The sequence below is a fragment of the Cetobacterium sp. genome, assembly GCF_977044495.1.
The window spans coordinates 1-40,465 of record NZ_CDRRQU010000021.1; the positions used below are offsets into that span (position 1 = coordinate 1).

At 31.8% G+C, this 40,465-nt stretch carries 44 protein-coding genes, 1 tRNA gene and 1 other RNA gene; 30 read left to right on the forward strand and 16 right to left on the reverse strand.

Translation table 11 applies throughout. The features are described 5' to 3' along the window. Window positions 1–29: 29 nt before the first annotated feature. The 18 genes from ACWI69_RS06615 (at window position 30) to ACWI69_RS06700 (ending at window position 13,185) form a co-directional block, all read left to right on the forward strand. Window positions 30–105, forward strand: a tRNA-Asn gene (locus ACWI69_RS06615). A 153-nt stretch (window positions 106–258) separates the two neighbouring features. Beyond that, on the forward strand, window positions 259–609 hold the full coding sequence (gene rplS, locus ACWI69_RS06620) for a 50S ribosomal protein L19 (RefSeq protein WP_448821049.1): 351 nt from the start codon (window positions 259–261) through the stop codon (window positions 607–609). An 89-nt stretch (window positions 610–698) separates the two neighbouring features. Beyond that, window positions 699–1,625, forward strand: a complete 927-nt coding sequence (gene lepB, locus ACWI69_RS06625) for a signal peptidase I (RefSeq protein ID WP_448821050.1) — start codon at window positions 699–701, stop codon at window positions 1,623–1,625. Between the two features lie 3 nt (window positions 1,626–1,628). Then, complete coding sequence (locus ACWI69_RS06630; protein ID WP_448821051.1) at window positions 1,629–2,054, forward strand: GNAT family N-acetyltransferase; 426 nt, start codon at window positions 1,629–1,631, stop codon at window positions 2,052–2,054. A 25-nt stretch (window positions 2,055–2,079) separates the two neighbouring features. Continuing rightward, entirely contained in the window at window positions 2,080–3,513 is a 1,434-nt protein-coding gene (gene purB, locus ACWI69_RS06635) for an adenylosuccinate lyase (protein WP_448821052.1), read from the forward strand. 1 nt (window position 3,514) lies between these two features. Beyond that, complete coding sequence (locus tag ACWI69_RS06640) at window positions 3,515–4,030, forward strand: Gx transporter family protein (protein WP_448821053.1); 516 nt, start codon at window positions 3,515–3,517, stop codon at window positions 4,028–4,030. Beyond that, window positions 4,027–5,385, forward strand: a complete 1,359-nt coding sequence (glmM, locus tag ACWI69_RS06645; RefSeq protein ID WP_448821054.1) for a phosphoglucosamine mutase — start codon at window positions 4,027–4,029, stop codon at window positions 5,383–5,385. The genes ACWI69_RS06640 and glmM overlap by 4 nt, the downstream gene beginning before the upstream one ends. Window positions 5,386–5,394: 9 nt before the next feature. Further along, window positions 5,395–6,105: a class I SAM-dependent DNA methyltransferase gene (locus ACWI69_RS06650; protein WP_448821055.1), complete on the forward strand. Its 711-nt coding sequence runs from the start codon at window positions 5,395–5,397 to the stop codon at window positions 6,103–6,105. A gap of 50 nt (window positions 6,106–6,155) precedes the next feature. Then, complete coding sequence (locus ACWI69_RS06655) at window positions 6,156–6,341, forward strand: AtpZ/AtpI family protein (protein WP_448821089.1); 186 nt, start codon at window positions 6,156–6,158, stop codon at window positions 6,339–6,341. A 13-nt stretch (window positions 6,342–6,354) separates the two neighbouring features. Beyond that, window positions 6,355–6,729 (forward strand): ATPase, encoded by a 375-nt coding sequence (locus tag ACWI69_RS06660; protein WP_448821056.1) that lies wholly within the window; start codon window positions 6,355–6,357, stop codon window positions 6,727–6,729. A gap of 23 nt (window positions 6,730–6,752) precedes the next feature. Continuing rightward, window positions 6,753–7,565 (forward strand): F0F1 ATP synthase subunit A, encoded by an 813-nt coding sequence (gene atpB, locus ACWI69_RS06665; RefSeq protein ID WP_448821057.1) that lies wholly within the window; start codon window positions 6,753–6,755, stop codon window positions 7,563–7,565. A 45-nt stretch (window positions 7,566–7,610) separates the two neighbouring features. Further along, window positions 7,611–7,880, forward strand: a complete 270-nt coding sequence (atpE, locus tag ACWI69_RS06670) for an ATP synthase F0 subunit C (RefSeq protein WP_185874994.1) — start codon at window positions 7,611–7,613, stop codon at window positions 7,878–7,880. Window positions 7,881–7,925: 45 nt separating this feature from the next. Then, window positions 7,926–8,432, forward strand: a complete 507-nt coding sequence (atpF, locus tag ACWI69_RS06675) for a F0F1 ATP synthase subunit B (RefSeq protein WP_448821058.1) — start codon at window positions 7,926–7,928, stop codon at window positions 8,430–8,432. After that, window positions 8,429–8,950 (forward strand): ATP synthase F1 subunit delta, encoded by a 522-nt coding sequence (gene atpH, locus ACWI69_RS06680; protein ID WP_448821059.1) that lies wholly within the window; start codon window positions 8,429–8,431, stop codon window positions 8,948–8,950. The genes atpF and atpH overlap by 4 nt, the downstream gene beginning before the upstream one ends. Before the next feature lie 33 nt (window positions 8,951–8,983). Further along, window positions 8,984–10,486 carry a F0F1 ATP synthase subunit alpha gene (gene atpA, locus ACWI69_RS06685; protein WP_448821060.1) on the forward strand — a complete coding sequence of 501 codons (1,503 nt, stop codon included), beginning with the start codon at window positions 8,984–8,986 and terminating at the stop codon, window positions 10,484–10,486. 14 nt (window positions 10,487–10,500) lie between these two features. Then, window positions 10,501–11,352 carry an ATP synthase F1 subunit gamma gene (atpG, locus tag ACWI69_RS06690; RefSeq protein ID WP_448821061.1) on the forward strand — a complete coding sequence of 284 codons (852 nt, stop codon included), beginning with the start codon at window positions 10,501–10,503 and terminating at the stop codon, window positions 11,350–11,352. Between the two features lie 19 nt (window positions 11,353–11,371). Beyond that, window positions 11,372–12,775, forward strand: coding sequence for a F0F1 ATP synthase subunit beta (gene atpD / locus ACWI69_RS06695; protein ID WP_448821062.1), 1,404 nt, complete (start codon window positions 11,372–11,374; stop codon window positions 12,773–12,775). Between the two features lie 2 nt (window positions 12,776–12,777). Next, a complete protein-coding gene (locus ACWI69_RS06700; RefSeq protein ID WP_448821063.1) occupies window positions 12,778–13,185 on the forward strand; it encodes a F0F1 ATP synthase subunit epsilon in 408 nt (135 codons plus the stop codon). Window positions 13,186–13,211: 26 nt separating this feature from the next. On the opposite strand, the gene ACWI69_RS06705 is transcribed toward ACWI69_RS06700, so the two are convergent. The 5 genes from ACWI69_RS06705 to ACWI69_RS06725 are packed head-to-tail and all read right to left on the reverse strand — an operon-like array spanning window position 13,212 to window position 19,852. After that, the gene (locus ACWI69_RS06705; protein ID WP_448821064.1) at window positions 13,212–14,597 is read right to left on the reverse strand and encodes a HAMP domain-containing sensor histidine kinase; all 1,386 of its coding nucleotides are present in this window, start codon (window positions 14,595–14,597) and stop codon (window positions 13,212–13,214) included. Beyond that, on the reverse strand, window positions 14,542–15,198 hold the full coding sequence (locus ACWI69_RS06710) for a response regulator transcription factor (protein ID WP_448821065.1): 657 nt from the start codon (window positions 15,196–15,198) through the stop codon (window positions 14,542–14,544). Before ACWI69_RS06710 ends, ACWI69_RS06705 begins: the two co-directional genes overlap by 56 nt. A gap of 11 nt (window positions 15,199–15,209) precedes the next feature. Further along, window positions 15,210–16,529: a ribosome biogenesis GTPase Der gene (der, locus tag ACWI69_RS06715; protein ID WP_448821066.1), complete on the reverse strand. Its 1,320-nt coding sequence runs from the start codon at window positions 16,527–16,529 to the stop codon at window positions 15,210–15,212. A 2-nt stretch (window positions 16,530–16,531) separates the two neighbouring features. Continuing rightward, window positions 16,532–18,238 carry a YgiQ family radical SAM protein gene (locus tag ACWI69_RS06720; RefSeq protein WP_448821067.1) on the reverse strand — a complete coding sequence of 569 codons (1,707 nt, stop codon included), beginning with the start codon at window positions 18,236–18,238 and terminating at the stop codon, window positions 16,532–16,534. 6 nt (window positions 18,239–18,244) lie between these two features. Beyond that, on the reverse strand, window positions 18,245–19,852 hold the full coding sequence (locus ACWI69_RS06725) for a putative manganese-dependent inorganic diphosphatase (protein ID WP_448821068.1): 1,608 nt from the start codon (window positions 19,850–19,852) through the stop codon (window positions 18,245–18,247). A gap of 194 nt (window positions 19,853–20,046) precedes the next feature. Here ACWI69_RS06725 and ACWI69_RS06730 point away from each other — a divergent pair, with 194 nt between their 5' ends. From ACWI69_RS06730 to ACWI69_RS06760, 7 genes are all read left to right on the forward strand, one after another. Beyond that, complete coding sequence (locus ACWI69_RS06730; protein WP_448821069.1) at window positions 20,047–20,805, forward strand: TatD family hydrolase; 759 nt, start codon at window positions 20,047–20,049, stop codon at window positions 20,803–20,805. Window positions 20,806–20,814: 9 nt separating this feature from the next. After that, the gene (gene acpS, locus ACWI69_RS06735) at window positions 20,815–21,183 is read left to right on the forward strand and encodes a holo-ACP synthase (RefSeq protein WP_448821090.1); all 369 of its coding nucleotides are present in this window, start codon (window positions 20,815–20,817) and stop codon (window positions 21,181–21,183) included. 2 nt (window positions 21,184–21,185) lie between these two features. Continuing rightward, the gene (locus ACWI69_RS06740; protein ID WP_448821070.1) at window positions 21,186–21,605 is read left to right on the forward strand and encodes an NAD(P)H-dependent oxidoreductase subunit E; all 420 of its coding nucleotides are present in this window, start codon (window positions 21,186–21,188) and stop codon (window positions 21,603–21,605) included. Window positions 21,606–21,624: 19 nt separating this feature from the next. Next, a protein-coding gene (gene prfB / locus ACWI69_RS06745; RefSeq protein ID WP_448821071.1) for a peptide chain release factor 2 occupies window positions 21,625–22,729 on the forward strand; the annotation gives its coding sequence in 2 pieces (ribosomal slippage) (window positions 21,625–21,696 and window positions 21,698–22,729; 1,104 coding nt in all). 73 nt (window positions 22,730–22,802) lie between these two features. Beyond that, the gene (gene gltX, locus ACWI69_RS06750; RefSeq protein ID WP_448821072.1) at window positions 22,803–24,311 is read left to right on the forward strand and encodes a glutamate--tRNA ligase; all 1,509 of its coding nucleotides are present in this window, start codon (window positions 22,803–22,805) and stop codon (window positions 24,309–24,311) included. A gap of 113 nt (window positions 24,312–24,424) precedes the next feature. Beyond that, window positions 24,425–25,333 carry a hypothetical protein gene (locus tag ACWI69_RS06755; protein WP_448821073.1) on the forward strand — a complete coding sequence of 303 codons (909 nt, stop codon included), beginning with the start codon at window positions 24,425–24,427 and terminating at the stop codon, window positions 25,331–25,333. Window positions 25,334–25,343: 10 nt separating this feature from the next. Next, window positions 25,344–25,805 carry a DUF2147 domain-containing protein gene (locus ACWI69_RS06760; RefSeq protein WP_448821074.1) on the forward strand — a complete coding sequence of 154 codons (462 nt, stop codon included), beginning with the start codon at window positions 25,344–25,346 and terminating at the stop codon, window positions 25,803–25,805. Window positions 25,806–25,874: 69 nt separating this feature from the next. Here ACWI69_RS06760 and ACWI69_RS06765 read toward each other — a convergent pair whose 3' ends face one another. Genes ACWI69_RS06765 through ACWI69_RS06780 form a run of 4 tightly spaced genes read right to left on the reverse strand, consistent with a single transcriptional unit; the run spans window position 25,875 to window position 29,416 of the window. After that, window positions 25,875–26,642 carry a TSUP family transporter gene (locus ACWI69_RS06765; protein WP_448821075.1) on the reverse strand — a complete coding sequence of 256 codons (768 nt, stop codon included), beginning with the start codon at window positions 26,640–26,642 and terminating at the stop codon, window positions 25,875–25,877. Window positions 26,643–26,669: 27 nt separating this feature from the next. Beyond that, window positions 26,670–27,206 carry a chromate transporter gene (locus ACWI69_RS06770; RefSeq protein ID WP_448821076.1) on the reverse strand — a complete coding sequence of 179 codons (537 nt, stop codon included), beginning with the start codon at window positions 27,204–27,206 and terminating at the stop codon, window positions 26,670–26,672. Next, on the reverse strand, window positions 27,203–27,733 hold the full coding sequence (locus tag ACWI69_RS06775; protein WP_448821077.1) for a chromate transporter: 531 nt from the start codon (window positions 27,731–27,733) through the stop codon (window positions 27,203–27,205). The genes ACWI69_RS06770 and ACWI69_RS06775 overlap by 4 nt, the downstream gene beginning before the upstream one ends. 60 nt (window positions 27,734–27,793) lie before the next feature. Next, entirely contained in the window at window positions 27,794–29,416 is a 1,623-nt protein-coding gene (locus ACWI69_RS06780) for an ABC-F family ATP-binding cassette domain-containing protein (RefSeq protein WP_448821078.1), read from the reverse strand. 166 nt (window positions 29,417–29,582) lie between these two features. Between ACWI69_RS06780 and ACWI69_RS06785 the strand changes: the two genes are divergently transcribed. The 3 genes from ACWI69_RS06785 to efp are packed head-to-tail and all read left to right on the forward strand — an operon-like array spanning window position 29,583 to window position 32,277. Then, window positions 29,583–30,539, forward strand: a complete 957-nt coding sequence (locus ACWI69_RS06785) for an NADH:flavin oxidoreductase (RefSeq protein ID WP_448821079.1) — start codon at window positions 29,583–29,585, stop codon at window positions 30,537–30,539. Next, window positions 30,539–31,702, forward strand: coding sequence for an elongation factor P maturation arginine rhamnosyltransferase EarP (gene earP / locus ACWI69_RS06790; protein ID WP_448821080.1), 1,164 nt, complete (start codon window positions 30,539–30,541; stop codon window positions 31,700–31,702). Before ACWI69_RS06785 ends, earP begins: the two co-directional genes overlap by 1 nt. An 11-nt stretch (window positions 31,703–31,713) precedes the next feature. Then, entirely contained in the window at window positions 31,714–32,277 is a 564-nt protein-coding gene (efp, locus tag ACWI69_RS06795) for an elongation factor P (protein WP_448821081.1), read from the forward strand. An 80-nt stretch (window positions 32,278–32,357) separates the two neighbouring features. Here efp and ffs read toward each other — a convergent pair. From ffs to ACWI69_RS06810, 3 genes are all read right to left on the reverse strand, one after another. Continuing rightward, window positions 32,358–32,457, reverse strand: an RNA gene (gene ffs / locus ACWI69_RS06800) — signal recognition particle sRNA small type. 113 nt (window positions 32,458–32,570) lie between these two features. Continuing rightward, complete coding sequence (fabG, locus tag ACWI69_RS06805) at window positions 32,571–33,296, reverse strand: 3-oxoacyl-[acyl-carrier-protein] reductase (RefSeq protein ID WP_448821082.1); 726 nt, start codon at window positions 33,294–33,296, stop codon at window positions 32,571–32,573. A gap of 78 nt (window positions 33,297–33,374) precedes the next feature. Beyond that, window positions 33,375–34,964 (reverse strand): chloride channel protein, encoded by a 1,590-nt coding sequence (locus ACWI69_RS06810; protein WP_448821083.1) that lies wholly within the window; start codon window positions 34,962–34,964, stop codon window positions 33,375–33,377. A 158-nt stretch (window positions 34,965–35,122) separates the two neighbouring features. On the opposite strand from ACWI69_RS06810, the gene dapF reads away from it, so the two are divergent. After that, window positions 35,123–35,959: a diaminopimelate epimerase gene (gene dapF, locus ACWI69_RS06815; protein ID WP_448821084.1), complete on the forward strand. Its 837-nt coding sequence runs from the start codon at window positions 35,123–35,125 to the stop codon at window positions 35,957–35,959. Beyond that, window positions 35,950–37,260 carry a hemolysin family protein gene (locus ACWI69_RS06820; RefSeq protein ID WP_448821085.1) on the forward strand — a complete coding sequence of 437 codons (1,311 nt, stop codon included), beginning with the start codon at window positions 35,950–35,952 and terminating at the stop codon, window positions 37,258–37,260. The genes dapF and ACWI69_RS06820 overlap by 10 nt, the downstream gene beginning before the upstream one ends. A 29-nt stretch (window positions 37,261–37,289) precedes the next feature. Here the strand turns inward: ACWI69_RS06820 and ACWI69_RS06825 are convergent, their stop codons facing one another. The 4 genes from ACWI69_RS06825 to ACWI69_RS06840 form a co-directional block, all read right to left on the reverse strand. Beyond that, a complete protein-coding gene (locus ACWI69_RS06825; protein WP_448821086.1) occupies window positions 37,290–38,465 on the reverse strand; it encodes an NAD(P)-dependent malic enzyme in 1,176 nt (391 codons plus the stop codon). A 24-nt stretch (window positions 38,466–38,489) separates the two neighbouring features. Then, window positions 38,490–39,032 (reverse strand): Fe-S-containing hydro-lyase, encoded by a 543-nt coding sequence (locus tag ACWI69_RS06830; protein ID WP_448821087.1) that lies wholly within the window; start codon window positions 39,030–39,032, stop codon window positions 38,490–38,492. After that, the gene (locus ACWI69_RS06835; RefSeq protein ID WP_448821088.1) at window positions 39,029–39,871 is read right to left on the reverse strand and encodes a fumarate hydratase; all 843 of its coding nucleotides are present in this window, start codon (window positions 39,869–39,871) and stop codon (window positions 39,029–39,031) included. The genes ACWI69_RS06830 and ACWI69_RS06835 overlap by 4 nt, the downstream gene beginning before the upstream one ends. A 93-nt stretch (window positions 39,872–39,964) precedes the next feature. Then, complete coding sequence (locus ACWI69_RS06840; protein WP_448821091.1) at window positions 39,965–40,462, reverse strand: PTS sugar transporter subunit IIA; 498 nt, start codon at window positions 40,460–40,462, stop codon at window positions 39,965–39,967. Window positions 40,463–40,465 lie beyond the last annotated feature (3 nt).

Sequence of the window (40,465 nt, forward strand, 5' to 3'; positions counted from 1 at the left end):
GATAGGAAGTTGCCAATCTTAAAAAATGTGCTTCTTTAGCTCAGTTGGTAGAGCGCACGACTGTTAATCGTGTTGTCGCTGGTTCGAGCCCAGCAAGAAGCGCCATTTTTTTATTTTTTGTAAAAAAGATAAAAAAATTAACTTTAAATTCTAATCTTCTAAATTGACAAAGTTAATATTTTATGATACACTTATATAGTTATTAAAACGAATATTCCGCTTTAATGGAATATTAAATGAATATTCAGGGAGGCTAAAATGAAAGAAAAATTAATTCAATTAGTAGAGCAAAATTACTTAAGAAACGATATTCCAGAATTCAAAGCTGGAGATACTATCGGAGTTTACTACAAAGTTGTAGAGGGTAACAAAGAAAGAATACAGTTATTCGAGGGTGTAGTAATTAGAGTAAATGGTGGAGGAATTGCAAAAACTTTCACAGTTAGAAAAGTAACTGGAGGAGTTGGAGTGGAGAGAATAATTCCTGTAAACTCACCTATGATTGATAAGATTGAAGTTTTAAAGATTGGAAAAGTAAGAAGATCAAAACTTTACTACTTAAGAGAACTTTCTGGAAAGAAAGCAAGAATCAAAGAGATCAGAAAGTAAGATTTCTAAGGCTAAGGAAGAACAATTCCTTAGCTTTTTTCTTTTTTTTGTGTTAAAATATAAACAAACTGACTAAAGGAGTGGATTTTATGAACAGAGAAAATATAATTTTGAATACGATATTTTATGTAATTTTAACAGCATTTTTTATATATATATTTATAAAAGAAAAAAAAATTGTTGCTAAAATAGATAAAAAAAGAACTATATTTGAAAACTATCTTGTTAATAAGTTTAATTTAAGTGGAAAAAAATCTGAAAAAGTTTTGAGAAAAACTATTAAATTAGTTGAAAGTTTGGGAAGTGCTTTAATTTTAGTTTTAATTATTCAAAAATTTTATATAGGAAACTTTTTAGTTCCAACAGGATCAATGATACCAACAATAGTACCTAAAGATAGACTTTTTGGAAATATGGTCATATATAATTTTAAAGCTCCAAAGAGAGAGGATATAATTGTTTTTAAAGAACCTATTGAAGATAAAGTTCTATATACAAAAAGGTTGATGGGATTGCCGGGAGAAAAAGTTCAGATAAAATATGATAGATTATTCATAGATGGGAAAAAAGTATCCGATAGAGAATATACTCCATTGGGGGAGTTAAGTTATAACGAGTGGATAGTTCCTAAAAAAGGGGATACGATAACAATTGTACCGGGACAAAATTATAATGTTGCATTCGAAAAAGAAAATATCGATATAGCAAAAGTTCAAACACTTTTGAAGGAGAATGGAGCATACGTATCTCAATTATTACCAGATGTAAAATTTTTAGTGAATGGAGTTCCAACAGGTATGATACTTGATTTTATACATGATCAAGAAATTTTAAATAAGTTATTGCAAGGGGAGACAGTAACAAGAACTTTAGATGAAGATTATTATCTTGCTTTAGGAGACAATACAAATGGTAGTTATGATTCGAGAATGTGGGGATTTGTAAAAGATAGCAGAATTAAAGGAAAAGCTCTTGTGAGATTTTGGCCATTAAATAGAATAGGATTGCTAAAGTAGAATATGATTATTGTACTAGATAAAGATGACAAAGAAAAGTTAAGAACAATTAGTTTTTTAGAAAAAGATATATTTGCAGAGAGTTACTATCCATTTGAAAGTTTGAAGGAGATGGCAGCGAATACCGAGTACAAAATTTTAATTTTTGATGAAGATGTGAAAGGATACTTAATTTTACATGATTCATATGATGTTTATGAGATAATGAAGATAGCTGTAAGGAAAGAGTTTAGGAATAAAAAAATAGCTGAAAAATTAATAAATTTTTATTTAAATAATTATAAACAAAATTTATTTTTAGAAGTTAGAGAGAGTAATAATGTAGCAATATCTTTCTATAGGAAAATAGGATTTATAGGTGTAGGAAAGAGAAAAAACTACTATTCTAATGGAGAAACTGCAATTTTAATGTCGTTAGAAAGAAATTAATATATATTTAGGAGGAAAACTTATAATGAACAAAGAAATCTATTCGAATCCTTTAGCAGAAAGATATAGCTCAAAGGAGATGCTAGAAATATTTTCACCAAAATTCAAATTTTCGACTTGGAGAAAGTTGTGGTATACCTTAGCTGAAACTGAAAAGGAGCTTGGGCTTGCTATTACAGATGAGCAATTGGCAGAGATGAAAGCTAATATAAATAATATTGATTATGAACTGGCTGATGAAATGGAAAAGAAGTTTAGACATGATGTAATGGCTCATGTACATACGTTTGGGACAATAGCTCCAAAGGCTATGCCGATAATTCACTTAGGAGCAACGAGTGCTTATGTTGGAGATAATACAGATTTGATTCAGATAAAAGAAGGTTTAAATATTTTAAAAAAGAAACTAATTAATGTAATGGATAGCCTTGCAAAGTTTTCTAATGAATATAAAGATTTACCAACACTAGGATTTACACATTTTCAAGCTGCACAGCTAACAACGGTTGGTAAGAGAGCTACACTTTGGTTGCAAAGTTTGATTTTAGATTTGGAGGAGTTGGAGTTTAGACAAGATACTTTAAGGTTTAGAGGAGTAAAAGGGACTACTGGAACACAAGCATCTTTTCAAGAATTATTTAATGGTGACTATAAGAAGGTAAAAGAGTTGGATGAAAAAGTTGCAGAAAAGATGGGATTTAACAAAAGATTTTTGGTGACAGGACAGACGTATGATAGAAAAATTGACTCTGAAATATCTAATTTACTAAGTAATATAGCCCAATCGGCACATAAATTTACAAATGATTTGAGGCTGTTACAGCATTTGAAAGAGATAGAGGAGCCATTTGAAAAGAATCAAATAGGTTCGTCAGCAATGGCATATAAAAGAAATCCAATGAGAAGTGAAAGAATATCATCTTTGGCAAAGTTTGTTATAGCTTTACAACAAAGTACAGCTATGACTGCGTCGACTCAGTGGTTTGAGAGAACACTTGATGATTCAGCAAATAAAAGGTTAGCACTACCTCAAGCTTTTTTAGCAGTGGATGCAATATTGATTATTTGGAAAAATATATTGGAAGGATTAGTAGTTTATCCTAAAATGATAGAAAAACATATAATGGCGGAACTTCCATTTATGGCAACAGAGTACATAATAATGGAAGGTGTAAAAAAAGGTGGAGATAGACAAGAACTTCACGAATTAATAAGAGTTCATTCAATGGAAGCAGGGAAGCAGGTTAAAGTTGAAGGATTAGAAAATGATTTGATTGAAAGAATTATCAATGATGTATCTTTTGATATAGATAGAGAAAAATTGATGGAAATTTTAGATCCTAAGAACTTTATAGGGTTTGCTCCGGCACAGGTTGTAGATTTCTTGGAATCAGAAGTGTATCCTATTCTTGAAAAAAATAAAGAATTACTAGGTATGAACACTGATTTAAAGGTGTAGTATGACAGATAAAAGAAGGAGATATTTAACAGGACTTGTGTTATTAGCTCTATATTTATCACTGATAGAAACACTTATTCCAAAACCGTTTCCTTGGATAAAGTTAGGATTGGCAAATATTGCAACAATAGTAGCTTTAGAAAAATTTGATGAAAAAATGGCAATAGAAATTTTATTGCTTAGGGTTTTCATTCAAGGAATGATGTTGGGGACATTATTTTCACCAAGCTTTATAATAAGTTTGATTTCAGGAGGGGCTAGTACCCTCTTGACCATTTTATTGTTTAGACATAGAGAGAATCTATCGCTGATAGCTATTTGTATAGCAGGTGCTTTTGCCCATAATTTAACACAACTTATAGTCGTTTATTTTTTACTTTTTAGAAACATTAGCATCATGAGTAAGTCAATTTTTATATTTATTTGGGGATTTTTATTTATGGGGTGTATTTCTGGACTGATAACAGGGTATATATGTGAAAAACTACAACTTAGAAGGGAGAGAAAATTACAATGAGAAAATATTTTGGAACAGATGGAATAAGGGGAGAAGCCAACAAGGAATTAACCGTAGAATTAGCATTAAAATTGGGTTATGCATTAGGTTATACATTAAAAAAGCAGTATCCAGATAAAAAAAGAATTAGAGTAATAATGGGGTCTGATACAAGAAGATCGGGATATATGTTGAGATCAGCATTAACAGCAGGTTTGAATTCAATGGGAATAAATATAGACTTTGTTGGAGTTATCCCAACTCCAGGAGTGGCGTATTTAACAGAGAAGAGTACAGCAAAAGCTGGAATAATGATATCAGCTTCTCACAATCCGGCAAAAGATAATGGAATAAAAATCTTTTGGGAAGATGGATATAAATTACCAGATGAAGTGGAGTTAGAAATAGAAGAGTTAATGGATAATGTGGAGGAGATTACAAAAAATCCTATTGCAGGAGATGAAGTTGGAAGATTTACTTATGCAGAGGATGAGTATTATTTATATAGAGATCATGTAATTTCAACAGTGAATGGTGATTTTTCAGGGATGAAGATTATTTTAGATGCAGCTAATGGTTCAGCTTATAGAGTGGCAAAAGAAGTATTTTTAGCTCTAGGTGCAGAGATAGTTGTAATAAATGATGCCCCAAATGGTAAGAATATAAATGTAAAGTGTGGATCAACACACCCGGAGATATTGTCTAAAGTTGTTATGGGATATGAAGCGGATTTAGGTTTAGCCTTTGATGGAGATGCGGATAGATTAATTGCTGTGGATAAACACGGAAATATAGTTGATGGAGATAAAATTATTGCGGTGCTAGCTTTAGGAATGAAAAATAAAGGAAAGCTAAAAAATAATGAAGTTGTAACAACTGTAATGAGTAATATGGGATTTGAAAGTTATTTATCAGATAAAGGTATCAAATTGATTAGAGCTAATGTTGGAGATAGATATGTTCTTGAAAAAATGAAAGAGCTAGGTGTAAATATTGGTGGAGAGCAATCTGGGCATATAATACTTTCAGATTTTGGAACTACAGGAGATGGGGTGTTGACATCTGTTAAATTGGTGGAAGCAATAAGAGACTCAGGAAAAGCTTTAGATGAACTAGTCAAAGAGATTGTAGATTGGCCTCAACTTCTAATAAATGTGAAAGTGGATAACAGCAAGAAAAATCTTTGGAACAAAAATGAAGCGATAGTTAAGTTTATAGAGGAAAAAGAGTTAGAGATGGCAGGATTGGGAAGAGTATTAGTAAGAACATCTGGAACGGAGCCAATAGTGAGAGTAATGGTTGAAGGTAAAGAGAGTGCAGTAGTTGATAGAGTAGCTAAAAAGATTGCTGGAGTTGTTGAAAAAGAGTTGATCTAGGAGAGGAAAATGTATTATAAGAATTTTTCGAAAGTTTATGATAAGTTTATGAAGCATTGTGATTACAATGAATGGAGTGACTTAATAAAAAGTAAAATAAAAGAATCGGGAGTTGAGGGTAAAAAATTACTTGATTTAGGGTGTGGAACTGGAGAAACTCTACTTAGATTAAAAGATGATTTTGATTGTTCTGGACTAGATTTGTCTGCAGATATGTTGACAATAGCCAATAAAAAATTAAAAAATAAAAACGTAAAATTATATTTAGGTGATATGAGAGAGTTTAATACAGGTGAAACATATGATATAATACTGTCACTTTTCGATACAGTGAATCATTTAACTTCACTAAAAGACTTAGATGAGTTAATGAAGTCAATTTATGATAATCTAAATCCTGGTGGTGTTTATATTTTTGATGTTATAAATCGAGAATTTATGGATAAGATGTTTCCAGGTGGACTATATTATGATGATAGAAAAGATATGACTATTATTTGGGAACATTTTAGAGAGAAAGAATTAGATATTATTGAAGCAGTCTATTTTATTAAAAATAGAGCAGGACATTATGAGAAATTGAAAGAACTATACGAGAAGAGAATATTTGAAGAGTTCGAAATTAGAAAAATTATTGAAAAAAATAATTTAAACTTGTTAAGTATTGGTAAAAATGATAGAATAGCGGGGGAAAGATTTTTTTACATGGTAAAAAAATGAGTTTATATCTTAAGGAAGTGAAAATTAAGATGTTTTTTAATAAAGATTTTATGCATTATTTTTCACTGCTAGGGTTCTTAGGATTTGTAATAGTCGGAAATATAGGGGCTTTTATTTTCATTTACAAATTGATAGAAAAATATTTTTTAAAAAGCACACCATTATTTATTTGTTTCGTTATAATCGGTGTATTTAGTGCATTTTATAACGCTTATAAACTAATAATGAAAAAATAAGGTTGAGTGATATATGGATGAGTTAAAAAAAATAATAAAACGTGGAATTATAACTGCTTTTGTAATTTTAGTATATGGAATATTATCAAGAAATAAATATGTCTATATTGGTATGTTTTCAGGAGCGATTTTATCAGTAGTTGGCTTTTATATGATATGTCTTGATGCAAAAGCAAGTTTAGCTTCGAACTCTCCATTTAAAGTTGGAGTAATAGGATATTTGAAAAGATATTTTTTATACGGGATATTCCTAGCACTGGCTACAAAATTTTATGGTTTTCCAATGTTGGTTAGTGGAGTTATAGGATTATTGAATATTAAAATCAATATTTTGGCTATAACTTTATTTAACAATATAAAAAAGTTTAAATCTAAGTATTTAAAATAAACTATTGAAAGGAGGCGAAACTTATGAGAATAGGACCAATAGAGTTTATTACCCCCCCATTGGTAGAAGGGCCTGCAATAATGTTTTATGTACCACTACCGCATTTCTTACACCAGATTCCGTTTTCTATGGAGTACGCTGATGGGAAATTCGGATTGCCAGTTACAATTACTGTAATTAGTACGTGGTTTGTAATATTAGTGTTGACACTTTTATTTAAAATGGGAACAAAAAAATTAGAGATGATTCCGGGAAGAGCACAAGTTGCAGCTGAATCAGTTTATGAGTTTTTACATGGGATTATTCATCAAATGTTGGGAGGATGGACAACAAAGTATTTTTCATATCTAGCGACACTGTTTTTATTTATACTAGGATGTAACTTACTGATGTTTGCACCAATTCCTTGGGGAAGTTTTGAAGATGGAATGTTTGTTATAGGACCCGCATTTAGAGCACCAACAGCTGATCTTAATACGACAGTTGGACTGGCTATGTTAACTACATTTACATTTTTAGGAACTAGCATAAAATTAAATGGTATACTAGGATATTTTAAAGGATTATTAGAACCTATGCCATTTATGCTACCTATCAATATAGTAGGAGAACTAGCAAAACCAACAAATATTTCTATACGTTTGTTTGGAAATATGTTTGCAGGAATGGTAATAATGGGACTTATTTACAAGGCAGCACCAATGGTTATTCCAGCACCATTACATCTTTATTTTGATATATTTAGTGGAGTAGTACAAAGTTTTGTATTTTTAATGCTAAGTATGGTATATATTCAGGGTTCATTAGGGGATGCAGAATGTCCCAATGATAAATAAAAACTAGCAAGATTAAATTTTAAAATAACTAGGAGGTAAATAATTATGGATTTAATGTTAGCAAAAACTATAGTATTAGCAGCATCAGCAATAGGAGCAGGATGTGGAATGATCGCAGGTATAGGACCAGGAGTTGGACAAGGATATGCAGCTGGTAAGGCAGTTGAAGCAGTAGCTAGACAACCAGAGGCTAAGGGAGATATTATTTCTACAATGGTACTTGGACAAGCGGTATCAGAGTCAACAGGTATCTATTCATTAGTAATTGCATTAATCTTACTATATGCTAACCCATTTGTAGGAATGTTAGGATAATTTCTTTAAAATACATCAAATACTTTTAGGAAGGAGGTAGAAGACTTGGCACCAACAAATATGCCTGCAGTATCGATAGATATCAACATGTTTTGGCAAATAATAAACTTCTTCATTTTAGTGTTTATATTTAATAAATACTTTAAGGCTCCATTAATGAAGTTAATGGATACAAGAAAAGAGAAGATTGCAGCTGAATTCTCAGAAGCTCAAAAGAACAATGAGGACTCTGCATTAAAAAATAAAGAAGCTCAAAAAATACTAAAAGACGCTAAAGATGAAGCTACAAAAATAGTTCAATTAGCAGAAAAGAAAGCTGACGAAAGAAAAGAGATTATTATCTCGGAAGCGACTGTTCAAAGAGATAAGATGCTTAAATCAGCAGAGCTAGAGATTCAAAAGATGAAAAGTGCAGCTAAAAAAGAGCTAGAGGTTGAAATGAACCAGTTAGCAGTAACATTAGCTGAGAAGATAATAAAAGAGAACTTTAACTCTGATTTAGAAGCTGCCCTAGCTGACAAATTTATAGATGAGGTAGGGGGAGTAAAATGATAGGAAACCAAATAGGTAAAAGATATGCAAAAGCGATATATGAAGTTGCTATGCAAAAAAATGAAGTTAAATCAGTATACAATGTATTAAACGCTGTAATGGAACTTTATAAAACAGATGTTGATTTCAAAAATTTTATAACTCATCCTCTAATTAAAGAGAGTGAAAAAAAAGAAGTTTTAAAAAAAATGTTCTCAGATTCTAATGACGGACTGGAAATTCTTTTTTATATTTTAGAAAAAGGAAGAATTTCGGATATTAGAGAGATTGTAGCTGAATATGTTAAATTAGATTATGCAAAAAATCAAATTTTAGATGTTGAAGCTACATTTGCAGTTGCTTTAAGTGATGAGCAAAAAGAGAAACTTTCTAAAAAACTTGAGAATAAAACAGGTAAAAAGATAAAGCTAGTAGTTAATGTAGATAAATCTCTAATAGGTGGAGGAATTATCAAAATAGGTGATGAGGTAATAGACGGAAGTATCCGTAGACAATTAGAAACTCTAACACAAAAATAAAAAACTACTTGTAAAATTAGGAGGTGTAATCAGTTGAAAATCAGACCAGAAGAAGTAAGTAATATAATCAAAACTGAGATCGAGAACTACAAAAAGAGTCTTGATGTCAAAACTTCAGGTTCTGTATTAGAAGTAGGAGACGGTATCGCTAGAATCTACGGATTGAGCAGTGCGAAAGCGGGAGAGCTTTTAGAGTTTCCTCACGGAATAACAGGAATGGTTCTAAACCTAGAAGAGGATAATGTAGGAGCAGTTATACTAGGAGACTATACAAAGATTAAAGAGGGAGACGAGGTTAAGGCTACAGGAAGAATTGCCTCAGTTCCAGCTGGAGAGTCTTTATTAGGAAGAGTAGTTAATGCTCTAGGAGAGCCAATTGATGGAAAAGGTGAAATAAAATGTGAAAAATACATGGAGATAGAAAGAAAAGCTTCAGGTATTATCTCAAGAAAACCAGTATTTGAACCTTTACAGACAGGAATTAAGTCAATAGACGGAATGGTGCCTATCGGTAGAGGGCAAAGAGAGCTTATTATAGGAGATAGACAAACTGGTAAAACAGCAGTTGCTATTGATGCAATTTTAAATCAAAAAAATACAGGAGTAAAATGTATCTATGTTGCGATTGGGCAAAAAAGATCAACTGTTGCACAGATTGTTAAAAGATTAGAAGATGCAGGAGCTATGGAATATACTATAGTTGTTGCGGCAACGGCATCTGAACCAGCACCTTTACAATACTTAGCACCATATTCAGGAGTAGCTATGGGTGAGTACTTTATGGATAAAGGAGAGGCAGTTTTAATAGTATATGATGATCTTTCAAAACATGCGGTGGCGTATAGAGAGATGTCTTTGTTATTAAAAAGACCACCTGGAAGAGAAGCTTATCCAGGAGACGTATTCTATCTTCACTCAAGATTGCTTGAAAGAGCTGCAAAATTATCTGATGAATTAGGTGGGGGATCAATAACTGCTCTACCGATAATAGAAACTCAAGAGGGAGACGTATCGGCGTATATTCCTACAAACGTTATCTCAATAACAGATGGACAGATATTCCTTGATGCTCAACTATTTAACTCTGGATTTAGACCAGCAATAAACGCTGGAATATCTGTATCAAGAGTTGGAGGAGCTGCACAGATTAAAGCTATGAAACAAGTTGCTGCTAAAGTTAAGTTAGAGTTAGCTCAATATACTGAGTTACTAACATTTGCACAATTTGGATCAGATTTAGATAAAGCTACAAAGGCTCAACTTGAAAGAGGACATAGAATTATGGAAGTATTAAAACAACCACAATACAATCCTTATCCAGTTGAAGAGCAAGTGGTATCATTCTTTACTGTAATCAATGGATTTTTAGATGATATTGCTATTGCAGATGTAAGAAGATTCGAAAAAGATTTACTTACTCAGTTGAGAAATACAACAACTATTTTAGATGAAATTGCAGAAAAGAAAAGCTTAGATAAAGAGCTTGAAGCTAAAATGAGGGAAGCAATAATAGCGTTCAAAAAGAATTTTAATTAGAGAGAGGTGGGCACATGGCTGGAACTAGAGAGATAAAAAATAGAATAAAAAGTGTTCAGTCTACTCACCAAATTACAAAGGCCATGGAAATTGTTTCCACTACTAAATTTAAAAAGTTCTCATCAATAGTAGCTCAATCAAAACCGTATTCAGAAAGTATAGCTAAAATATTACAAAATATTGCAGCTGGAGTAAAGAGTGAAAGACACCCACTTTTTGACGGTAGAGAAGTTGTAAAAAAAGTTGGAGTTGTTGTTATGAGTTCTGATAGAGGACTGGCAGGAAGTTTTAACAGTAATACATTAAAAGCACTGGATAGACTAATTGCTGAAAATAGTGGAAAACAGGTCTCTGTAATTGCAGTTGGAAAGAAAGCTAAAGAATACTGTGCTAAAAGAAATTATGATGTAAAAGCTGAGTATATACAATTAATCCCAGAAACTATGTTTGACAAAGCAAAAGAGATTAGTGAGAATATCGTAGAATATTATTATAATAATATTTTTGATGAAGTATATGTAATATACAACAAATTTGTATCAGCTTTAGCAAGTGATTTAACAGTAAGTAAATTAATTCCTATAGAAAGAGCAAAAGGAACAGAGAATAAAGCTTATATATTTGAGCCTTCTCCAGAAGAGATTTTGTCATCTCTACTGCCAAAGTATCTAAATATAGAGTTATATACAGCTTTACTGGACAATGCTGCAAGTGAGCATTCTGCGAGAAAAAATGCGATGAAAAGTGCGACAGATAACGCTGAGGATATGATAAAGGAACTAACTTTAGAGTACAATAGAAGAAGACAGGCATCAATAACTCAAGAGATATCAGAGATTGTTGGTGGAGCAGCGGCACTAAATTAAGAATAATGAGGAGGCAATAGTGGAAAACAAAGGTACACTTACCCAAATAATAGGTCCTGTTGTAGACGTTAAGTTCGATGATAAGTTGCCTGAGATTTACAACGCTTTAAAAGTAATAGGTGAGAATGGAAAAGAGGTAGTTCTTGAAGTTCAACAACATCTAGGGAATAACGTTGTAAGAACAGTAGCAATGGATGCTACTGAAGGGTTACAAAGAGGTATAGAAGTAACGGATACAGGATCACCAATAACAGTTCCAGTAGGAAAAGCTGTTTTGGGAAGAATTTTAAATGTTTTAGGAGAGCCAGTGGACGAAGCTGGTCCAGTGGTAACAGATGAGCATTTACCTATACATAGAGAAGCACCAAACTTTGATGAGCAAGGAACAGAAGTAGAGATATTTGAAACAGGAATAAAAGTAATCGATCTTCTTGCACCATATATCAAAGGTGGAAAAATAGGTCTATTTGGAGGAGCTGGAGTAGGAAAAACAGTTCTTATAATGGAGCTTATTAACAACATTGCTAAAGGACACGGAGGATTATCTGTATTCGCTGGTGTTGGAGAGAGAACAAGAGAAGGAAGAGATCTATATGATGAGATGAGAGAGTCAGGAGTTATTGAAAAAACATCTTTGGTGTATGGACAAATGAATGAGCCACCTGGAGCAAGACTGAGAGTTGCTCTTACTGGACTAACAGTTGCAGAGAGTTTTAGAGATAAAGATGGACAAGACGTTCTTTTATTTATCGACAATATATTTAGATTCACTCAAGCTGGAGCAGAAGTTTCTGCCCTACTTGGAAGAATACCATCGGCAGTTGGATATCAGCCAACACTGGCTTCGGAAATGGGTAAATTACAAGAGAGAATTACATCAACTAAATCAGGATCAATAACGTCAGTTCAAGCTGTTTATGTACCAGCAGATGACCTTACTGACCCAGCACCAGCAACAACGTTTGCTCACTTAGATGCTACAACAGTTCTTTCAAGAAGAATTGCATCTTTAGGAATATACCCAGCGGTGGATCCATTAGATTCAACTTCAAAAGCGCTAGACCCAGCAATCGTTGGAAATGAGCACTATACAGTTGCTAGAAAAGTTCAAGAGATATTACAAAGATATAAGGAACTTCAAGATATAATTGCAATCTTAGGAATGGATGAGTTGTCTGATGAGGATAAGTTAACAGTTTCTAGAGCGAGAAAAATTGAGAGATTCTTCTCACAACCATTCGCAGTTGCTGAGCAATTTACAGGAATGGAAGGAAAATATGTTCCAGTAAAAGAGACTATAAGAGCTTTCAAAGAGATTATCGAAGGTAAGCATGATGCTCTTCCAGAACAAGCATTCCTTTATGTTGGAACAATTGAGGAGGCAATAGCTAAGGGAAGAGACCTTATGAAGGGAGCTGAGTAACTATGGTAAACTCTTTTAAGCTAGACCTAGTAACTCCATTAGCAAGAATTTTATCTGAAGAGGTAAATTTTGTTATGCTAAGAACTACAGAGGGAGATATGGGAATTTTACCTAATCATGCACCTTTTGTTGCTGGATTGGCAACTGGAGAGATGAAAGTTAGGAACAATGGACAAGAAAAATTTTACTATATTTCAGGTGGATTTGTAGAAATATCTGATAATATTGTAACAATTTTAGCAGATGAAGCTATGGATGTAAAAGACATAGACTTGGAAGCTGCAAGAAAAGAAGCTCAAATTGCTAAAGAGAAACTAGAGCGAATAGCTGAAGACATGGATATCGCTAACGTTCAAAAAACATTGACTCAAGCATTAACTAAGGTTAAATTGGCAGAGAAAATGTTATAGTAATAAAAAAAACCCGGTTAAAACTGTTAATCGGGTTTTTTCATTATAATTTTAAAGATAAAATAGTGTTCATTGATATCTAGATTATACTTAAATCTATGTAGTTCTAAAATTTTTTTAACTAAAGATAATCCGAGTCCACTTCCTTCAGTATTTTCGTCTAAAGCATTTTCTCCTCTTTGAAAAGGTTCAAACAAATCTGTATTTTTCCTATTGATACTTTTAATAATACTATTTTTAAAAATAATTGTATCCCTATCTAAAACTATTTCAACATCAGAATCTATAGGAGCATATTTCAGCATATTTTGAACTAAATTATTTATAGCAATTTTCAATAGATTATAGTTTGCTTCTATTTTTAGTTTGGAAAGTTTAGTGAGAACCGTAATATTTCTTTCAAATTCAATGTAATCAAATTGTTCTAGTGAATTTATAATTAAATCTTTAACTTCAATCTCTTGAGTTATCATTCTATAGTCTGGAGAGTTTATTTTAGAAAGAGTCAGTAAACTTTCTGTTAAAGTTCTCATCTCTAAAGATTTTTCAAGCATGGTTTTATAGTAATCTTTTTTTCGCTCGTCTGGAACATTATCTCTAGCCAATGCTTGGGAATAGAGACAAAGAACCGAAATAGGAGTTTTTAACTCATGTGAAGCATTGGAAACAAAAAGTTTCAAATTTTCAATGGCAAAAGATAATTCCTTAGACATCTCATTCAAACTATGAGCCAACTCTTCAAGTTCATCTCCGCTGGATAGACTGATATCACTTGGATATTCCAATTTTGCAATTTTTTTAGCACTATTCTTCAGATACATGATATTTCTATTTATTTTTTTGGAAAAAATAGAAACAAGAATACCACTTACAAATAGAGAGAAAAAGGCAGTAAAAATATTGAAAATAAAGATATCGTGGATATGTTTAGCTATAACAGCCATAGAGCTTCGGATACTTAACATATATCCATTGCTTAATTTTTCATAGTAACGAATAAACATTACCCCAGATGTTCCATCAACCTCACCTATCCTAAATGTGGATTCATTGACTTTTAAAGAGTTATAAATTTTTCTATTATTCATGTGTGAGCGATTATTTTGTATAAAATTCAAATCAATTTTGACACCAAAATTATCCTCTGCAAAATGGATATAGTTTTTAAGCTTATCCTTTTCATCAATTAATTTAACAATAGTGTTTCTAATTTCGGTAATATTTTGTTTTTTTCTGTAGATATAGAATTTGTCTAAGAAAAAAGAATTAAAGATAAAACTGGTAATAATTGTTAAAAAAACTATCCCTATTGTCAATAGGAATAGTTTTTTAAAGAAGTTTAGTTTTAGTGGTAAATTAATCGGATTTAAAGACATAACCAACTCCTCGTACACTTTTAATATAACTGTCATAACTCCCAAGTTTTTTTCTTAATCGCTTAATTATAGTATCTACTGCTCTTTCATCACCGAAAAATTCAAATCCCCAAACTTCATTAAGTAAGGTCTCACGAGAAAAAATAATATTTTGATTTCTTAAAAAGAATTCTAAAAGTTGAGCTTCTCTTCGAGGGAGAACATAACTTTCTTCGGGAGTCTGAAGTTCAAAAGTATTGAAATCAAAAGTGATATCTCCAATTTTAAAAAATGTATCACTATCGAGTTTAAATAATTTTTTTATTTTAATAATCAGAAGTTTAGGAGTAAATGGCTTTGTTATATAGTCATCAGCACCTAATTCAAGCCCCTTAATTTCATCAAATTCGTTATCTCTAGCAGTTACCATAATTATGGGTATTTGAGACAGCAATTTTAATTTTTTACAAATCTCCCAACCATTCATTCCCGGAAGGTTTATATCTAATAATACAAGATCAGGTTTTTCTTTGTAGAAATAATCAATTGCTTCATCACCTCTATGGGTTATAATAGTTTCAAAGCCTTCGCTTTTCAAAGAATCTGAAATAACTGTGGCAAGTGATTTTTCATCTTCAACAATGAGAATTTTTTTCATACATAAAATCCTTAACTATTTTTATGCTCAAAAATAACATCAATAGGAGTACCTTCAAATCCAAAAGACTCTCTCAATTTATTTTCAATATATCTACCATATGAAAAGTGAACCAGTTCAGGATAATTACAGAAAAGAACAAATCTAGGAGGTGCAGTAGAGATTTGTGTAGCATAATTTATTTTTACAACTCTACCTTTTCTCGTAGGTGGATTATTCATGATAATAGCATCACTGATAACAGTATTTAATAGTCCAGTTGAAATTCTCTTATTATACTCGGCAAATACAGCTTCTGCATGCTCCAATAGTTTAGTTGTTCTTTGACCTGTTAAAGCTGATACAAATTCAATCGGTGCATAGGATAAGAATGGTAACTCAGCATAAAGTTCTTCTCTCATTTTTTTCATTGTGTCATTTTTCTTATCTGGAATAGTATCCCATTTATTAATAACAATGATGATTGGCTTTTTTTCTTCGTAAGCAATACCAGCAATTCTTTTGTCTTGTTCAGTTAGCCCTTCGCTACCATCAATCATCCAAATACACACGTCAGCTCTTTTTATGGTTTTAATAGCTCTTAAAACAGAATAGTATTCTAAACTTTCTTCAACTTTGGATTTTCTTCTGATACCAGCAGTATCTATAAGAATATATCTGTTACCATCATATTCTATAGCTGTATCAATAGCATCTCTAGTTGTACCAGCTATATCACTCACAATAGTTCTTTCCTCTCCAGATAATCTATTGACAAGAGATGATTTTCCAGCGTTAGGTCTACCTATGATAGCCAATTTAAGTCCCTCTTCTTCCTCATACTCTTCAACTGTTTGATCAATAATATCAACTACTAAATCTAGCATATCTCCAAGGTTAACTTTGTGCTCCCCTGAAATTGGAATTAAGTGTTCAAATCCCAATCCCCAAAAATCATAAACATCATCTTGTTGAGCTTGAAAGTTATCAATTTTATTGACACATAAAATGACTGGTTTTTTCTTTTTTCTTAAAAGATAAGCAACCTCTTCATCCAAAGGATTTAAACCATTTTTTCCATCTACAACAAATAAGATAACATCAGCTTCATTCATAGCAACCTCAGCTTGTTGTTTTATTTTAGTCATCATAAAATCATTGTTTCTAGGCTCTAGTCCTCCAGTGTCAACTAGAACAAACTCTTTTCCAGCCCACTCAGTTTCTCTGTACAGTCTATCTCTTGTAACTCCCGGTTGGTCATCAACGATAGCTACTCTATCTCCAACCAGTTTATTAAATAGTGTCGATTTTCCAACATTTGGTCTTCCAACGATTGCAACAATAGGTTTCAATTTTAATACCTCCTAGGTTTATTTGTTTGAGTGATAATATCTTTTTGTTTTTGTTTTTTAACGTTATCCTTCTCAACAAATATTTTTTTATTGTTAAGTGGATTAATCTCAGTATAGTACATAAGTGTAGAATAAGTTGATGGAGTAGGAGTAAAAATTTGTACCTGCTCTGGACTTATTTTTAGTTCAGAGGATGCGAATCTTTTTAAATCTAACATATCTTTTTCGTTACACCCCGGGTGAGCAGCAATTAAGTAATAAGTTAAAAATTGTTTTTTATCATATTTTTTGTTTAGTTCATAAAAACGATTTTTAAACTCTTTTAGAATGCTTTTTCCCTGTTTTCCCATAAGAGAAAGAATTTTATCCTCTGTGTGCTCAGGAGCAATTTTCATCTGCCCTGAAATATGGTCTTTGATAAGCTCTTCAAGATATTTATCACCAGATTTACTATCATCTAAAATCATATCATATCTAATTCCAGATGCAATAAATATTTTTTTAATTTTGTCTATTGATTTCAGTTTTTTTAAAAGAGAAATCTGTTTAGCATGATCCAGCTTCAAAGCTGGACAAGTTTTGGGATAGAGGCACCTTTTATGCGAACAAGCTCCGTGATTCAATTTTTTGGTACACTCGAGAGCGTACATATTAGCTGTAGGGCCTCCAACATCAGATATATTACCCTTAAATCCTTTTGAATTAGTTATATTTGTAACTTCTTTAATTATAGAGTTTTCACTTCTGGAAATAACTGTTCTTCCTTGATGGACAGCAATAGCACAGAAATTGCATTCTCCGTAACACCCTCTATGTGTAGTAACAGAGTATTTTATAGTGTCCAAAGCTTTAACATGTCCATCTTTTTTGTAATACGGATGAACATCTCTTTCAAAGTCAAGACCATAGATATCATCCATCTCTTGAGAAGTGAAATTTTCACAAGGTGGATTTTGAATAAAATACCTATCGGCGTTTTTTTGATAAATTCCTTTAGCTGTTATGGGATCGCAGTTGTGGTAAAAAAGTTCAAATGCTTTTATGAAGTTTTCTTTTTTTTCAATACACTCTTCATAACTAGGAAGAGCTATATAGCCGTTTTTAGGTTCTTTAGAGATATAACCTATACCTTTAATATTTTTCCAATCTGTATTATTTTTGATTGCTATAGCCAACTCAAGCATAGACTTCTCACCCATTCCATATGAGAGAATATCAGCTTTAGCATCAAAAATAATTGGGCGTCTTAAAGAGTTACTCCAGTAATCATAATGAACAACTCTTCGAAGACTAGCCTCTATTCCTCCTAATACAATGGGAACAGAACTATTTTTAAAGAAACGACGAATTAAATTTGTATATTGAATAGTTGCTCGATCAGGTCTTTTATTATTAATTCCACCTGGAGTAAAATCATCGTTTTTTCTTCTTTTTTTTACAGCTGTATAGTTAGCAACCATGGAGTCCACGCAACCAGCAGAAACTGCCCAATATAAATTGGGCGCTCCTAATCTAGTTATATCTTTATCAGAATTTATATCAGGTTGAGCAATTATTCCTACTTTAAATCCATGCTTAACTAACCATTTGCCAATAATAGCAGTACCATTATACGAAGTGTCCAAATAGATGTCACCAGATACAAGAATTACATCTAAAGAGTTCCATCCTAATTTTTTAACTTCTTCCATTGTAGTAGGTAGAAACATTTAAAATCACACTCCTTGAGAAGCAGCCATTAAGAAAGGAACAACTTGTTTCTTTCTAGATACAACACCATCAACCCATGCAGTATTATTAGTTAAAGTAGTACGGAATCCTCTTTCAACAAGAGTTGAATCTCCAACAACAAGTAGCATAGATCCAGCTTTAACAATATCTGTAATAACTAGCACAGATAAATGATAATCATTTTTTGTATTTGTCTCAGCCATCGCTTTTTCAAGGGATGGTTGCTGATTTAATACCCCTTTAACATCAACAGTATTAACCTGAGAAATAACTAATTTTATGCCATTCATAGAAAATTCTTTTTGATCCATAGTTAAAATCTCTTCAGGAGTTTTGTCTGAAAGAGATGTACCAGCTATAAGCATATCCATACCAAAAGCTTCGTAATTTTCTATACCAGATATAACAGCTAATTCTTTTACAGCTTGGATATCTTTTTCTGTACAAGTAGGAGATTTGAATAAAAGTGTGTCAGATAAGATAGCACTCATCATCAAACCAGCAATCTCTTTTGGTGGTACAACACCAGCTTCTTTATATAAACCATAGATAATTGTACAAGTACATCCAACAGTTTCAGCATTTATTTTAACAGGTTCATTTGTTTCAAAGTTGCCAAACTTATGATGATCAACAACTTGAACTATCTTGGCATCTTTTAAACCTGCAACTGATTGAGTAGCTTCGTTATGATCAACTAAAACAACTTTTTTTCTAGTGAAATTAATCAAATTTTTAGTTCTTATAGTTCCGTAAACCTCACCATTCTTGTCGACAACTGGGAAATTTGTTTGTGTAGATTCTTTCATAATATCTTTAATATCAACTAAGTAGTCATCAGTAGAGAATGAATAGAATTTTTCATGGCTCATAATTGACAATATTGATACTGATTGTGAAATCAGTGGTATCGCTTTAAATAGGGACTTATTAACTCTTAAAATAGGTGTTTTAGAATTTCTAGGTAGAATCACATCATCTTTATCACAGCAAAGAATAATCATATTAACTCCTAAGTCAATTAAATCATCTATAGAGTCAAGAAGCGTTGTAGTAATAACAATATCCCCAGCAGTGATGTTTCTATATTCACTTACACCTTTTAAAGTAGCTTCTATCTTCCCGCAAGGATACTCGCCACTAATAACCTCTCCTTCTAAAACATCTTTTAAATTTTCATAAGTTGTGTAATACTTTGAAAATAATTCAGAATAGTCAATATTTAAGTAGGCATTAGCAATATCTGAAACATGAATCATTCCTCTTAAATGATTTTTGCTATTTACAACAGGTAAACTAGAAAAATTTTCTTCTGTCATTATTTCTAAAGCCTTTTTTAATGAATCTTTATGGTTAATAGTTTTTTTCTCAATACGAGTTAAATCTGATATTTGAGCACTTACTGTTGAAAGTAGTTTTGGTGCATCTATATTAAAGCTTTTTAGAACAAATTCAGTTTCCTTACTGATGTTTCCTAATCTACAAGCTTGGGCAGATTCCCCCTTCAATTCTTTTAGTTTAGCCAATGAAATAGCTGAACAGATTGAATCTGTATCCGGATTTTTGTGTCCAAAAATTAAAATTGGTTCCATGTAAAATACTCTCCTTTTTCTTTATAAGTCTATTAATTATTTTATCATTTTTTTGAAAATAGAACAACAAAATCTTTACTTTTCTTATAAAAAAACATAAATATGAAATAGAATATAGCAGAATCTGGAAAATATACTGTTATTATGATAAAATATATTTAAAAGTTTTTTGAAAAATCAAAAGAGGTGAATGTATGAGATTAGTAGATACACATTGTCACTTAGACAATGAAAAATTTGATGAAGATAGATTAGATGTGATAGATAGAATAAAAGGAAATTTGGAGTTTTGTGTAAATATAGGGTATGATTTAACTAGCTCTAAAAAAAGTTTGGAGTTGGCTAAAAAGTATGATTTCATATATGCTGTAATAGGAGTTCATCCAATTGATATAGCCGAGTATGATGAAGAGATTGAAAAAGAGTTGGAGCTATTAGCAAAAGATTCAAAAGTTGTAGCTATTGGTGAAATAGGACTGGACTATCATTGGATGACAGAGCCCAAAGAGATTCAACAAGAGAGGTTTAGGAGACAACTGGAACTTGCAAAAAGATTAAATAAACCAGTTGTTATTCATACAAGAGATGCTATGGAAGATACTGTTAATATCTTAAAAGAGTACCCAAATGTAACTGGAGTTATTCATTGTTATCCAGGATCTTTAGAGACAGCAAAGCAGTTAGTTGATAGATTTTACTTGGGAATTGGAGGAACTTTAACTTTTAAAAATAGTAAAAAGATAGTTGAGGTTGTAAAAACTATTCCATTGGATAGAATAGTTATTGAAACGGACTGTCCATATTTAACTCCAGAGCCTTTTAGAGGAAAAAGAAATGAGCCTATCTATGTTGAATATATAGCAAAAAAAATAGCTGAAATAAAAGAGATTACTGTTGAAGATGTTGCAAAAATAACCACAGAAAATGCTAAAAAATTGTATAGAATAGGTTAAAATATGGCTATGAAATTTGTAGGAATAGGAAATGATATTGTAGAAATAGAAAGAATATCAAAAGCTATCGAAAAAAAGGGTTTTAAAGAGAGAGTTTTTACAGCAAAGGAGATAGCTCAAATACAGGCAAAAGGGAATAAAACAGAAAGTTATGCCGGAAGATTTTCGGCTAAAGAAGCTATATCTAAAGCTTTAGGAACTGGAGTGAGAGGATTCAATCTTATAGATATAGAGATTTTAAATAATGCTTTAGGAAAGCCTGAGGTAATTTTAAAGGGGAATTTAGATGAAAAAAATGATGAGATTATAGTAGAGATATCGATATCTCATTGTAAAGAATATGCAACAGCTATTGCAGTAATAATGGAAAGAGAGTGAAAATGAAGAAGTTTTATCAAGAGTTAGATAATTATATAGAAAATTTAGAAGATAAAAAAAATGATTATAAGGTTTTATCTTTTATTGTAGATGAGTTAGGATACTTGCCAGATGAAACTTTAAACTATATAGCTAAAAAAATGGATATTTTTCCATTTTCGTTAGAAAGTACAATAAAATTTTATCCCAAGCTACAAAAGGCAAGAACTAAAAATTATGTTCAAATTTGTACAGGAAGAAATTGTATTCAATCTGGATTGAAAGAAAAGTTAGCAAAATTAAAAGTAGAAGTTGATTTTCCAATAGAGGAGAGACACTGCTTAGGAAGATGTGGAAAAGGGAGTGTTTTAAAAATTAATGAGGAGTATTACTCATATGAAACACTAGAGGAATTAGAAAAGTTATTGTCAAATTTAAAGTAAATATTAGGAGGAGTTTTTAATGGATATTTTAGAGCTAAAAAGAGAATATAACCAGTTTAAAAATCAAATAGATGCTATAAGGGGGTCTCTTTGACTTAGATGGTAGAAGAGAAAAAATTACTATTTTAGAGAAAAAAACACTAGAGGATGGATTTTGGAATGATAAACTAACTAGTGGGAAAATAATAAAAGAGATGAATGAAGAAAAAGATATTGTAAAAGAGTTTGAATCTATAGAGAATATGTTTTTTGATGAGGAAGTTTTGATAGATTTTGTTTCTATGGGAGAAGATGATTTCGTTGCTGAGTTAGAGGAAAAACATAATAAACTTACCCATATGATTGATAACTTTGACACTAAAATGCTTTTAGATGGGGAGTATGATGGAAATAATGCCATAGTTACAATCCACTCAGGGGCTGGAGGAACAGAGGCCTGTGATTGGGCTGATATGCTTTATAGAATGTATATGAGATGGTTTAATGCTAGAGGGTTTAAAGTGACAGAGATGGACTATATGGCAGGAGATTCCGTAGGAATAAAATCAATTACCCTTTTAGTTGAAGGAGCGAGAGCATATGGGTATTTAAAAGGTGAAAAAGGAGTTCATAGACTTGTAAGAATATCCCCTTTTGATGCCAATAAAAAGAGACATACCTCATTTGCATCTGTTGATATAATGCCAGAAGTTGATGATGCGGTTGAAATAACAATAGATTCAGGGGATTTAAGAATTGATACGTACAGAGCTTCAGGAGCTGGGGGTCAGCACGTAAATATGACTGACTCAGCGGTTAGAATAACTCATATTCCAACGGGAGTAGTTGTAACTTGTCAAAGAGAAAGATCGCAGTTAAGCAACAGAGAAACAGCAATGAAACTTTTGAAATCGAAGCTTTTAGAGCTTGAAATGAAGAAAAAAGAGGAAGAATTAAAAAAAATTCAAGGTGAACAGAGTGATATAGGTTGGGGAAATCAAATCAGATCATATGTATTTCAACCTTATACAATGGTAAAGGACCACAGAACTGGAGTAGAGTCGGGAAATATTAGAGCTGTTATGGATGGAGATATTGATGATTTTGTAAATGGATATCTAAGATGGTCGAAAAATAAAAACTAGTAAGTAACCTTGAAATTATTATTTATATAGATTATAATATGGGGTACAAATTACAAGAAAGGGAGAGATTATAATGGAAAGAAGAGTAAGAACAAGAATTGCGCCTTCTCCAACAGGAGATCCACATGTAGGAACAGCTTACATTGCGTTATTCAACTTAGCTTTTGCTTATAAAAATGGTGGAGACTTTATACTAAGAATAGAGGATACTGACCAGAATAGATACACAGAAGGTTCAGAGCAGATGATATTTGATGCTTTAAAATGGTTAGGATTAGATTATGCAGAGGGACCAGATGTTGGAGGACCAGTAGGACCTTATAGACAGTCGGAGAGATTCCATCTATACGGAGAATATGCACATAAATTAGTTGAAAAAGGTGAAGCGTATTACTGTTTCTGTACTCAAGATAGATTAGAAAAGTTAAGAGAAAGACAAAAAGCTATGGGAAAAGCTCCTGGGTATGATGGACATTGTAGATCTCTGTCTAAAGAGGAAATTGAAGAAAAATTAGCGGCTGGTGAAGAATATGTAATCAGACTTAAAATGCCTTACGAGGGAGAAACGATAATAAAAGATAGATTAAGAGGAGACATTGTTTTTGAAAATAACAAAATAGATGATCAAGTTTTATTAAAAGGTGATGGATTCCCAACTTATCATTTAGCAAATGTTGTAGATGATTATTTGATGAATATAACTCATGTAATTAGAGCTGAGGAATGGATTGCGTCTACACCAAAACATATTCAATTGTATAAGGCTTTTGGATGGCAAGAGCCAGAATTTATTCATATGCCACTTCTTAGAAATTCTGATAGAACAAAAATATCTAAGAGAAAAAACCCAGTATCATTAAACTGGTATAGGGAAGAGGGATATTTAAAAGAGGGAATTGTAAACTTTTTAGGATTAATGGGGTATTCATTCGGAGAAAATAAAGAGATATTTACACTTCAAGAGTTTAAAGATAATTTTGATATAGATAAAGTATCTTTAGGAGGACCTGTATTTGATTTAGTTAAATTAGGTTGGGTAAATAATCAACATATGAGAATGAAAAATCTAAGAGAACTGACGGAATTAGCTGTTCCATTCTTTAGAAATGCTGGTTTAATTGGTGAAGAATTAACAGAGAAAGAGTTTGATACGCTATCTAGAATAGTTGACATACTAAGAGAAGGGTCACAAACATTAAAGGAGATTGTAGAGCAATCAGAGGTTTATTTTAAAGATGAGTACACTCTACCAGTTGTAACTGAAGAGACAGATAAAAAAGAGATAAAGGGAATTGAAAGACTTTATACAGTTATTCAAGATGAAGCTGGAAAAAAATCGATAAACTTATTTCAAGAGAAAATAGCAGCTTGTGATGAAAATATTTCTATCGATAGAGCTAAAGAACTGTTAAAAGAAACTTTAGATGAAGTTGGAGAGGGACCGGGAAAAGTATATATGCCTTTGAGAGCTGTACTTACTGGACTTCCGAAGGGAGCAGATCTATATAACTTGGTTTCCATCATAGGTAGAGATAGAACTTTAGCTAGAATAGAAAGAATGAAAGAATTATATAATATTTAATGAGAAAGGTGGAGTTTTTTAACTCCATTTTTTAGTTAAAAATAAAAGAAAAATATGAAGGAAAAGTAGTAGAGTAGTAAGGAAGTAAAATATTAAATACATGGGAGGGAAATATGAAAAATCATATTTTGCTTGGTAAATTATTGTTGAATGCTTTTAAAATTTTAGTGAAAGCCCAAAATGATATTGAAAGTGATTTGAAAGATTTCAAATTTATAAATGAGTTAGAAACAGACTTTAAAAATACAAATTTTAAAGAATCGTTCAAAAAAAATTTCTTTACATTATTAATAATAGCGATTCTTCTAGAAAGCAGAGTTTCAAAAAAACATATTATCAGTTATGCTAAAATAGTGATATATCTAAGACAAATAGTAACATCTACAGATAATATTATAGACAGCGAAAATAAAGGTTTAATATTTATAAAAAATTTAAACAATAATATAGTTTCAAATAGTTTATTAATGTTGATTTGTCAAAATTTTTTAACAAAAGAGTGCATAGAATTGAATGAAGGAAAAGATACGGCTGTAAAGAAAATATTCGATAAAATATATCTAATTGCAGTGAGTGAAAGTTTAAGAGATAAATCTCAGTATTCAGAATACCCGATAGAAAAGTATATTTTAGAAAAAATTCATACTGGAATAGGTGGAGAGTTATTAAAAATAAGTTTAGAGGCCCCTTTAGTGATTGAAGATAGTATAAAGTTGAAAGAGTATTCCAGTGGAATATTTGAAATAGGGATGGCTTTACAAGCTTTAGATGACTTCTTTGATATAGAGGAGGATGAGAGAAGTGGGAAAGTAAATCTTTTAAAATCAACTTTACTTTATAATAAAAAAGATGAGGAAATTGTCAAAGAAGAATATTTAAAAAAAGTATCAGAAAATGCGTATAATGGGTTTAAAATCTTAGAAGATAACGAGTTTCCAATCGATAAAAAAGAAGCTAAAAAAGTTTTGAAAAAACTTTTTGAATTGAGAGGTTTGAAAGAATATGTCTCGATTTTAGATTAAGGAGGAAAAGATGAAGAAATACTTTGTAATTTTATTTTTAGTCATAGTTTGTCAACTTTTTTCTAAAGATCCGTATATTGGATATTGGGAGATGTCAGATGGAAAAGTAGTAATAGAGATTAAAAAGGTGAACCAAGAGTATGTAGGGTATGTAAGGTGGCTGAAAGATTTAGTTTATCCAGAAGGTGATCCTATGGAAGGGATTGAGCAGATAGATAGGAAAAATCCTGATTCAAGTTTAAGAAATAGAAAAGTTATGGGGTTACAGGTTGTGGGAGGATTGAAGTTAAATAAGCAAGAAACCTCTTTAGTAGATGGTTGGATATATGATTCATGGAATGGAAAAAAATATTATGGTTCAGCTAAAGAAATAGATAGTAACACACTGAGTCTAAAGGGTTCTATAGACCCTTGGGGAATTTTAGGATATTCCATGAAAGTTAAAAGAGTAGAATTATCAACTTTAAAATGAAGAAGGGAGAAAACAGATATAACAAACAGGATAGAGTTTATAAGTAGGGTTTATCTTGTTTGTTATACATTAGTTAAAAGCTTTGTAAATATTGAACATATTGATTAATATTATACAAACAATGGAGATGTTGAAAATTTTTTCAATGTATTCATTCGATAAATAATGATTGAGTTTAGCTCCAATGAATCCTCCCAGAATACCACCGATAACCATAACAGGTAGCATTTGTAAGTTGTAGTTAGAAAATCCACTATCAATATAGATTAAAAATAATTTTGAAAATTGAGATAATAAAATTATAAATATAGAGCTGATGGCAGCATTTTTAGTGGAAAAAGCAAAAAGTGTGACTAAAATCGCGACATTGATTGGTCCACCTCCAATTCCAAGGAAAGATGCAATGCCTCCAAGAAGGAGTCCAACTAAAAATACAACAGAAATATTTATAATTTTATATTTTGGAAGAGAATTTTTTAAAAGAACCAGAACTAAAAGTATTGTTAGGATTATAGCTTGAATTCCTTTTCCATAGCTTTCATTATCAAAGAGAGTTAAAAAAATATCGAAAGCTTTTTTTCCAATTCCCCCTCCTAGAATAGAACCAATAGCTAAAGTTACTATGCTAAGATTAATTTTAAAGCCTGACTTAAATTGCTTAATAGTGGCTATAAATGCCATAGAAAAAACTGTAATAGAGGATAAAACTCCAACAGTACTGAGATTATAATCACCTAGAGCATCAAGAATAGGTTTTATTATGACTCCTCCTCCTAGTCCAGCTAAAGAACCCAGAGTGGTTGCACATATAGCAGTTATAAAGTAAATAAAAAACATGACCCCCTCCTAAGATAATGAAGATATTTAAAAAAGAAAAATACCAGCTAAAGATGTTGATAATAGAATAAGTATAGGATTGATTTTAGGAGCATACTTTGTTCCTAAAAAAACAATAAGGAAAATAAGAGTAGCTTTTAGAGTTTGGGAATTATTACTTACAAAAAAAGTTGGTTTTGCGACAATTATCCCAGCAAATGCTATAAGCGCTAGAGTAACAGGTTTAACACCTCTAAAAAATAGGTCTTTTTTAGAGTTATTTTTTATTTTATAAAAAATACTGGCAACGATTAAAATGACTATAAAAGATGGTAGAGCCGAACTAAATGTGGCAATAAGAGCTCCCGGAATTCCAGCAACTTGATGACCAACAAAAGTTGCGGTATTGATGGCAATTGGTCCAGGAGTAACTTGAGATATAGTAATAATATCCAAAAATTGTTGATCTGTTAGCCAATTTTTTCTAAAGACCACATCTTGCATAAGAGGAAGCATGGCTAATCCACCTCCAAAAGAGAAAAGTCCAATTTTGAAAAATTCATAAAAAAGTGTGAAGTATATCATTTTTCCTCCTTGATAGTAAAAAATATAATACATCCAATTCCAAAAAATAAAATTAAGAATATAGGTGATACATTGAATAAAATTAAACTTAAAAGAGAGATAAAAAAGATAGAATAACTCAATTTATCAACTAAAGTATTTTTAGAGAGTTTGATAACAGAGGATAGAATGAAGGCTGCAATACCAGCTCTAAGACCAATAAATAATTTTTGCATTACAGGATTTAAAAAGCTCTTAGCAAAAAATATTGAAATTAAAATTATAACTAAAAGAGATGGAGAAATAACTCCTAAAGTGGCAGCGATTGATCCTAAAATGCCCATACGTTTTTTTCCAATAAAAGTAGCGGCATTTATAGCAATAGGACCTGGAGTCATTTGTGAAATAGAGATTATTTCAAGAAGTTCATCTTTGTCAATCCACTTTTTATTATAGATTATCTCTCTTTCTATAAGTGGAATCATAGCATAACCTCCTCCAAAGGTAAACATTCCAATTCTAAAAAAAGTAAGAAAAAGTTCTAACATAAAATCCTCCTTAATTGAAATAAAAGCAGAGGAAGACCTCTGCTTTTTCATTTTTATTGATTAGACATTGTACATATCTTTTATCTTAGCTTGTAACTCTTCGTCAGCAATATAGTCATCATATTCCATCAACTTATCAATAAGTCCACTTGGTGTTATTTCAATAATTCTATTAGCTATTGTTTGAATAAACTCATGGTCGTGAGCTCCAAATAAAATAGTTCCTTTAAAGTTAGTTAGAGCCTTATTAAGAGACGTGATTGATTCAAGATCTAAGTGGTCAGTCGGATTATCAAAGATTAAAACATTTGCATTAGTAAGCATCATTCTTGATAACATACATCTAACTTTTTCTCCTCCAGAAAGAACTTTAGCTTTTTTAGTAGCTTCTTCCCCAGAGAATAACATTCTTCCTAGGAATCCTCTAACAAAAGCATCATGTTGATCAGGAGAGTATTGTCTTAACCAATCAATTAAATCTAGATCACAGTTTTCAAAGAAAGCTGAGTTATCTTTTGGCATATAAGCTTGAGAAGTTGTTACACCCCATGTATAAGTACCACTATCTGCTTCCATTTCACCAGCTAGTATAGAGAATAATGTTGTTTTTACAATATCATTTTGAGAGATAAATACAACTTTATCATTAGTATTTATTGTAAATGATACGTTATCTAGAATCTTAACCCCATCCACAACTTTTGTAAGATTTTCAACTTTAAGAAGGTTATTCCCAGCTTCTCTTTCAGGTTTAAATTCAACAAATGGATATTTTCTATTGGATATTTGCATATCTTCAAGTTGTAATTTCTCAAGTTGTTTCTTTCTAGAAGTCGCTTGTTTTGACTTGGATGCATTGGCACTGAATCTAGCGATAAACTCTTGAAGCTCTTGTCTTTTTTGTTCTAATTTTTTATTTTTATTATTTATCAGTGTTTGCATAAGTTGATTGGATTCATACCAGAAGTCATAGTTACCAACATACATTTTAACTTTTCCATAGTCAATATCAGCGATGTGGGTACAAACTTTATTCAAAAAGTGTCTATCGTGTGATATAACAATAACAGTTGTGTCTTCTAAATTCATTAGAAAATCTTCAAGCCAAGATATAGCTTGAATATCAAGTCCATTTGTAGGTTCGTCAAGTAATAAGACATCAGGATTTCCAAATAGAGCTTGAGCTAGCAAAACTTTAACTTTTTCAGGTTCACTTAACTCTCTCATTAATTTGTAGTGTAGGTCAGCAGTTATTCCAAGACCAGTTAAAAGCATTTCAGCTTCAGTTTCAGCTTCCCATCCATTCAGTTCAGCAAATTCACCTTCAAGTTCAGCAGCTCTCATACCATCCTCGTCGGAGAATTCACTTTTTGCGTAAATTTCATTTCTTTCTTCAATAATTTTCCAAAGCTTTGTATGTCCCATTAAAACAACATTTATAACTGAATCTTCCTCGTGAGCAAAGTGATCTTGCTTAAGAACAGCCATTCTTTTATTTTTATCAAAAATTACTTCTCCTTCAGTAGGATCTAAATCTCCTGAAAGTATTTTTACAAATGTTGATTTTCCAGCACCATTAGCTCCGATAAGTCCATAACAGTTTCCAGGAGTAAATTTAACGTTTACATCCTCGAAAAGCTTTCTACCAGAAAATCTCATACTTAGATTACTAGTTGCTATCATCTAAAAAACTCCTCCTAAATATTTATAATATAAATTCAAATTTTAAACACATATCTTAAATATTATATCACGATTTTTAAGAATAGGAAACATAATATATTTTCTTTTTTTTTAAAATTATGTTAGAATATTTTATAAAATTTGTATAAGAAAGAGAGGAAAAAGAGTGAATTTATTTACTCCTTTGAATATAAAAAATAAAAGGTTAAAAAATAGAGTTGTTTTACCTCCACTGGTTAGATTTTCTATGGTAGGAAAAGATGGGTATGTAACTGAGGAGCTTTTAGAATGGTATGAAGAGGTAGCAGAAGGCGGAGTAGGGTTGATTATTGTTGAAGCCAGTTGTGTTGCTGAGGATGGGAAATTAAGAGATAATCAAATAGGAATATGGGATGATTCTTTTATTGAAGGACTATCAAAGATAGCAAGTATTGGTAAAAAATATAGCGTTCCAATGCTAATTCAAATTCATCATGCTGGATTTAAAGAGAAAATTACAAAAGTTTCGGAAGAAATTTTGGATAAAATTTTAAATCAATTTGTAGAAGCCTTTAAAAGAGCTAAGAAAGCAGAATTTGATGGTATTGAAATACACGGGGCACACACATATTTAATATCACAATTGAATTCTAAAGTATGGAATACTAGGGAAGATAAATATGGAGGAAGTTTTGAAAATAGAATGTATTTTACAAAGGAACTTGTATTGAGGACAAAAGAGCTATTTGATAACGATTTTATATTGGGGTATAGAATGGGTGGAAATGAACCCGAGTTAAGAGATGGAATAAGAATAGCGAAATATCTAGAAAGTATAGGTATTGATTTATTACATATATCTTCAGGGGTTCCAAATCCAGAAAGAAAGCAAGAGATAAAGATAGATATTCCTGAAGATTTTCCTTTTGATTGGGTAGTCTATTTAGGAGTAGAAATAAAAAAACACATTGATATTCCAGTGATAGGAGTGAGAAATATAAAAACAGAGGAGCAAGCGAGTATTTTGATAGAAAATGAAATGTTAGATCTTGTGGCGGTAGGAAGAGCAATGATAGCGAGACCTGATTGGGTAAAGTTTGCCAAAAAACAGTATTATAAAAGAACAGGAATTTTGGTGGAATAATGGTTATAAAAAGTTTGGATATATTTTGTGAGATTATCGATAATTTTGGAGACATTGGAGTTGTATATAGACTTGCAAAAGAGTTAAAAGTTTTTTATAATGATTGCGTCGATATAAGAGTTATCTTAAATAGGGTAGATGAATTTACAAATATGAACAAAAAAGCCAAAAATATAAATTATCAAGAGATCGATGGAATTATTTATATGACAAATGAATATTTGACCAAAAATATATGTACATTTTCTCCTGCAGATGTTATAATAGAAGCCTTTGGATGTAATGTTTTAGAGGAGTATTTAGAGAAGGCTAAGATTGAATCATCACTTCTAATAAATTTAGAATATTTATCTGGGGAGGATTGGATAGAGGAAGTACATTTGATGGAATCGCCTCTTGGAGCAAAGAAGTTAAAGAAATTTTTTTATATGCCGGGTTTTACAGATAAAACTGGTGGAGTAATTGTTGACAGCTCATTTTTAAATAGAAAAAGAAGTGTCTTAGAAAATAAAGAGTATTATTTGAAAAAATATATACCTGAAATAGATAAACGTTATTTTATAGGAACTATATTCAGTTATGAAAAAAATTTTCGTCCTTTAATGGATGTTTTATTGAAGAATGGAAAAGACAATTGTTTACTAATATTGGGTGAAAAATCTCAGATTAGCATAAAAAGTTTAATCGAAGAATTTAATATACAATTTTTAGCAGATGGGATTTATAAATACAAAAATATATTAATTAAATTTATGCCATTTTTGGAACAGGAAGAATATGAAGAGTTAATAAATTTAGCTGATTACAATTTTGTCAGAGGAGAAGATTCTTTCATAAGAGCTCTATTAACTGGAAAACCATTTATTTGGCACATATATTTACAAGATGAGATGGCACATATGGATAAGGTAGATGGCTTTATAAGAAGGTATAATGAAACTTTAGAGAAATTGGAGTCAGGTAGGGCGTTAAATATTCATTCAAAGCTATTAAGAGATTATAATTTAAGGAATAGTAACTCTTTAGAGTTGGGAAAGGAGAGATTTGATGACTTTTTTAAAGAGTTTGAAAATATATCGAAACTTTCACAAAACTATTCAGAGTACCTTGAATTAAAATGTAATCTTATAGATAAATTAAACAAATTTATTTTAAAATATTAGGAGGTTCAATTATGAAGACTGCTCAAGAATTAAGAGCTGGAAGTACAGTAAAGATTGGAAACGATCCTTACGTAATTTTAAAAGCAGAGTATAACAAATCAGGAAGAAACTCTGCCGTAATGAAGTATAAGATGAAAAACTTATTAAACGGAAATATATCTGATGCTATATATAAAGCAGACGATAAAATGGATGATATCAGACTTGATAAAGTTAAGGCTGTTTATTCATATAATGATGGAGATTTCTACGTATTCTCAAATCCTGAAACTTGGGATCAAATTGAGTTAAAAGATGAGGATTTAGGAGACGCTCTAAATTATTTAGAAGAGTCAATGGAATTAGAGGTAGTTTACTACGAATCAACTCCAGTTGCTGTAGAGTTACCAACTTTTGTTGAAAGACAAGTAACTTATACTGAGCCTGGATTAAGAGGAGATACTTCTGGAAAAGTTATGAAACCAGCTAAAATAAACACTGGATTTGAAATTCAAGTACCTCTATTCGTTGAGCAAGATGAGTGGATTAAAATTGATACAAGAACAAATGAATATGTAGAGAGAATTAAAAAATAATGAAAATTAGGTTGGAGAACTTATTTCTTCAACCTTTTTTATTTAGATGAAAAATCAATGGGAAATAAAAAAGCCACAAGGTATGGTAAGAGTAATCTTATACCCGTATTAAGTACCTTAGTGCTGCTTCCTTCCAGACCTGACACGATTCGATATTAATACGCCATAAGGCTCCCACCACCACACTTGTGACATTTACAATTATATCATCAAATGAATGAAAATACAAGTAGAAAAATAGAAAAAATAAAGGCAAGAAACAAAAATCTTGCCTTTACTATAATACGTTTTGGTTACAGTGCTAGTCCACCACTAACCTCAAGTGTTTGTCCAGTGATGTATGAAGATTCATCACTTGCTAAAAATAATACAGCATTAGCAATATCCTCAGGCATTCCCAATTTTCCTAAAGATGTTCGCTCTAACATTCCATTGATAACATCTTCAGGTAAAACATCCGTCATTGGAGTAGAAATGAATCCAGGTGCGATACAATTGGCCCTAACTTGAGCCCCCTTTCTAGATAATTCCTTAGCCCAAGTTTTAGTCATTGCAATAACGCCACCTTTAGTAGCAGCATAATTAGCTTGACCAATATTTCCATATAAACCTACAACGGATGATATAGTAATAATCGATCCTTTTTTATTTTTAGTCATTAAAGGAGCAACTGCTTGAGTTATATTAAACACACCTTTTAAATTAACATTTATTACAGCATCCCAAGCTTCTTCACTCATTCTTACAAATGGAGCATCTTTCGTGATACCAGCGTTATTAACAAGGATATCAATTCTTCCAAATTCATCTTTTATTTTTTTTACGAGCTCTTTAATAGCCTCTCTATCAGTTACATTTAAGATTTCATGTCTAACATTAGCTTGTTCGAAAGTGGCGTCGCCCATATCACAAGATATAACTAATTCAGCACCTTCAGAAGCTAATTTTTCAACTATAGTTCTTCCAATTCCTCTAGCACTTCCAGTAACTAAAGCAATTTTTCCCTCTATTCTATTCATCTAGACCCTCCTATAAAATACATGTGTCATTTAATAGTATAATCATTTTAAAAAAATGTCAATAATTTCCTTAAAAAATTAGTGAGATGTTCCCATTTTGAATAGAATTTCATTTAATTTGTCAGCTTGTTTTTTAGGAAGTAATAAAACTAAGACATCTCCAGCGAGGATTTTACTATTACCTTTAGGTATATACTCAGTTTCCCCTCTCCTAATAGCAACAACAAGAGTATTTTTAGGCCAAGTGATATCTTTTACTAACTTCTCATCAAATTCAGACTCTGCAGAAACAGGGATACAAATTAAAGTTTTTTCGTGGTGCTCATGACGCTCCTCTTCCAAATCATCCTCAATTTTCTTTTTAGGTAGTCTATCATATAAAATATCATAAATGGGCTCCAGTTTTAAGAGATCTGTAATATAGTAGGCTACGATAGAAACTGTTGCAATTGCTAAAAGATGATCAAAACTGCCAGTCATCTCTAAAATTAGAATAACTCCAGTTATAGGAGCTCTAACAACAGCAACAAAAAATCCAGCCATTCCTAAAATCATGTAGTGTATCACAAAATCACTATGGAGACCAAAAGTTGCTATAAGAGTCAATGCGTAAATTTTTCCGAGAATAGCACCTAAAACAAGCATTGGTAAAAATATACCACCTTGAAATCCAGTAGCGTAAGATATTGCTGTAAATAATAGTTTAACAATAAAAACTAACAATAGGAATACTATTGTCTGTTTAAGATAGGGAAGTTCTTCAACTAGATGATGTCCGCCACCAGTTATGTCAGGCATAATAAAGCATATAATGAATGATAGTGTCATGACTGATGAGATTTTAATAGCTCTAGGAAGTTTAATATCTTTAAAGACATCTTGTGTTTTAATTAAAGAAAATGTAAAGAGTTTTCCCAAAAATGCTATAACAATACCAAAAATTATGAAAAATAAAAATTGAAAATATGGATTAACATCTGTAGGATATTTGACATTTAGACTAAAAGCTGGATTCATCCCAAAAATTCTTCTAGCAACAAAATTTGAACAGATACTAGCTAAGAATGTACAGATGATAAGTTTTGAAGAAAAAAAACGATGAAGTTCTTCCATACTGAATATAACTCCAGCTAGTGGTGCACCAAAAGCTCCAGCTAAACCGGCACTCGAACCAGCTGTAACAAGATATTTTTCGTCGGTATAGTTTCTTTTAAAAACTTTAGTAAATCCATACCCGATATATGAACCCAGTTGTACTGAGGGTCCTTCTCGACCTAGAGATAGTCCAGCTCCAATACCAAGCAGACCACCGAAGAATTTCACTAAAAGTTCTTTTACCCAAAAAATATAATCTAATTTTCTTAAAATTAAGGCTTTAACTTGTGGGATACCACTTCCGCCTGTTGTAGGAAATTTTCTAGATAGATAATCTACAAAAAGACCTATAACGATAAAAGTTCCCCATATTAAAAGAAGTTTGGAGGGATTTGTAAGAAGTTCTTTGCTGATATAGTGCTCTCTTAGATTACCGGCAATTCCCAAACCATATCTATAAATGGATACGATAACTCCAGTAATAGCACCTACGAGAAGCGAGAGAACGTATAGACCTCTATTTCCTTTTTGGAGAAGTTCAACATGATTTTTTATTTCTCTTTTTCTGTTCATAAAAATCTCCTTGATGACATATTGTATTACTTGGGAATATTAACACAAAACTTATAAAAAGTAAAGTGGAATCAAACAAAAGTAGAGGGGTTGCGTTAAATGAAAGGATAGGGTAGAATATAATGTAATAGAAAGTTATACTAATGAGGTGATTAATTTTGAAATTTAATAAAATGCAAGGAGCTGGTAATGATTTTTTACTGTTTGATGGAGTAAAAAATAAATATGAAAATTATTCAAAGATAGCCAAAAAACTTTGTGACAGACGTTACGGAGTCGGAGGAGATGGTATAATGATTGCAGAGGAGAGTCAAATTGCAGACATAAAGATGGTATACTACAATTCAGATGGTTCAAAAGGTGAAATGTGTGGAAATGGAATTAGATGCTTCTCAAAATTTGTTTATGAAGAGGAAATTGTAAAAAAAGAAGAAATAACAATAGAGACAGGAGATGGAGTAAAAACAGCGTATTTAACTGTGAATGATAATAGAAGTAAAGTTGACTCAATAATGATATCCATGGGCAAAGCGAGATTAAACTCAAAAGAGATTCCAGTATCAATAGAGAAAGAGCAAGTGATAGATGAAAAAATAAATATAGCTGGAAAAGATATAATTTTTTCAGCAGTTTTGATTGGTGTTCCTCATGCTGTGATAATATGTGATGATTTAGAAAGTATTGACATAGACGGTCTAGGCTCAGAAATTGAAAAGAATAGGCTATTTCCTAAAAATATAAATGTAAATTTTATTCAAATTTTAAGTAGAAATAGAATTAAGATAAAAACGTGGGAAAGAGGAGCTGGAAGAACATTAGCGTGTGGAACAGGATCATGTTCTGGAGTGTATATTTCTAATTTGTTGGGATTAGTTGATAGTGAGGTAGCTGTAGAAACAGAAGGTGGAATATTGAAAATAAAGTTACAGGGAGATGAAATATTTATGATAGGAGCAGCAGAGACCACATTTAAAGGAGAGGTAGTATGGGAATAGCAGAGAAATTATTGTATATTCTTTTATTAATTTTGATAAGTGCATTTTTTTCTATGGCTGAAATATCTTTAGCAGGAGCGAGAAAAATAAAATTACAGTTATTGGTAGATGAAGGAAACGAAAATGCAAAAAAAGTAATAGAGCTTCAAAGTAATCCGGGAAATTTTTTTACGACTGTACAGATAGGTTTAAACATTGTAGCTATATTGGCTGGTATAATTGGAGATGGTGTACTTTCTCCTTTGATAGCTAAGTATATAGAAAATCCAACAGTAGCTTTTTTAATATCGTTTATATTTGTAACAGGTTGTTTTGTTGAATTTGCCGATTTAATACCAAAAAGATTGGCAATGGTATATCCAGAAAGAATAGCCCTTGCTTTAGTGAAACCAATGACTCTGACAATAAATATTTTAACACCAATTGTTTTTATATTTAGTGGAGTGGCCAATTTGGTTTTTAAAATTTTTAATACACCAAATTCAAGAGATGAACTAATAACTCATGATGATATTTTTGCATTGGTAGATGCAGGAGCGGAAGCTGGGGTAGTCCATACTAAAGAGCATCACTTAATTGAAAATGTGTTTGAACTTGAGCAAAGATGGGTATCGTCAGCTATGACAACAAGGGACGAGATAATATATTTTACTTTAGAAGAGACTGAGGAGAGTATAAAACAAAAGATAGCGGAATATCCACATTCCAAATTTTTAGTTTGTGAAAGTGATATAGATTCTATATATGGATATGTGGGATCAAAAGATATCTTACCTAGAATCTTAAAAGGTGAATCGAGTGGTCTTCAGAATATAAAAGAAATAACAAATAGGAATATTTTGATTATTCCTAATACTCTGACTCTTTCAGAGATGCTAGATAGGTTTAATGAGGCTAGAGAAGATTTTGCTGTAATATTAAATGAATATGCTCATGTTGTTGGAGTAATAACTTTAAATGATGTTGTATCAACTTTAATGGGAGATGTAGTTTATCCAATGCAAGAGGAGTATATAATAAAAAGAGGAGATGGTTCTTGGTTAATAGATGGAGTTACAGCAACTGAGGATGTAAAGAAGGTTTTAGAGATAGAAGCTTTTCCAGAAGAGGATAGCTATGAAACAATAGCAGGATTTATGATGTATATGCTGAAAAGTATTCCAAAAAAAGGAGCACATATAGAGTTTGGTGGATATAGTTTCGAAGTAGTAGATGTAGATAATTTTAAAATTGATCAACTTTTGGTTATAAAAGAGGAAAAAAAATCAGAAAACGATTCAGAGAGTGATGGAGATGAATAAAAAGGTAGCTCGAAAGAGCTACCTTTTTATTATCTTGTAACATTTTGTTCTTTGGCAATTCTTTTAACTTCTTCAGCAACAACAGTAGCTACCCTTGGATCAAAGGCATTGGGAATAACATATTCAGGTGTTATTTCATCATCCTGAATCAGCTTAGCAATTCCAATAGCTGCAGCAATTTTCATCTCTTCAGTTATTTTTTTAGCTTTAGCATCAAGAGCCCCTCTAAAAATTCCAGGAAAAGCTAGAACATTATTAACTTGGTTAGGGTAGTCAGATCTACCAGTACCTACAATTTTTGCTCCTCCCGCAATAGCGTCCTCAGGCATAATTTCAGGATTAGGATTTGCCATAGCAAAAACGATAGCATCTTTGTTCATAGTTTTAACCATATCAATTGATAGGATGTTAGCAGCGGAAACTCCTATAAAAACATCTCTTCCTGCAACAGCTTCTTTAAGCCCGCCCTTAATATTTTTAGGGTTTGTAATATCAGCTATTTCTGATTTTAAGAAATTATAGTTAGCTTTATCGTCTTTATTTATAATACCGTCAATATCATTGACAACAATATCTTTTGCTCCCATTTTAATAAGAAGTTTAATGATTGAACTACCAGCAGCACCAGCTCCGCTAACCACAAATTTAGCAGTTTCAAAAGATTTATTAACCAATTTGAACGAGTTGATAAGAGCAGCGACAACAACGATAGCTGTACCATGTTGATCATCATGAAACACAGGGATATCAAGTTCATTTTTTAGTCTTGTTTCAATCTCTACACATCTAGGGGCAGAAATATCTTCTAAATTTATACCACCAAATCCAGGTGCAATCAGCTTAACAGCTTTGATAATTTCCTCAGTATCTTGTGTATCTAAACAGATGGGAAAAGCATCAACATCTGCAAATTGTTTAAAAAGAATGGCTTTTCCTTCCATAACGGGAAGAGCAGCCTCAGGACCGATATTTCCTAAACCTAGTACAGCAGAACCGTCGGTAACGACAGCTACCATATTTCCTTTAGATGTGTATTTATATACATTTTCAACATTTTCTTTTATTGCTAGACAAGGAGCAGCAACACCCGGAGAATATGCTAAACTTAATTCATCTTTATTTGTAACAGCAACTTTTGATATAACTTCAATTTTTCCTGAATGAGTTTCATGCAACTTCAAAGATTTTTCAAAAACTGTAGACATAATACATTACCCCTTTAACTGAATTTATTTTGAGCTATTTCTAGCTATTTCATATAGGTCATTTCCTTCACAATCGTTAATTACGATTGCTGGGAAATCAACAACTTCAAGTTTTCTGATTGCTTCAGCTCCCAAATCTTCATAAGCAATAATCTCACTACTTTTTACAGATTTAGCAATTAAAGCGGCCGCTCCACCAACGGCTGCAAAATATATAGCCTCATTCTTAACGATAGAATCTTTAACTTTTTGATCTCTTGCTCCTTTTCCAATCATACCTTTTAAACCTTGATCTAAAATAGCAGGAGAGTAAGAATCCATTCTATAGCTAGTAGTGGGGCCACAACTTCCAATAGGCTGTCCAGGCTTGGCAGGAGTTGGACCTGCATAATAGATAATTTGCCCTTTTACATCAAAAGGTAGTTCTTTTCCCTCTTCTAAAAGTTTAACCAATCTAGCGTGTGCAGCGTCTCTAGCAGTGTAGATAATACCAGTTATAGAGACAGCATCTCCAGATTTTAATTTTTTAATATCTTCATCTTTTAACGGTGTTGTTAATCTAATCATAGTGTTACCTCCTTATGTCTAGCAGCATGGCAGTTTAAATTGACAGCAACCGGTAAAGAGGCAAAGTGACAGGCTTGCGTTTCAACTTTTACAGCAAGAGCAGTAGTTTTCCCGCCAAGTCCTTGAGGACCTACATTAGTATCATTTATTAATTTTAGAAGTTCAACTTCTAAAGCTGCAGCAATGGGATCAGGATTGATATCTTCAATTTCTCTCAAAAGAGCTTCTTTAGCTAATTCAGCACATCTTTCAAAGTTTCCTCCGATTCCAACTCCAACAACTATAGGTGGACATGGATTTCCACCAGCATTTTTTATGCTATCGACAACAAATTTTTTTATTCCTTCTACTCCGTCTGCAGGTTTGAACATTTTTAAAGTGCTCATATTTTCAGAACCTCCACCTTTTGGAGCTACAATAATTTTGACTTTATCAGATCCCGGTACAAGTTTGGTGTGAATAACTGCAGGAGTGTTGTCTTGAGTGTTAACTCTATCTAGAGGATGTCTGATAACAGATTTTCTTAAATACCCATCCTTGTATCCTTTAGCAACTCCAGCATTAATAGCGGAATAGATGTCACCATTAATTTTAACTTCAGTTCCAATTTCTAAGAAAACAACAACAAGACCAGTGTCTTGACACATAGGAACATTGTCTTTTGCAGCAATTTCATCATTTTCAATAATTTGACTTAAAATAACTTTCCCCAAATCGCTAGTTTCTGTTTTTTGGCATTCTTTAATTTTGTTTAAAACATCATTACCAATAAAGTAATTAGCTTCAATACAAAGTCTAGCCACTTCATTAGTAACTAATTCCAAATCTAGTACTTTCATTCTTCCTCCTTAAGTTTCCGTGTATGCCTTTTATATTAATTAAAGAAGGTACCATCTTTTCCTAAAATAGCAAAGAGGCACCTTCTTAAAAAACTACTTTTTGATTTTAACTCTCATCAAAAGGTCTCCTATTTTAACATCTCCAGAAGCAACTACTTCAAGTGCTTCAACTTGGTCCATGTTAGCAACTATAACAGGAGTTTTTGTTGATTTAGCGTGTTCCTTAATATAAGCTAAATCGTATTTAATAAGCTCGTCTTTAACCTCTACAGTCGATCCAGGTTCAGCAACTCTAGTGAATCCTTCTCCATTTAATTTTACTGTGTCAATTCCAAAATGAACAATCAATTCAAGTCCGTTGGGAACCTCAAAACTAACAGCATGGTTAGTGGCAAAAATGTCGATTTCACCGGCAACTGGTGAGCAAATTACACCCTCAATAGGATCGATTCCACATCCATCTCCAATCATTTTTTGAGAAAAAGCATCATCTGGTATTTCGCTTAGAGGAATAACTTTCCCATTTAGTGGTGAATAGATATTGAACCATTCATCCTCTTTTTTCTTTTTAAAGAAATCAAATAATCCCATAGT

Bases quoted from the DNA above. Each gene is read 5' to 3' on its own strand.
- glmM (WP_448821054.1), top strand. From the start codon at position 4,027: ATGAGAAAATATTTTGGAACAGATGGAATAAGGGGAGAAGCCAACAAG.
- ACWI69_RS06640 (WP_448821053.1), top strand. From the start codon at position 3,515: ATGACAGATAAAAGAAGGAGATATTTAACAGGACTTGTGTTATTAGCT.
- atpB (WP_448821057.1), top strand. From the start codon at position 6,753: ATGAGAATAGGACCAATAGAGTTTATTACCCCCCCATTGGTAGAAGGG.
- efp (WP_448821081.1), top strand. From the start codon at position 31,714: ATGAAGACTGCTCAAGAATTAAGAGCTGGAAGTACAGTAAAGATTGGA.
- ACWI69_RS06730 (WP_448821069.1), top strand. From the start codon at position 20,047: ATGAGATTAGTAGATACACATTGTCACTTAGACAATGAAAAATTTGAT.
- gltX (WP_448821072.1), top strand. From the start codon at position 22,803: ATGGAAAGAAGAGTAAGAACAAGAATTGCGCCTTCTCCAACAGGAGAT.
- ACWI69_RS06720 (WP_448821067.1), bottom strand. From the start codon at position 18,238: ATGTTTCTACCTACTACAATGGAAGAAGTTAAAAAATTAGGATGGAAC.
- ACWI69_RS06770 (WP_448821076.1), bottom strand. From the start codon at position 27,206: ATGATATACTTCACACTTTTTTATGAATTTTTCAAAATTGGACTTTTC.
- ACWI69_RS06840 (WP_448821091.1), bottom strand. From the start codon at position 40,462: ATGGGATTATTTGATTTCTTTAAAAAGAAAAAAGAGGATGAATGGTTC.
- ACWI69_RS06755 (WP_448821073.1), top strand. From the start codon at position 24,425: ATGAAAAATCATATTTTGCTTGGTAAATTATTGTTGAATGCTTTTAAA.
- ACWI69_RS06820 (WP_448821085.1), top strand. From the start codon at position 35,950: ATGGGAATAGCAGAGAAATTATTGTATATTCTTTTATTAATTTTGATA.
- ACWI69_RS06630 (WP_448821051.1), top strand. From the start codon at position 1,629: ATGATTATTGTACTAGATAAAGATGACAAAGAAAAGTTAAGAACAATT.
- atpG (WP_448821061.1), top strand. From the start codon at position 10,501: ATGGCTGGAACTAGAGAGATAAAAAATAGAATAAAAAGTGTTCAGTCT.
- atpH (WP_448821059.1), top strand. From the start codon at position 8,429: ATGATAGGAAACCAAATAGGTAAAAGATATGCAAAAGCGATATATGAA.
- ACWI69_RS06780 (WP_448821078.1), bottom strand. From the start codon at position 29,416: ATGATAGCAACTAGTAATCTAAGTATGAGATTTTCTGGTAGAAAGCTT.
- ACWI69_RS06725 (WP_448821068.1), bottom strand. From the start codon at position 19,852: ATGGAACCAATTTTAATTTTTGGACACAAAAATCCGGATACAGATTCA.
- purB (WP_448821052.1), top strand. From the start codon at position 2,080: ATGAACAAAGAAATCTATTCGAATCCTTTAGCAGAAAGATATAGCTCA.
- earP (WP_448821080.1), top strand. From the start codon at position 30,539: ATGGTTATAAAAAGTTTGGATATATTTTGTGAGATTATCGATAATTTT.
- ACWI69_RS06765 (WP_448821075.1), bottom strand. From the start codon at position 26,642: ATGTTTTTTATTTACTTTATAACTGCTATATGTGCAACCACTCTGGGT.
- ACWI69_RS06705 (WP_448821064.1), bottom strand. From the start codon at position 14,597: ATGACAGTTATATTAAAAGTGTACGAGGAGTTGGTTATGTCTTTAAAT.
- ACWI69_RS06655 (WP_448821089.1), top strand. From the start codon at position 6,156: ATGCATTATTTTTCACTGCTAGGGTTCTTAGGATTTGTAATAGTCGGA.
- ACWI69_RS06700 (WP_448821063.1), top strand. From the start codon at position 12,778: ATGGTAAACTCTTTTAAGCTAGACCTAGTAACTCCATTAGCAAGAATT.
- ACWI69_RS06825 (WP_448821086.1), bottom strand. From the start codon at position 38,465: ATGTCTACAGTTTTTGAAAAATCTTTGAAGTTGCATGAAACTCATTCA.
- ACWI69_RS06775 (WP_448821077.1), bottom strand. From the start codon at position 27,733: ATGTTAGAACTTTTTCTTACTTTTTTTAGAATTGGAATGTTTACCTTT.
- ACWI69_RS06810 (WP_448821083.1), bottom strand. From the start codon at position 34,964: ATGAACAGAAAAAGAGAAATAAAAAATCATGTTGAACTTCTCCAAAAA.
- ACWI69_RS06830 (WP_448821087.1), bottom strand. From the start codon at position 39,032: ATGATTAGATTAACAACACCGTTAAAAGATGAAGATATTAAAAAATTA.
- lepB (WP_448821050.1), top strand. From the start codon at position 699: ATGAACAGAGAAAATATAATTTTGAATACGATATTTTATGTAATTTTA.
- ACWI69_RS06710 (WP_448821065.1), bottom strand. From the start codon at position 15,198: ATGAAAAAAATTCTCATTGTTGAAGATGAAAAATCACTTGCCACAGTT.
- ACWI69_RS06740 (WP_448821070.1), top strand. From the start codon at position 21,186: ATGAAGAAGTTTTATCAAGAGTTAGATAATTATATAGAAAATTTAGAA.
- fabG (WP_448821082.1), bottom strand. From the start codon at position 33,296: ATGAATAGAATAGAGGGAAAAATTGCTTTAGTTACTGGAAGTGCTAGA.
- ACWI69_RS06660 (WP_448821056.1), top strand. From the start codon at position 6,355: ATGGATGAGTTAAAAAAAATAATAAAACGTGGAATTATAACTGCTTTT.
- ACWI69_RS06650 (WP_448821055.1), top strand. From the start codon at position 5,395: ATGTATTATAAGAATTTTTCGAAAGTTTATGATAAGTTTATGAAGCAT.
- atpE (WP_185874994.1), top strand. From the start codon at position 7,611: ATGGATTTAATGTTAGCAAAAACTATAGTATTAGCAGCATCAGCAATA.
- rplS (WP_448821049.1), top strand. From the start codon at position 259: ATGAAAGAAAAATTAATTCAATTAGTAGAGCAAAATTACTTAAGAAAC.
- acpS (WP_448821090.1), top strand. From the start codon at position 20,815: ATGAAATTTGTAGGAATAGGAAATGATATTGTAGAAATAGAAAGAATA.
- ACWI69_RS06760 (WP_448821074.1), top strand. From the start codon at position 25,344: ATGAAGAAATACTTTGTAATTTTATTTTTAGTCATAGTTTGTCAACTT.
- ACWI69_RS06835 (WP_448821088.1), bottom strand. From the start codon at position 39,871: ATGAAAGTACTAGATTTGGAATTAGTTACTAATGAAGTGGCTAGACTT.